The following is a 57,387-nucleotide window of genomic DNA, read 5'->3' on the forward strand; positions in this document are numbered from 1 at the left end:
TCGTCAGCCGACTGTTGTGAGCGTCGCCGAGCCGTGGCCGTGTACAACGCGAAACCTCCCCGCACGGTCCTGCTTCCTCACGGGAACCTTCAGAACACGCGTGATGAAACTTGATCAACCTGCCACAGGTAACCGGATCTGTCAGTGACACAGACCCTATCGTGAGCGTCATTCCAAGTCACACCCGCAGTACTGCAAATTGTCGCAGGCGGGGTAACTGGAATGCTTGCAATTTGAACCGGCTGCACATTTCCTGGACTCACCCTCCAAAGAATCTCCTTGCCGCTCGTGACATAGGCATTGCCTAGGTCATCCAGCGTTACACCCATAGGGTTGCCGAGATTCTCGCCAACCTTTATTGATGTCTCCTTCTCCAGGTTAATCTTGAACAGTGAGCCACCTTTAACGTCGGTCACATATGCATTCTCCCTATTTCCATCCAGTGCTACATCGCCGATCTCGTCAGTTTCAATGCGAGCCACTTCGGTGGTATTCGTGCCAGGCTGGCCGTCCAGGGCCACCCTCANCCTTGCCGCTCGTGACATAGGCATTGCCTAGGTCATCCAGCGTTACACCCATAGGGTTGCCGAGATTCTCGCCAACCTTTATTGATGTCTCCTTCTCCAGGTTAATCTTGAACAGTGAGCCACCTTTAACGTCGGTCACATATGCATTCTCCCTATTTCCATCCAGTGCTACATCGCCGATCTCGTCAGTTTCAATGCGAGCCACTTCGGTGGTATTCGTGCCAGGCTGGCCGTCCAGGGCCACCCTCAACAGAGCGCCGTTCGCAGTGACGTATCCGAAACGCCTGGCCGTGTCCAACGTGACGCCTATGGCACCCGGTATGCTAGCGACGAGCTTTTTTTGCGTGCTGTCCACAGTGTCGTGCAGGCCGGCCACTTTCCATAGCGCGTCAGGTGTAGTGATGTAGGCGCAATCCGCCTCGTCGTCTAGCGCCACATGTGCGACACGGTCGGGTAGGGTTGCAAATACCTCCAAGCTTCCATCGCCCTCGCTTTTCACCCTCCATACCTTCTGGTTATAGTAGTCGGCGGCATAGATATTCCCCATTGAATCGATTGCCACGCCAAAAGAATCACCGATTCCTTGGGCGACCAATGTCGGCGATTGCGTCATGTTCGACCTCCAAAAGAAGATTCAGGAATGCCACACTAAGATTAGTCTCGGAGCGACCAGACCACTCCGACGCCTTGGGGAACAGCCTGGAGCCATCGGCAAAGGTGCACTTGAGGTGTAGGAATCTGCCGGTCTTTTGATCACTATTAGGTCATCGACCCCGGGCGCCCCCTCGGCTCTGGGGAGATGCAGGCCTTCCTCGTGGCCTCCCAGCCAGCTTTCGTAGACCGACCCAGGAGTTGTCAGACCAACCGAAAGGGTGACCTGCATACGCACCGCTACCGGCCCAGATCCACCAGGTTCGAGCACTACCTCACACCGGTCGAGTTCGAACAGCAATTGATCACGTCACGTACGCTGTCAATCGTCGCATGAAACTCGGTGTCCACTCCCGGGGATCAACCTCAGCCGTTCCTTGCGGACGATCAGCCGCATTCCCTTCGGCCAGCCCTTGAGGCAGTCCCCGGCGAGTTCGGCGACCCAGGCTCTGTCCCGGTTCTCGCCGCCGGGCTCGACCGCCGGTGCCCAGGCCGGGGGCCGAGACCTTGAGGACGGCCTGGTGAATCTGCTCGGTGATGGTCATGCCGATCGAGTACGACAGCCACCTTCCACGCTGGGCGAGCCAGGCGACGAACTCGTGGGTGCCGCCGCCGGAGTCGGTGCGGATCAGCGTCCGGCGTCCCCGTCAGGGCCGTTTCGGCAGCTGGGCCAGCGTCAGTGTGGTGGCCTCGATGTGGTCGGCGGCGTGTTCGGGGGATCTGCACGGGCCCCTCGCCGGTCGGCCCGGGCCGGGGCCGGGCCATCTCCGAGCATCACCTGATCATCGGCAGGCACGGGATCCGCTCGCGGTCACCTTCACTGGGCACAACCGCAACTACGTCACCGAGTTCATGCTGCTGGATGCCACCCCGCCTGTCCGGGGACGGTTCGGCCACTCGCAGCGCAAGCTGGACTCCCTGCCGAGGGGCGGAGGGTAGGGGGAGACGTATGAGTTTGCCAGGTGCTGTCTCCGCTGTTGGCTTTGTGCCCGAGTGTTTGGAGTGTTGAATTATGAGTTCCCCTATGTCTTCGTTCTTTACGCAGGCTGGCAATTTTGATAGTGCAGTGTCGGGTGGGGTTGATCCCCGGACGGGGCTGTTCGGGGTTGAAGTCACTCTGGGCAGTTTGGTGGGAAATAATAATCTTGGCCCGTCACTTCCGCTGAGCCTGAGTTATTCGCCGCTCAATAGTGTGGATGCAGGTTTCGGGCAGGGTTTCCAGCTAGCGTTGACGACTTACGATACCGATAATCGGCTGTTGGCCCTGTCGACTGGCGAACAGTACAAAGTCTTGGAGACCGATACGGATGTGCATTTGCAGCAGAAGGGCCTAGATACGGTCCGATTTACGAAGGATGATGATTCCTATCGAATCGTCCACAAATCTGGTGACGTCGAGATTCTGACTGGGCCGGACAATGCGTACAGTCACAAAGTTCCGACCGCTTGGGTGACGCCCTCGGGTCACCGCTTGACATTCGACTGGAATTGGGACGCCGCGCAGCCCCGCATTTATCAGGTTCATGATGAGAGTGGCCAAGTGCTGCTAAATGTAGAATACTTCGGTATCTCCAAGACCGTTCTGCACGTTCTACCTGATCTTTCTGAAGCTTATGACGTAGAGCTTATCTTTAAGAACGAACTACTGAATAATGTGCGCCTGCTCGTGCCCGACGCGGACCCACTGGTATGGACTTTCTCCTATGACGACATGGGTGAATGGGGTGAGTGGATTACCGGGGTTCTTATGCCGGGCGGAATGTCGGAGACAGTCAACTACAACAGGGATGGGCACGAGTTCCCTGATAGCAGCTCACTTCCTAAGCTGCCTTATGTAGGGCTGTATACGCTCGTGCCTGGTGGTGATCAGCCCGCGATTGAGGCGTCCTACATGTTCAGTAGCACCAACTTCGTCGGAGGCGCGTACCCTGGCGCGACTTTCGACTCTGATAATGATACTCTTTATGGTTTCGAGACGGGATATACGTACTATTCTGTTGAGTCTCGGACTTGTGGGGGTAAGACTCAGAAAGTTACTCGCACATATAACAGCTACCATCTGCTGACGGACGAGATGACAGAGCTGGAGGGATATTCCGGCCTTGTCCATACCGACTATTATGCGACCGTTGGTCAGTCGTTTGAACAGCAGCCTCCGCAGTTCCAGCTCCCGAAGATGCGGACGGTCACTTGGACCGATGCGCAGAAGAATGCGCGGAGCGAGGTCACAGTGACCAATTTTGACGAGCAGGGTAATCCGCAGAGTCGGATTGATCCGGATGGGGCGCGGACGGACTGGACGTTCTATCCGGTGGATGGCGACGGTGAGGACTGCCCTCCTGATCCCAATGGGTTCGCCCGTTGGCTTAAGGACGTTGTCCGGACGCCTCCGGCCACCGAATTTGATGCGCCTGTCAGGAAGACTTCTTACCGCTACAAGGCATATGCCACCCCGGATCCGCAGGTTACGTCTGTGGTGGTGCAGTCGGAGGAGACGGAGTACGCCGATGGCCAGGCGCTGAGTCGGAAGTCTTGCGGATATGTCCTATCGGGTGCAGAGTTCGGCCGTATCAACAAGCTGACGGAGACTGAGTACCCGGACGGGGAGGGTGGAGATTCATATTCCTCGACCCACGCCTTCAGCTTCTCGGTGGACGGGGAAATGATTTCACAGTCCCATACTCTGGTGACTTATGATCAGCTCACGGTGACACGGTCGCAGAAGCGCTCGAGGTTTACCGGGCGCCTGCGGTCGGCTGTTGACGAGCAGGGCGTCACAACGGCCCTGACCTATGATGCTCTTGGGCGGGTACTGTCCCGAACCTCGAATCCGGACACCCAGTATGAAGCGACAGAGAACCACGCCTACACCGTGGGCGGCAGTGCACCGTTCCAGATGACGTCCACGGACCCATTGCGCAATCAGGTCCGTGAGAGTTTCGACGGCGCGGGCCGGCCGATTCTGCGCGAGTACAAGAACACTGGCGGCGACTGGCACACCGTCAAGCAGGTGAGCTATGACGAGCAGGGCCGCACGGCATCGATGACGGTGTCCGACTACCTCCCTGACGGCAGCAGGATCGGGCAGACCCAGACGTTTTCCTATGACAACTGGGGCCAGCAGGAAAAGAGCACGTCCAGTGATGGGGCGGGCCAGTCCACCCAGACCGATCCCGTCAGCCTGACGACGGCGAGCCAGCAGCTCGGCAACGGTACCCCGGTCACCGGCAAGACGGTAGCGACCTGCAACGTGCGAGGCGAACCGGTGAAGGTGGAGCGGTTCGACCTCCAGGGTGCCTCGGCCGGCAGCCGCCTGTTCGAACGCGATGGCTGGGGCAGGGTGCGACGTGAGACTGACGAGGCCGGGAACACCACGCGCTACGACTACGACGTACGAGACCGGCTCACCCGGACCACCCTGATGGACGGCACGGTGACCATCCAGGGATACGAGCCGTTCTCCTCCGGCGCGTTGGCTGTGAACCTCACCGTGAACGGAGCCTCTTACGGCACGCAGTCCTTCGACGGCATGGGCCGGCGGACTGCCACCACCTCCGGCGGCCGCACCTGGTCCTACCGATACGACAAGGCCAGCGATCCCATCCCTTACAAAGCAGTCATGCCCGATCTGCAGGAAGTCAATTACCAGTTCATCCCAGAGCTGGGCAACACCATCTCGCAGATCCAGACCGGCTCTATCACCCAGACGATCACCCCTAATCCGGTTACCGGCTTCCTAACCCAGGCCCAGGAAGGTGACGTCACCATCACGCGCGAGTACACCCCCTCCGGCCTGCCGGACTCCGAGACCACCAGCTACTCCGGCTCACCAGATGCCACTGCGAGCTGGGGCTTCACTCTTGGCGGTCTCGAGCACACCCATACGGCAGTGGACGGCACAGTCCGGAAGACTGAACGGGATGCCTATGCCCGCGTCAGCGCCGTCACGGACCCGGACATGGAAGCATCGCTGGGCTACGACTCCGCTGGCCGCCTCAGCACATGGACGGCCAAGGATCCCCATACCGGATACGCCCTCACCACCACCGTCACCCCGGACGACTTCGGCCGCGAGAAGAAGCGCACCGTCACGGACAGCCGGGGAAACACCTGGACCCTCGCCCAGGAATGGCAGAACAACGACCTCATCACCCGCAAAACGTTCAGCTACGGCACACAAGTACTCCGTGACGAAACCTTCACCTACACCAACCGCAACCAACTCCACACCTACACCTGCACCCGCACCGGAAGCGGACCAGTAGACGATCACAACAACCAGATCACCCAGCAGACCTTCACCTACGACGCCTACGGCAACGTCACCCAGTGCCAGTCCCAGTTCATGGACGGCGGCTCCGACACAGCAACGTACAACTACGACAACGCATCCGACCCCTGTCAGCTGACCAGCATCACCCACACCGGCGGCGCCTATCCCTCCCAGATCATCCTGGCCTACGACGCGGCCGGCCGACTGACCACCGACGAGGACGGTCGCACCCTCACCTACGACTCCCTCGGACGCCTGAAATCAGCAGGCCCGGCCAACACCTACGGATACGACCCGCTCAGCCGGCTCTTCACCCAGCAGACAACCGAACACACCAACGTCCTGCACTACCGCGGCGAGACCCTCTCCACCCTGGTCGAAGACGGCCAGCCCACCCGGCTCCTTCAGCTGACCAACGCATGCGTCGCTCAGAACCGCAACGGCCAGACTCAACTCCTGTCCGCAGAAGGCAACCAAACCCCCCTCTCCACAACGCAAGACACCGGCGACCCAGAACTCCCCACCTACACGCCCTACGGCCAGCGCCCTCCGCAACCGCAGACCAGCATCCTCGGCTACACCGGCCAGCGCACCGACCCCGAAACCGGCTGCTACCACCTCGGCAACGGCACCCGCACCTACAACCCCGCCCTCCTGCGCTTCCACACCCCCGACACCCTCAGCCCCTTCGGCGCCGGAGGCATCAACCCCTACTCCTACTGCCTCGGCGACCCCGTCAACCGCACCGACCCCACCGGCCACCTCAGCTGGAAAGCCTTGCTCGGCATCGGCCTCGGCATCGCCGGCCTCGCCCTCACCGCAGTCACCGGCGGTATTGCCATCGGCGTCGCCGGCGGGATCGGCGCAGCACTCGCCGACACCTCCGCCGTCGTCGTCGGCGCCCTCGGCGTCGTCTCCGACGTCACCTCCATCGCCAGCGGAGCCGCCGAAGAAGCCTCCCCCAAAGCCTCCAGCATCCTCGGATGGATCTCCCTCGGCACCGGAATCGTAGGGCTAGGCGCCGGAGTAGCCACGGCTCGCGCAGCCAAAGCAGCTTCAGAACTCACCGAAGGAGCCGACCGCGGACTCGCGCTACAGAAAGGCGAGCTACCGAAAGACGGGGGACTCGGGCTACAGAAAGTAGGCGGACACTATATGACACTAGTGAAGAACGGTACAGAATTTGACGTACCCGTGCCGGCCGGCGAGACACTAAAACTGGCCCAGACCAACCCTGAAGCCGTTGGCCGGCCAGTAGTTCTGCCAGGACGGTTCCCACGTACCTTCCAATCCGTGACCAACGCCGAAGGCGCAAGGGTATGGGTCAGCCAAGATCCAGTCCATGCTTCTTTGGTCAGGGAAGTCACCGCGGATGCGTTGAGTCGCGGCAAGCAGGTTCACATCCTCAGCGCGACGCACGGCGCCGAGCTGGGAGTCAGAACCAAGAAGTGCGAGGAGGTTAGATTCTTTAGGGAAGACGTCAACACAAAACTTTCTCTCCGGACCAAAAAGAGTCGGAAGTTGGATGCGTTTCCGAGGAAGTCGCAGAGCAGAGTGGTCATCTACTACACACCAGAGATGTCACCCCAGGAGATCGGGAGAGTCCTGCGACAGGACTCCAGTAACGAAATCATCGCGGCATTCTGCTTCAGCCGTAACGACAGCGTGGTCCGCGAATACCTGCAACTGGGCCCCACATACTCATACTCGCCCTTCTACTACAAATTCTACTAAGCGATTTGAGACTGTGAACCACTCGGGGTGAGGGCCAATGTCGCCTTTATCAGACCGTTCTCACCCTCCGGCTGATGACGAAGAGTAGATAGGATATCGCGACCTGACAGGGCTCCTGGCCGTTCGGCTCGTGCTCTCGCTCAGCAACATCCCCACACAGGAGCCCTGTTGGCCCCGAAAACAATGAGCTTTTTCGAGGTCGCCACCGATCGGTGATGGTCCGTGACGCAACAAGCGAGGCCCCCGGGCTGTTGATCGAGATGTCTGACGTCTCAATCACGTTGCTCTGGGGGCCTCGTTGGTCAACCATCCTGCCGCACTCGACCTGCCGCATGCACTCGTGGAGTGGGTCACCATGCTGATCGTCACCCGTGAGGGCGAGCGGCGGTGCAACTTACTCCCACCGACTGGACGCACAACCGAGTCCTGGCCGCGGCACGAGCACCCGTCGAACGCGGCGTCGCCCGCCTGAAGTCGTGGCGGATCTACCGCAGATCCCGCTGCAGCCCCAACCCCATGACGTCAATCGCCAAGGCGGTCCTCACACTGGAGCGTCAACGCTGAAGAGGCGTGTCAGACCCGTCAAGCCCGGGGAAGCCCGCCAACCTCTCTTGGTTGGCGGGCTTCCCCATGGTCAGGTGCGCTCTTCCTCACGGGCCCGTCCTATGCCAGCACGTCGATCCGTCCCCGGCAGGCGGCGCGCATGACCTGCAAGTCGTCTATGGCGAGTTGATGCAAAGCTTGGTCATGGCTCGGTGCATCGACTGCCAGCAGTACGCATCGTTCCAGCTTCTTGATCGCTGCGGTCGGCAGCACGAAAGAGCCGACCAAGTGGAAGCCGGTGTCGACGCGGGTGAGGAGCGTCGCTTCCAGGGCGTCCCACGTACGTCGTGACGCCGCCTGCTTGTCCTGACGGTCGTCATCCGATGAATGGCGGAGTTCTTCCAAAGACCTGATCATGTCTTGCGTCCGCAGGTGCAGGGCCGTGCTGATTTTGCGGACACGGGCGAAGACTTTCAGCGTGGCGGCGGCACCTGCCGCACCCAGGGTGAGCGTCGCTCCCAGGAGCACCGGGCGGAACTTTGGGTCATCCTGGGTGTGCTCCATGAACCAGAGCACGCCGATCAGGCCGCACCAGATGGTGAAGACACGCACCGGCGCTGCCCTTGCCAGCCGTCCGCGAAGTCGTTCGAGCGCGAAGTTGTTCGGCTCGACGCCGGTTCCGTAGACGAACTGGAGGCCCCATACCAGGAGGAGCAGCGTGGCGGCCCATCCTCGGTCAGACGGCGCCGTGATCAGCGCCAGCCAGGCAAACAGCATCACGAGAACGACGTAATAGATCAGCGGCGCGGCTGTGAACCGGCGCTGGCTTCGCTCGGGCAGGTTGTCGTACCAGGGCCTGAGGAGCCAGAGCGTGGGAAGTGTGAGCAACACACCGACCGGGAGCTGGACCATGAGCCAGACCCGAGAACCAGTGGCCACGCCCACGAACATCAGCACAGGGACGAGCAATCCGAGGATGGTAGCGATTCCGAACTGCTGATTCTCGGACACAGCCCGGACTCTCGTGGGTATCTCCAGCGAACGCAGGCGTTCCTTGATCTTGAACACGGGGCGGTGCCTTCCAGGGGTGTGTGCCGTCGGCGAGACCAATGGCACACCAACCTACGGTTCGGTACCGACAGTGACCCGCCACCCCCGGAACTGTCTACGCGGACGCCATCTCAGGTCCCACAGCGCCACCTCGACGCCGCCGCTCCGCCAGGTAACAGTCCGCCAGGCCCGCTCGAGGCGTGTGCGGGCTCGTCGCCGTCGAAGGTCAGCCAGTCGCCCGGCCGCAGCACCAAGCCCCCGCCCGCGCTCACCGGCCCGCCTCCGGCGAGACCAGGGAGCCGGCGTGCAGGGGCACCGACACGTCCACTGTCAGTTCGTGCGACTACAGCAGGTGGAACAGCACCGGCAGCACGGCCAGCGGCTCACCCGTCGTCGCGGCGGGCGAAGTAGTCCGGCGCGTGCGAAAGTGCCCGGCCGTTCGCCGCCGACCAGAACTAAGGTTGATCCCCGGGAGTGGACACCGAGTTTCATGCGACGAGTGACAGCGTACGTGACGTGATCAATTGCTGTTCGAACTCGACCGGTGTGAGGTAGCCGAGGGCGGAATGCCGACGGCGCCGGTTGTAGTACGACAGCCAGCGGAACAGCTCCAGCCGAGTCTGAGTCTTCGAAGTCCAGCGCCTGCCGTGGAGCAATTCGCGCTTGAGGCCCTGGAAGAACGACTCGGCGAGGGCATTGTCGTAGCTCGAGCCGACCCGGCCCATGCTGCGCCGGATGCCGTGGCGGCGGCATACCTCGGCGAAAGCGGCCGCGCTGTATTGACCGGATTCAACTGATCGTCGCAACACCTTGATCGGGAGGTGGAGCGATGGGCTCTGTGGAGCGGCACAAGCAGGTTCGTGCGTATTGGGGGTTGATGCCGTCGCCGGGCAGGCCGTCGGTGGCCTGGCGTGAGGACAGGGTCAGGTTCTGGAGGGCGGTTGCTCGGGGTGCCAAGACCGAGGATGCGTGCACTGCTGCCGGGGTGTCCGGGCCGGTGGGATTCCGCTGGTTCCGGCACGCTGGCGGCGTGAATCCGTGTCTTCCTGATGAGGTGTCCGGGCGCACCTGTCGTTTCCCGAACGGGAGGACATCGCCGTCTGGCATGCCCGGGGCGCCGGAGTCCGGGAGATCGCCCGCAGGCTCGGACGGGCGCCGTCGACGGTCTCCCGTGAGTTGCGGCGCAATGCCTCTACCCGGACCTACAAGCTGGACTACCGAGCCTCGACCGCGCAGTGGCACGCTGAACGCCGGGCCCGGCGCCCGAAGACGGCCAAGCTCGTGGACAATCCGAGGCTGCGAGCCTATGTCCAGGCCCGGCTGTCGGGGGACGTCACCGACGCCGGAGGCAACCGTGTGGGCCCGGAGGGCCCGGCCTGGAAGGGGCGCAACAAGCCGCACCGCGGCGACTGTCGACGTACTCCTGTGAGTGCTCCACCAAGTACGGAGATATCTGCACCAGTGAGAGGTCGGGGCAGTCGACGTCAGCTCGTAGGCATGGCGGTGGCAGGGAGGTGAACCTCCAACACGACTGCGGTGCCGGCCACGGTCCTGTCCTCGTTCATGCTGATCCGCTGGCCGGTTTCGACGTGCGCCCAGTGAGAGGGCGTGAGGGGAACGAGGCGGACAGTGGCCCGGCCGCCGGGCTCCAGAACGGGCATGTCCTCGACCCAGAGCCCGGCAATGCTCACCGAAGCACCCCCGGTGGGTGAGAGGTTCCCGATGTCCCACATGGGCCGCAGAACACCGTGACCGGAGATTGGTGTCGTGCGTCGTGCTTCCGTGGCTGGACGGAGCGTCAGGTCCGCCCGGATCATTCCGTTTCGGATCTCGGAGCACCGCCAGTGGCACCAAGCTGCGCTCCGTTCAAGGCGGAGTTGCTCTGCCGCCTCGGCAGGCTGCTCCCAGAACGTCAACGGCAGGGGATGTCCGTCTCCGAGCTCCTCCAGCAGGCTCAGCGCGATCTGCCATTCGTCGTGGGCAAGGTAGTCCCAGATGTCTTGCACCGTGATGTCGTTGTCGGTAGCGGTCTCTTCCGGGACGAGGAGGAAAGCCGATTCGAGCAGTTCGGTGACATCCATGTGGTCATTGTTGACCATGTTGTCAGGCTGCGTCGCTCTGCTCTCGTTCGATGGCGGCGAGGCGGTTCTTGAGCCGGTGACTGGGACCGTTGACGGAGATGACTCCGCAGTGGTGGAGGAGGCGGTCGAGGATGGCGGTGGCGAGGACTTCGTCGCCGAACACCTGTCCCCATTCGCTGAAGGTCTTGTTCGAGGTCAGGATGATCGAACCCTTTTCGTAGCGCTTGGAGATGACCTGGAAGACCAGGTTCGCCTCCGCGCGGGCGAGGGGCTGGTAGCCGATCTCGTCCAGAACGAGGACGGCCGGCCGCAGGTAGCTGCCGAGTTTGCTCGTCAGGCGCCCGGCAGATTCGGCGGCGGTGAGGTTGCGGGCCATGTCGTCGAGGCTGGTGAAGTAGATCGAGTAGCCGGCCCGGCAGGCCGCGAGGGCGACGGCGATGTACTCGTCGTGCTCCATCTGCTGCTTCCTCCATAGACGTGAGCGGCTCCGAGCGAGTCGCTGAGGGGGTGCCGCTATGTGCGGCGCCGGCACGGAAGGAGCACCGGGCCGGAGATCAGGTGTGGTCAGGCGACGTTCGAGGCGCAGGCGTTGCCGCACGACGCCCCGCAGCCGCCATCGGTAGCAAGGACAGGTTCGACAGCTCCGCCGGACTCGATCACGCTGACGTCGAGGTCTACATGCCGCCGCAGCGGGACACGCACTGGGAGATCACCTTCGACATCCTGGAGCAGCTCCGCACCACGTACGAACGCCGGCAGCTGAAGACCGATGTACGTATCGACCTCCCCGGTCACCTCAACGGCTTCGCCTCCGACGTCGTCGCCCTCTCGCCCGACGCCATCAAGGGCGAGGACGGCCGCTGGCGCTACCAGGACATCGAATTCGTCGCCGAGGTGATCTCGAAGGCCACCGCCGCGAACGACTACGGCGTCAAGAAGGCCGTCTACGCCACCGCCGGTGTCCCCGTCTACCTCATCGTCGACCCGTACACCGGGACCTGGCACCTGCACACGCTCCCGAAGGAGGACGAGTACCGCAGCGTGCTGAGCCTCGACTTCGGCACCCCGGTCGACCTGACCTCGACCGTCGTCGGCCTCACCCTCGCCACCGACGCCTTCCCCCGCGACTGACCCCGCGCCCGGCAAGCATGCGAAAGGCGCCCTCCCCCGCTCCGGGGAAGGGCGCCTTTCGCGTGGTTCACGCCGCCGTCGCCAGCTGCTCGCGCGGGACGAAGCGGACGTGCGGGCGGCCCGGGCGGAGGTCGACCTTCAGGCGGAGGCCGCCGACGCGGACGAGGGCGAAGCCCACGGCCAGGGCGGCGATCACCGAGATCGCGCCGCCGGACGCGAAGCCGATGCGGGCGCCGTACGTGTCGCTGATCCAGCCGACGATCGGGGCCCCCACCGGCGTACCCCCGGCGAAGACCATCATGTACAGGCTCATCACCCGGCCCCGCATCTCGGGGTCGGCGGCCATCTGGACGCTCGTGTTGGCCGTGATGTTCGTCGTGAGGCCCAGCATGCCGATCGGGACCAGGAGGATCGAGAACAGCCAGACGTACGGGGAGACCGAGGCCGCGATCTCCAGCAGGCCGAACGCCGTGCCCGCCGCCACCAGCATCCGCAGCCGCGAGGAGCGGCGGCGGGCCGACAGCAGTGCGCCGGCCAGTGAACCGGCCGCCATCAGGATGTTGAAGAACGAGTACATGCCCGCGCCGCCGTCGAAGACCCCGTCCGCGAAGGCGGTCAGCCAGATCGGGAAGTTGAAGCCGAACGTGCCGACGAAGCCGACCAGGACGATCGGCCAGATCAGCTCGGGGCGGCCGCGGACGTACCGCAGGCCCTCGCGGAGCTGGCCCTTGGCGCGGGGCACGGTCACCGAGGCGTGGAGTTCACTCGTCCGCATCATCAGCAGGCCGATGAGCGGGGCCAGGAAGGACAGGCCGTTGAGCAGGAACGCCCAGCCGCTGCCGACCGTGGTGATCAGGACGCCCGCGACGGCGGGGCCGATGAGCCGGGCGGACTGGAAGTTCGCCGAGTTCAGGCTGACCGCGTTGCGCAACTGCGCGGGGCCGACCATCTCGGAGACGAACGACTGGCGGGCCGGGTTGTCGACGACGGTCACCATGCCGAGCAGGAACGCGACCAGGTAGACGTGCCAGACCTCCACGACCCCGGTCAGGGTCAGGACGGCCAGCGCGATACCGCACAGGCCCAGCATGGCCTGGCTGACGAGCAGGATCTGCCGTTTCGGGAGGCGGTCGGCGATGACGCCGCCGTACAGGCCGAAGAGCAGCATCGGAAGGAATTGCAGGGCCGTGGTGATGCCTACGGCGGTGGCCGAACCCGTCAGGCTCAGCACGAGCCAGTCCTGCGTGATGCGGGACATCCAGGTACCGGTGTTGGAGATCACGGCGCCCGTGGCGAACAGGCGGTAGTTGCGGATCTTCAGCGACGAGAAGGTCCCGCCGGTCGTGCTCTCGTGGGTGGAAGTCGGTGCGGGGGCGGAGTCTGCTCCGGGTCCCGTACTCAAAAGGGTTCATCTCCTCGTACGTCTGCGGCGTGCGGTCCGACGAGGACGTGACGACGGGCGCTCCGGCGGTGATCCGGTCCGGTCCGGCCGTATACAGGGATACGGCCCGGCGGGTGGATCACCGTCGGCGCGCCCGTGGGGTCACAGGTGGGCGAGCTTCTCCAACACGGGCGCGGCGGCCCGAAGCGTCTCCCACTCGTCCTCGTCCAGGCCCTCGGCGAGGTGGGCCAGCCAGGCGTTCCGCTTGGTGCGGCTCTCCGCGAGCATGGCCTCGGCCTGCTCGGTCTGGCTGACCCTCTTCTGCCGACGGTCATCGGGGTGCGGTTCCAGCCTGACCAGCCCCTTCGCCTCCAGCAGCGCGACGATGCGGGTCATCGACGGCGGCTGCACGTGCTCCTTGCGGGCCAGCTCGCCGGGGGTGGCCGAGCCGCAGCGGGCCAGGGTGCCGAGCACCGACATCTCGGTGGGGCTCAGCGACTCGTCGACACGCTGGTGCTTCAGGCGACGGCCCAGCAGCATCACGGCGGAGCGGAGGGAGCTCACGGCGGCGGCACTGTCGCCGTCGTGGATCAGGTCAGGCATGTTTGTTAGCGTAACTCATTACCCAATCTAAATACCACCCGGTTTACACCTCCCGTAAATTCCGATCACCCGAACGAGTGAGTTGGAAGCGGAAAGTGACGCAAAGAGCGCTCCGGGGCGGCGACCCTGCTGGACATGGGATCGACAGTACTCAGCCTGCGGATAGACGGTGAGCTGCTCGACCGGCTCCGGCAGCACGCCGCGAAACGCGGAATGAGCGTCCAGGACTACGTGGTCCGGACGCTCATCCGCGACGACTTCGACGAACGCTTCAAGGTGGCCGTCGAGGAGACGGAGAAGTTCTACGGAGAGACGGAGAAGCTCTGCGGACCGACAGGCCCTACGGTGACCAGGGACCCGATCACGTGAGGCCGAGCGCCGGCATCGCGTAGTAGAAGACGAAGACCGCCGACACCACGTACATCGCGATCGGCACCTCACGGCCCCGGCCCGCCGCCAGCCGCAGCACCGAGAAGGCGACGAAGCCGATGCCGATGCCGTTGGTGATCGAGTACGTGAACGGCATCATCACCATCGCGAGGAACGCGGGGACGGCGAGCGTGTAGTCGCTCCAGTCGATGTCCCGCACCGAACCCGCGATGATCAGGAAGCCGACCGCCAGCAGGGCGGGAGTGGCCGCCTGCGACGGGACCATGGTCGCCAGCGGTGTGAGGAACAGCGCCACCGAGAAGAGCAGACCGGTCACCACGCTCGCCAGTCCGGTGCGGGCGCCCTCGCCGACGCCCGCGGTGGACTCCACGAAGCACGTGGTGGCGGAGGCCGAGGTCGCCCCGCCCGAGGCGACCGCGATGCCGTCCACGAACAGCACCTTGTTGATGCCGGGGAAGTTGCCCTTCTCGTCCATCAGCTTCGCCTCGTCGCCGACGCCCAGAATGGTGCCCATCGCGTCGAAGAAGCAGGAAAGCAGCACGGTGAAGACGAACAGCACGCCCGTCAGATAGCCGACCTTCTCGAAACCGCCGAACAGACTGACCTCGCCGAGCAGCCCGAAGTCCGGCGCGGAGACCGGATTGCCCGGCCACGACGGCGTCGTCAGACCCCACGCCCCCTCGGGCAGCCCCGCCACCGCGTCGATGACCACGGCGACGCCCGTCATGGCGACGATCGAGATCAGGATCGCGCCGGGCACCTTGCGCACGATCAGCGCGAGGGTGAGCAGCGCGCCGAGGACGAAGACGAGAACCGGCCAGCCGTTGAGGTGGCCGTCGCCGCCGAGCTGGAGCGGCACGGTGGTGTGCGCGGCGTCCGGGATGCGCGAGACGAAACCGGAGTCGACGAGGCCGATCAGCAGGATGAACAGGCCGATTCCGATCGCGATGCCCTTGCGGAGCGACCTCGGCACGGCGTTCATCACGCGTTCCCGCAGCCCGGTGGCGACCAGCAGCATGACCACGACACCCGCGAGGACCACCATGCCCATCGCGTCCGGCCAGCTCATCCGGGGGGCGAGCTGGAGGGCGACCACGGTGTTGACGCCGAGGCCGGCGGCGAGCGCGATCGGCACATTGCCGATGACGCCCATGAGCAGCGTGGAGAAGGCGGCGGAGAGCACGGTGGCGGTGACCAGCTGACCGTTGTCGAGCTGGTGGCCGTACATGTCCTTCGCGCTGCCCAGGATGATCGGGTTGAGCACGATGATGTACGCCATCGCGAAGAACGTGGCGAACCCGCCGCGGAACTCACGGGCGACGGTCGACCCCCGCTCGGAGATCCTGAAGAACCGGTCCAGGCTGCCCTGGGGCTGCGGAGCCGCGGGGGGCGGGGAGTCGACCTGAGCGGTGGCCGAGGGGGGCATGGGTGACCTCAGTCGTACGTAGGGGAGGCGGAGCAAAGGACGAGAGGTGATCGAATTTGGATGTTCCGACGAACAATTCGAGCCAGCCCAAAGCAGATTCAGTATGAATACATCAAGCGAAGATCGCTATCTCCGCGCGTAGACCCTTGGGCGGACCGGCCCGCCACCCGCCGATCGGGTGGTCCGCGGGGTGCCCCATACACTGAACGCATGGAGAAGTGGACACCGAAGCACGAGGCGCCCGAACCCCTGGAGGGCCCCGTCGTCGCCACCGTCGTCGGCGGCACGATCCTCTGGTTCGTCCTCTTCCTCGCCCAGCTCCCCTTCTACGGCTGGTTCGCGGACCGCGGCCACACCTGGTGGGTGTGGACCCCGCTGGCCGGAGCCGGACTCGGCCTGATCGGGATCTGGTACGTGCGCGGCCGCGACGCCGCCATCAAGCGCCACGCGGCCCGGGCCGAGGCCAAGGACGCGGCCGGGGCGGAGGCGTCGGACGAAACGCTGGGGGGCCGCTGAGCCGTCGGCCCGACCGGACCGGCAGGACCGGCAGGACCGGCAGGACCGGATCGGCGGGACGGGACCGGCAGGGCCGGATCGGATCGGCGGGACGGGACCGGCAGGGCCGGATCGGATCGGCGGGACGGGACCGGATCGGCGAGACCAGTCCGGATCGGATCGGTCCGGATCGGATCGCCCGACCCCGCTTCCGTTTCCGTTTCCGTACAACCACAGGACCGACTTCGTCCTCCCCTGGTCGGATCTTCGACCCCCCGGCGGGAGTTTCCCCGCGGGCGCCCGTAACGTCGGACCCATGACGCAGCGGGCACTCGATTCCTCCGGGGAGCAGACCCCCGGCCCCTCCCGGCCGGCCATGATCGACGCGGGGGCGGAACTCGACCCCGTGCACCCCATGGAGCCACCACCGCCGCCCCACCGGCCGGGCGGTCTGACCACCGCCGAGGTCGCCGAACGGGTCGCGCGCGGCGAGGTCAACGACGTACCCGTGCGTTCCTCGCGCTCGGTCACCGAGATCGTCCGGGCCAACGTCCTCACCCGGTTCAACCTGATCATCGGCGTGCTCTGGGTGATCATGCTGTTCGTCGCGCCGATCCAGGACAGCCTCTTCGGCTTCGTGATCGTCGCCAACACCGGCATCGGCATCATCCAGGAGTGGCGGGCCAAGAAGACCCTGGACAGCCTCGCGGTGATCGGCGAGGCGAAGCCGACCGTGCGGCGCGACGGGGTCGCCGCCGAGATCTCCACCCACGAGATCGTCCTCGGGGACGTCATCGAACTGGGCCCCGGGGACAAGGTGGTCGTGGACGGCACGGTCGCCGAGGCCGACAGCCTGGAGATCGACGAGTCGCTGCTGACCGGGGAGGCCGACCCGGTGATCAAGCGGGCGGGCGACCCGGTGATGTCGGGCAGCTTCGTCGTCGCGGGCGGCGGGGCGTTCACCGCGACGAAGGTGGGGCGCGAGGCGTACGCGGCCCAGCTCGCCGAGGAGGCGTCGCGCTTCACGCTCGTCCACTCGGAGCTGCGCAGCGGCATCAGCACGATCCTGAAGTACGTCACGTGGATGATGGTGCCGACGGCGATCGGGCTGATCATCAGCCAGCTCGTCGTGAAGGACAACAACTTCAAGGACTCCGTCGCCCGGACCGTCGGCGGCATCGTCCCGATGATCCCCGAGGGCCTGGTGCTCCTCACCTCCGTCGCCTTCGCCATCGGTGTCGTACGCCTGGGCCGCAAGCAGTGCCTGGTGCAGGAGCTGCCGGCCATCGAGGGCCTGGCCCGGGTCGACGTGGTCTGCCTGGACAAGACGGGCACGCTGACCGAGGGCGGCATGGACGTCACGGAGGTCCGGCCGCTGAACGGGAGCGACGAGGCGTACGTCCAGGAGGTGCTGCGGACGTTCGGCGCCTCGGACCCCCGGCCCAACGCCAGTCTCCAGGCCATCATCGACGCGTACCCGGCGGACGGGGACGGGAAGGCCGCCTGGACGGTCACCGACGCGATGCCGTTCTCCTCGGCGCGCAAGTACAGCGGCGCGGCGTTCACCGAGGCCGACGGGACGGCCTCGGCCTGGCTGCTCGGCGCACCCGACGTCCTGCTGGCCGAGGGCGACGCGACGCTCACCGAGATCGAGCAGCTGAACAAGCAGGGGCTGCGGGTGCTGCTGCTGGCCCGGGTGCAGGGCGACGACCTGGACGCGCCGGGCGCGGCCGCCGGAGCCGCCCCCACCGCCCTGGTCGTCCTGGAGCAGCGGCTGCGGCCGGACGCGGGCGACACGCTCGCCTACTTCGCCGACCAGAACGTGGCCACCAAGGTCATCTCCGGCGACAACGCGGTCTCGGTCGGCGCGGTCGCCGGAAAGCTGGGCCTGGCGGGCGCGGAGAACACCCTCGACGCCCGCCGGCTGCCCACCGACCCGGACGAGATGGCCACGGCCATGGAGCAGAACGCGGTCTTCGGCCGGGTCACCCCGCAGCAGAAGCGGGACATGGTGGCCGCCCTCCAGTCGCGCGGCCACACGGTCGCGATGACCGGCGACGGCGTGAACGACGTCCTCGCCCTCAAGGACGCGGACATCGGCGTCTCGATGGGCTCGGGCTCGGAGGCCACGCGGGCGGTCGCGCAGATCGTGCTGCTGAACAACAGCTTCGCGACACTGCCCTCGGTGGTGGCCGAGGGCCGCCGGGTGATCGGCAACATCACCCGGGTCGCGACGCTCTTCCTGACCAAGACGGTCTACTCGGTGCTGCTGGCGATCCTGGTGGTCTGCACCCAGGTGGAGTACCCGTTCCTGCCGCGGCACCTGACCCTGCTGGCCACGCTGACCATCGGCGTCCCCGCGTTCTTCCTGGCGCTCGCGCCCAACAAGGAGCGGGCCCAGCCCCACTTCGTACGCCGGGTCATGCGGTACGCGATCCCCTCGGGCATCATCGCGGCGGCGGCCACCTTCGCCACGTACCTGCTGGCACGGCACCACTACACCGGCGAGGGCGCGCTGGACGCCGAGACGAGCGCGGCGACGCTGACGCTGTTCCTGGTCGCGATGTGGGTCCTGGCGATCATCGCCCGCCCGTACACCTGGTGGCGGATCGGCCTGGTGGCGGCGATGGGGCTCGGCTTCCTGATCGTGCTCGTGGTGCCGTGGCTCCAGGACTTCTTCGCGCTGAAGCTGGTCGGCACGACGATGCCGTGGACGGCGGTCGGCATCGCGGTGGCGGCGGCGGTGCTGCTGGAGTTCACCTGGCGCTGGGTGGGGCGGCGCTTCGGGGCGTAACACCCCCTGGGCCGCGGACATACGGAAGCCCCCGGGAGGACGGTGATCCTCCCGGGGGCTTCCGTATGTCCTGCTGTGCGGTCGCGGCTACTTCACGTCGACGAAGTCGCCGGCGGCCGAGACGGCCGGGGTGGTGGACGTACCGGCGAAGCTGTAGCGCCAGTAGCCGTCGACCGAGGCCTTGACGGTGGTCTTCAGGGTGCCGGTGGAGCTGGTCTTGATGGTCTTCACCGTCGTGTAGCTCTTGGCCCCCTTCTTCTTGAACTGGAGCTTCACGGGCTGGTTGGTGTAGCCCTTGTACGTGTTGGTGTCCCAGTTGGCCCGCGTGAGCTTCCCGGTGACGGTGAGGGTCTTGCCCTTCTTCACCGGCTCGGGGGACGCGTTCACGGTCAGCTTGGAGAACCGCTGGACGCGGGTCTTGGCCTGGGCGTCCTTCCAGATGAAGTCGTTCTCGCCGCCGGTGTCCGCGAGCGCTCCGGCCGCGACCTTCCAGGTGCCGGCGAGGGTGCTCGTGTAGAGGTCGTCCGACCGCGGGTCGACCGTGACCGAGACGGTGCAGGTGGAGGTGGTCGGGTCGGCCGAGACCTTGCAGTTGCCGAACTCCTGGGTCGGGCCGAGGAAGCCGTCGACCGCGTCGGCGGGACCGTGCCACAGGTAGGCGAACGCGTCGGCGATGCCGGACGGCGACGAGGCCGTGATCGCGATGGTGAACTTCTTCTTGGACTGCGTGCCCACCACGATGTCCTTGCCGCCGTTGACGACGACCTTCTTGATGACGGGCTTCTCGACGGCGCGGGCGGCCCGGGCCTTGGCGGCGGGCGCGCCGGACGCGGACTCGGCGGCGAAGACGTCGGCACCGGACGGCAGGCTGACGCCCGCGTCCGGCTTCTCCTCGGCCTGGACGGCCGGTACGGCAAGAGCGGAAAGGGCCAGGGCGCCGGAAACGGCGGCCACGGTGGCACGAATACGCATGTGTCCCCAAGTGGAGAAGGGGCCCCGGGGCGCGCTTGCGGCGTCGGCCCGGCGGGACCCATCTGGTCCATGAGCCTCTTGGCTCAATGAAACAGACAGGCGAATCAAGTGAACGGTTGTGCGGTTCCCATGACTTTTCTGTGAAACCGCAGCTCACGCCCCCGTGGCCCCGGCTCTCAGTCGAACCAGCGGTCCCGCGCCAGCTCCTCCGTACGCGATGGGTCCTCCAGCAGTGCCGCGACCTCGAAGCGGCGGGGCCACTGGCCCGCCGCCCAGGCGAGGCCCGCCGCCACGCCCTCCAGGGTGGCGGCGTGGACGACCCCGTCCGGGGTGCGGCGCCAGTCCAGTTCGACGCCGCCCGCGTGGAGTTCGGTGTGCTCGATGTACGTGTCCGGGGTGGCGGGGCCGAGGAGGACGCGGACCGAGTCCGGTACGCGGTGCTCCTCGCCCTCGCTGGTGACGTCCGCCTCGATCGTCTCGCCCAGGCGCCGCACCTGGAGGAGGTCGGCCAGCTCGGCGGCGCGCGACGGGGATACGGGGAGCAGGGGCAGGCCCTCCGTCAGCGGCAGCACGTCCGGGGCGTCCGCGATCACGGCGTCCGCCGCGTCGACCACGGCCACCTCCCCGTCCACCACCGCGCGCAGCTCGTCCGGCAACGTCACCTGGTCCGGGTCGAGTTCGGCGAGGGCCGTGTAGAGGGCGTGCAGCTGTACGGGGGTGACGGGGCGGTCCTCGTCGGCGAGCCGGCCCAGCAGTTCGGCCGCGCCGCCCGGTTCGTCCAGGAGGGCGGCGACCGAGGTGCGCACCCCGAGGGCCCGCAGCACCTGGGCGTCGTCGAAGCCGGTCGCGTCCACCGCGTCGTACAGCCCGGCCAGGCGCGGGTCGCCGCCCGCCGCGCGCAGTCCGGCCGGGCGGCGGCCGTCCAGCACGGGGTGGTCGCGCAGCCACCACGCGGTGTACGGGCGCACGGACTGCGTCGTGCCGTCCGGGAGCAGCACCCGCACCGGCTGCGTCAGCGCGTCCCTCAACGGCGGCTGGGCCAGCATCGCGAGCGCCTGCGGCCAGGCGTCGTCGTCGACCAGATCCAGATCCCGTACGGCGACGATCTCGGTGGCGACCGGCGGCACGGGCGTCTCGGGCAGCTGGTCGAGCAGGTCCTCGCACCAGACATCGACGGCGTCCAGCAGCCCGGCGTCGTCGGGTTCGGCGAAGTCGCTGTCGCGGGGCTCCAGTTCGTCCGGGTCGAGGACGACGTCGGTGGCCCGGACGAGGGCGAAGGTGGCAAGCACACCGCAGGCGGTGAGCGGGCCCTCGCCCCAGCGGTCGGCCAGCTCCTGGTCGACGAGGGCGAGTTCGCCCTCCCGCATGATCTGCGCGAACGGGCTTCCGGGGAGGACCAGTTCACCGGCGGGGGCGGGCTCACCCTCCTCGTCGGGAAGGGCCAGGGCGCCGAGCCAGGGTTCGTCGCCGGGGGCCAGTTCCGCGTCGCGTACGAGGGTGAGGACGGTCTCCGCCAGCTCGTCGGTGTCGAGCGCGTCCTCGTCCCAGATCTCGCCCGCGTCGAGCGATCCGGCTACCGCTGCCCGCACTTGAGGGGTCGTCAGGACAGCTCGGGGGGTGGCGGGCAACGCGCCCAGCTTCTCCAGCAACGGATGGGCGGCGTCCGGGTGGGCGACCTTCAGGCCGAGCCGGGAGAGGCGGCCGAGGACGGGACCGGTCAGCGCGTCCGGGAGGGGCAGCAGGATCTGGCGCGGCCCGATCGTCGTGCGCGGCGGGCGGCCCGCCTGCTCGTCCTCCGGGTCACCGGCGAGCGGGACGGGGAGGCCGGTGAGCCGGTCGGGGTCGGTGCCCGCGAGGCTGTCGTAGAGCCGGTGCCACCAGGCGGGGTCGCGCTCCAGTCCGGCGAGGCGGTCGATCGCCTCGGTGAGCGGAACCCGGGCGACCCCGAGGGTACGCAGCTCGGTACGGCGCTCAAGCCCGGCGGGGAGCAGACAGGGCAGCACCTCGGCAAGGACGCGTACGGTCTCGGCCCCGACGCCCTCGACGACCTCCGCCTCGACGGGCCGCAGGGCGGAGGCGGCGTCCTCCGTACGGTCCCGGTCGCGGTCCCGGTCCCAGTCGTCGCCCCAGCCGTTCTCCGCCTCCGGGTCCCGGGGCGCGGCGGGCTCCAGGAACGCGACCCGGGGCAGCCGGGCCAGGATCGCCCCGCGCAGGGCCCCGTCCAGCGCGCCCTTGCCGAGCTGGCCGGGCACCAGGTCGATCGTCCCGGTCGACACGGGCCGCCAGTCGCCCAGCAGCTCGGCGTACGCGTCGGCCGCCCGCTCCACCAGGAAGTCCGTCAGCGGCCCCGGCGCGGGGTGCCTGCGGGCGGTGTCCAGCGGGAGCGAGGCGATGAGCAGGGCGGGGATGCCGAGGGGTTCGTCGGTGGGGGTCGGGGCGTGCACGACCGGTGCCGTACGGGGGTGGAGCGGGGCGCCGGACTCGTCGACCGGGACCGCCCAGGTCACCGACCAGTGCGGCCGCAGCCGCTCCTCGACCGGGCGGTCGGCGAGCAGGGCGGGCTCGATGGGGCCGTGGTGCAGGACGGTACGCCAGCGGTTCAGGCCGCGCGCGGAGTCGTCGACGTGGGTGTACGGGCCGTGCTGCGACCGGCTCAGGGTCCGCGTGCCGTCCGGGGTCTCGATGACGATCTCGTCCAGGCCTGGCAGGGTGAGCAGCAGCGCGTCGTCCACGGCGGCCAGCAGCCGGGCCACCAGATCCTCGGCGGTGCCGTCGCGCAGCGGCAGCACGACGACGGTGTCGTACCCCTCGGGCGCGGAGCCCTCGGCGGGCAGCGGCAGGCGCAGCAGCGGTACGTGTCCGTCGCGGCGGCGCAGCTCGTCCCCGAGGCCGGGGGAGCCGACGGCCGCCTGGCGGGCCAGCTCGCGGGCCTCGGCCAGGGACCAGCGGACGCCGCCGTGACGGCCGAGCACCGCGGGTTCGTCGCTGACCGCGAGGACGGCGGCGAACCCGACGCCGAAGCGGCCCACCGCGGACTCGTGGCCCTCGCGCTTGGCGGAGGCCCGCAGGGTGGACAGGGACTCGACGCCGGTGGCGTCGAGCGGTGCGCCGGTGTTGGCGGCGGCCAGCACGCAGCGGGCGTCCGGGTCGCCGGGGGCGGCGGGGTGCAGGGTGAGGCGGAGCCGGCCGGGGACCTTGGCGCGGGCGGCGGCGTCGGCGGCGTTCTGGGCCAGCTCGACGACGAGGCGGTCGCGGTAGCCGCCGAGCGCGAGGTCCTCCTCGGCGTTGGCGTCCTCGCGGAACCGGGCGGGCCCGGCGCCCCATGCGTCGAGCACGCCGCGCCGCAGCCGTGCCGTCCCGAACGGATCGGCCCCCTCGGTCGCCTTCATGCTCACGCTCTCGACTCCGTCCGCGTTGTGGGTGGCCCGCGTATGCCTACGGCCCAGTCTGCGCCCGAAGGTACCGCGCCCACCGCCCTTGCCGTACCGGCCTCCCTGGGCAACCCCGACGTTCCCGGGCAACCTCAGCCCGTCCGGCGATCGCTTCAAGCCCGTCCGGCGATTGAGGACGGAACCGTCGACGTGGTGCCGGGTACCACCGCAGGGCCCTGCGCACCAGGTGCCTGTAGTGATGACCGCCGCCCCGGCCAAGGGTTCCGTCCTCAATCGCCGGACGGGCTGGAATGGTGGCCCCGGACCACCGCCACGGTTCCGTCCTCAAACGCCGGACGGGCTGGGTGTGGCCGGACGGGCTGGATTGGCTCACCCAATGCCAGAAGGGCCGGGGTGGCGACGGGCCGAAGGCGCACGGCGATGACCGGGCACCGCAAGCCCGGCCCCCTCAGCGGGCAGGAGCGTCAGGAGTGGCCCAGGTCCTCCGACGCGCCGTCCGTCTCGGCCGGGACCGAACCCTCGCCCCGCTCCGGCCGCAAGGCATACGCGTCCACCCGCATCGTGTCCAGCGCATGATCCGCCGGCCGAACCGGCTTCGGCATCACCGCCGCCTCCGAGTGCCCCCCGCACCCGTACGCCAGCGACACCACATGCCCGTCCGCCGGACCGAACTCGTTCGCGCACACCCCGAAGGCCTGCTTCAGCGAGCCCGCCATCGGGATCAGGAACGCACAGCTGACACACGTCGCCGGCGCCGCCTGGGCCATCGGCGTCTTCGGGCCGAACGCCTCGTCCCAGCGGTCGGCCGCCGCGTACAGCCCGTACCGCGACAGCACCCGCGCCCGCCGCGTACCCAGCTCCTCGGCCACCGCGGCGATGGAACCCCGGCTGGTCGCGGCCACCGGCCGGTCCGTCAGCTCGGCGTCCTCCGAGTCGGCCAGCTCCGCCAGCTCCTCCGAGACCGCGGAGTTCGGCGGCGGCTCGTCCTCGCCGGTCCAGCCGGGCTCCAGGCGCAGATCCTCCGCCTCGGTGGGCAGCAGGTCGCCCGGGCCCATGTCGCCGGGGCGCAGCCGCTCGCTCCACGGCACCCACTCCGGCGCCAGGAGCGCGTCCGCCCCCGGCAGCAGCACCGTTTCGTCCAGGGTGACGTTCTTCGCGCGGGAGGCCCGCGCCACCGTCACCGCCCAGCGCCAGCCCCGGTACCCGGGCTCCTTGGCCTCGAAGTAGTGCGTGACGACCCGGTCCCCCTCGGAGACCACACCGACATGCTCACCGACCACCCCGGGCGCGGCGGCCTCCTCGGCGGCCGAGCGAGCGAGGTCGACCGCCTCGGCGCACAGGCGGTCGGGAACGGGGGTACGGGTCGTACGGCTTCGCGTCGTCGTCGCAGCACTCACAGGTCTTCGCTTCTCTCCATACGCCAGTCTCACGAGCGCGCCAGCTGCTGCACGATTGCCGTTTTCGGCCAGACAAGTGCGGGCGGAGCGGACCTGGGGGCCGCGTCGACGTCCACACCCGTTGTGCCTGCCTCGGGCGCGCCTTCTGCCACCCATTCTGCGGGATCGCCGAGAGGCGCGCGGCCAAGAACAACCGCCGGTGGCGCGTTACGCACGCTACCCTCTCCGCCGCGCTGCGCCCACCTGCCCGTCCCAAACGTGCCGTATCCGTTCCGCTTCCGTTCCGCCGGGCACGCGCCGCACCCACTCCCCCCTCTCCCCCCGGCACGCGCCATCCGCTCCCCCGGCAGGGCGTCACCCCGGGCATCCCGCGAGTCCGCGGCCGATCACCGTTCATTCCGGCCAGGGTTGGGGCACTATGACGAGGTGACTGCCGCCAGGTCGCACGACGGTCCCGGCCCGTTCCGCAGGGCGGGACGGGCGACGGGCCGTGCCCTGCGCGCCCCGTTCACCGGCACGGCGCGCTCCATCCGCAGGGCGACGCACGCCCACGGAGCCGGGGAGTCCGGGCTCGGCAAGCTCATCGAGCTGCACGCGGTGAACGGCGCGGGCGACGTCATGATCACTGTCGCCCTCGCCTCCACCGTCTTCTTCTCCGTGCCGACCGACGAGGCGCGCGGGCGCGTCGCCCTCTACCTCGCCATCACCATGGCCCCCTTCACGCTCCTCGCCCCGGTGATCGGCCCGCTGCTGGACCGCCTGCCGCACGGCCGCCGCGCCGCGATGGCGGGCGCGATGCTGGCCCGTGCGCTGCTGGCGATCACCATGTCGGGCGCGGTCGCGACCGGGGGCCTTGAGCTGTATCCGGCCGCGCTGGGCGTTCTCGTGTCGTCGAAGGCGTACGGCGTGGTGCGCAGCGCGGTCGTGCCGCGCCTCCTGCCACCGAATTTCTCCCTGGTGAAGGCCAATTCCCGGGTCACCCTGGCGGGGCTGCTGGCCACCGGGATCGCGGCCCCGATCGGGGCCGGCCTCCAGACCGTCGGATCCGCCTGGCCGCTCTACGGGGCCTGCGCGATCTTCGTCGCGGGGACCTTCCTCGCCTTCACCCTGCCGCACAAGGTCGACTCCGCGAAGGGCGAGCGCCGGGCGCGGCTGATCGTTCCGCACCACGACGAGACCCCCGCCAGGCCCGCCCCCGGCACGTCGGCCGGAAGCAAGGGCAGCACGCGGGCCGGGCTGCGCAAGGGCGGCAAGGCGGGCGGCAGGGAGAAACCGGCCAGGGAGCGGCCGCCGGGCCTGCGGTCCGTCGGCGGGTCCGTGCTGCACGGCCTCCAGGCCAACGCCGCGCACCGGGCCCTCTCCGGCTTCCTCATCTTCTTCCTGGCGTTCCTGCTGCGCGAGCACCCGCTGGCGGGGCAGAGCGCGGCGGTCTCGCTCGGCATCGTCGGCGTGGCGGCCGGGGTCGGCAACGCCTGCGGTACGGCGGTGGGCTCCTGGCTCCGGGCGCGCGGCCCCGAGGTGATCATCGCGACGGTGCTGGGGCTCGCGCTGAGCGTGGCGATCCTCGCCGCGGTGTTCTTCTCCACCGCGCTGGTCGCGGCCCTCGGCGCGGTCGCGGGCTTCACGCAGGCCCTGTCCAAGCTGTCGCTCGACGCGATGATCCAGCGGGACGTGCCCGAGGAGGTGCGCACCTCCGCGTTCGCCCGGTCCGAGACGTTGCTCCAGATGGCCTGGGTGGTCGGCGGCGGTATCGGCATCGCGCTTCCGCTCAACGCGGTGCTCGGTATGTCGGTCGCCGCGGGCATCCTCGCGCTGGGGGCGGCCGCCTCCGTACGGGGCCTCCTGGGGGCCGCGCGGCGCGGCACGCCGCACCCCCGCGTGGCGTGAGCGAGGGCGACCGATAGCCTTCGGCCCATGACCGTTGCGTTCTTCTCCGGTAAGGGCCGTCGAATCGGCGTCGCTCTTGGTGCCGTGTCCGCTGGACTCCTTGTCCTGTCCGCCTGCGACAAGCCGACGCCGCTCGCGACCGTCACGGTCGGCAGCGACTCGGTGAACACCGAGGCCGCCTGCTACAACGACGGTGACGCGATCAAGGAGTCGCTGATCCAGGGCTGCCTGAACAAGAAGGCCGACAAGGTCGTCAAGATCGCCATGGACGACAAGGTCCGCTTCGGCGTCGACCCCGAGATCGCCGAGAACGGCTGGACGCTCTTCATCAACGGCCAGCAGGCCGAGCAGGAGCCGTACAAGAACACGTACCGGACGATCCCCGGGAACGCGTTCCTCGCCAGCCAGACGGGCCAGACCGCCGAGAAGACGACCGTCTCCATCGTGGAGACCAAGGGCAAGAAGCTCACGGGCGTCTGGCAGTTCGAGTTCAAGAACAAGGACAAGGACTGACCCGGACACTCCGGGATCACCTCTTCTCCCTTTCTGCTCCCCTTCTGCTCCCCGTCCTCGACTTTGAGGCTGACATCCGTGCGTGTGCTCGTCGTGACCGCTGTCCCGGTGGAACGGGACGCGGTCACGCGTGCGTTCGGGGGTGCTGAGGAGCGGGTGGCGGTGCCGGGGGGCGAGCTGCACCGGTGTGGTGCGTTCGACGTCCTGGCGGGCGGTGCGGGCCCGGCCGCCGCGGCGGCGGCGACCGCGTTCGCCCTGGCGTCGGCGGCAGCGGCACCCGCCTCCCCTCCCTACGGGCTCGTCGTCTCGGCCGGGATCGGCGGGGCGTTCACCCCCGTGACCCCGCTCGGCTCGCTGGTCGTGGCGGACGGGATCGTCGCCGCCGACCTGGGCGCGGAGACCGCCGAGGGCTTCCTGCCCGTCACCGCGCTCGGCTTCGGCCGGGACCGCTTCACCCCGCCGCCCGCGCTGGTACGGGAAGTGGCGGCCGCCACCGGCGCGGCCACCGGCCCCGTGCTCACCGTCTCCACCGTGACCGGCTCCGCCGAACGCGCCGGCGCCCTGCTCGCCGCGCACCCGGGGGCGCTGGCCGAGGCGATGGAGGGCTTCGGGGTCGCGGAGGCCGCCGCCCGGGCCGACGTGCCCGTACTGGAGGTGCGGGCCGTCTCGAACGCCGTCGGCCCCCGCGACCGGGACGCCTGGCGCATCGGCGACGCGCTGGCCGCGCTCACGGACGCGTTCGGGGCGACGGCGGCCGTACTGGCGGGCCGGAACAGCCACGAGGACCTGGAAGGTTGAACGGGCATGACGAACGACACCGATACTGACACTGACACCGGCACCGCGGCCGGTGACAGCCCGTCCGGGGACGCGATCCGGATCGCCTACTCGCCCTGCCCCAACGACACGTTCGTCTTCGACGCCTGGGCGCACGGCCGGGTCCCCGGCGCGCCCGCGCTGGACGTGACCTTCGCCGACATCGACATCACCAACGGCATGGCCGAACGGGGCGAGCTGGACGTCCTGAAGGTGTCGTACGCGGTCCTGCCCTGGGTCCTGGACGAGTACGCGCTGCTGCCGTGCGGCGGGGCGCTGGGCCGGGGCTGCGGGCCGCTGGTCCTCAGCAAGGAGCTGGGCCTCGACCTGACCGGCCGGACCGTCGCCGTGCCGAGCGAGCGCTCGACGGCGTACCTGCTGTTCCGGCTCTGGGCGGCGGAGATGGTCCCGGGCGGCGTCGGCGAGGTCGTCGTGATGCCGTTCGACGAGATCATGCCCGCCGTGCGGGACGGCAAGGTGGACGCCGGCCTGGTCATCCACGAGGCCCGCTTCACGTACCGGAACTTCGGGCTCCACAACCTGGCCGACATGGGCCGCCACTGGGAGGACACCACCGGCCTCCCGATCCCGCTCGGCGCGATCATCGCCAAGCGCTCCCTCGGCGAGGAAACCCTGCACCGCCTGGCCGACGCCGCCCGCAGCTCGGTCCGCCTGGCCTGGGACCACCCGGAGGTCTCCCGCCCGTACGTCCTGGAGCACGCCCAGGAGATGGACCCGGAGGTCGCGGACCAGCACATCGGTCTGTACGTGAACGAGTTCACCGCCGACCTCGGCGAGGACGGCTACGCGGCGGTCCGCGGCCTGCTCACCCGCGCGGCAGCCGAGGGCCTGGTCCCACCGCTGGGGCCGGACGCGCTGGCGTTTCCCTGAGCGAGGGGCGGGCGAGCGACGGGCGCGGCGAGCGGTCGGGGGCGACCGCGCGCCGCGCACCTGCGAGTGCCGCCGCGTACCCGCACGTACCTGCGCGTATCTACACGTCGAGCTGGTCGGCGACCGCTCTCAGCAGGCCCGCGATCTTCGCTCCGGCGGCCTTGTCGGGGTAGCGGCCGCGTTCCAGCTGCGGCGTGATGTTCTCCAGGACCGTCGTCAGGTCCTGCACGATCGACGCCAGTTCGTCCGGCTTGCGGCGCTGGGCGGCCGCGACGGACGGGGTGGGGTCGAGGACCACCACGGAAAGGGCCTGGTCGCCGCGCTGGCCCGCGACCACGCCGAATTCCACGCGCTGGCCGGGCTTGAGCGCGTCGACTCCGGCAGGGAGTACCGACGAGTGGACGAAGACGTCGCCGCCATCGTCGCGGGAGAGAAAGCCGAAGCCCTTCTCGCTGTTGAACCACTTGACCTTGCCGGTGGGCACGTCTGTCCTCGTCCTCGTACTCGTCGGTGTGCGGGAGAGCCGGAAAACGGCTCCGAAAAGCACCGGATAGCAATACAGCGGGTCACCGTGACCCGCCCCGTCCCAGGCTAATGGCCCTACGGCCGGTGACAAGACGTCGCCGGAGAGTTCCTCCGGGCTGGGAACTACCCTGGTCGCGTGAGTACTACTCCTTCAGGCGCAGGCGACCGGCTCGTTCAGGTCGGCGCGATCGTCTTTTTCGTCGGCGCACTGGCCACACTGGTCACCGTCGCCCCCCTGTTCCTCGGTACGGACCCGTTCCCGCCGATCGCTTACGGCGTCTGCATGCTGATGGGCGTCGGGTTCCTGATCGCCGGGGTGGGCGTCGTCCGCTCGGTGTGGGTGAACTCGCCGAAACGGGCCGCCGAGCTGTAGCCGAGTTGCAGGGCCCGGCCGCCTACGCCGCCCGGTCCGCCGCGAAGGCGGACAGCCAGGCCGGGAAGCCCGTCAGGTCCTCCAGCACCACGTCCGCGCCCGCCGTCCGCAGCTCCGCCGCGTCGCACGGGCCCGTCGTCACCGCCACCGACAGCGCGCCGGCCACCCGCGCCCCGCGCACGTCGCCGATGTGGTCGCCGACGTACACCTGCGCGCCCTGCTCGCGCAGGGCCTCGCCCTTGGCCTCCGCCCACAGCGAGCCGATCACCGTGTCCGGCTCGATCCCGAGGTACGACAGGTGCAGCTTCGCGTGCGGCTCGTTCTTCGCCGTCACGACGATCGCCCGGCCGCCGAGTGCCCGCACCGCCGCCACCGACTCCCGCGCCCCGGCGAGCGCCGTGCTCGGGGCTATCGCGTGGTCGGGGTAGGCCGCCCGGTAGAGGTCGGCGGCGGCGGGCACCTCGGCTGCCGGGAACCAATTGGCCAGCTCCGCCTCCAGCGGCGGCCCGAGGCGGCTCACCACCAGGTCGATGTCGATGGGCACCCCCGTCTCCGCGACCACGACCCGGTAGGCGGCGGCGATGCCGGGGCGGGAGTCGACGAGCGTCATGTCGAGGTCGAAACCGACCGTCAGGGGCTGCTGGACGGGCTGGTGGACGGGGTGCTGAATCGTGGAAGCCATGCCTGCCATTCTGCCGACCGGCCGCCGTCGACGGCGACATCGCGCCGCCTAGACTGAAGCGCGTACTTAGCCAAGCCTTACCGGCTCGGCCCGGCCCGGCCCGGTCCGGCCCGTCTCGGCTCGGTCCGTACCGCTCGCTCGCCTCCCGCGTCACCGCTCGCCCTCCGCGTCGCCCGTCCCGATTGGTTCCCATGTCAGCGTCAGCGCCCGTGCGGGCCGCAGCGCCACCCGGCGTGCCCCACGCACCCCGCGCGCCCCGCTTCTCCCGACGCGCGACCGCGACCGTCGCCGCCGTCGTCGCCCTGCTGCTGGCCGTCCTGCTGAGCCTCGCCGTGGGCGCGCGCTCCATCCCGCCGGGCGAGGTCGCCGACGCCCTGCTGCACGGCGGGCACTCGGACGCCGCCGAGGTGATCCGCACCATGCGGGTGCCGCGCACGCTCATCGGGCTGATGGTCGGTGCGGCGCTGGCCATCGCGGGCACGGTGCTCCAGGGCATCACCCGTAACCCCATCGCCGACCCCGGCATCCTCGGCATCAGCCAGGGCGCGTCCGTGGGCGTCGTGATGGCCATCGCCTTCGCGGGCGTCCACACGCTCACCGGCTATGTGTGGTTCGCCTTCGCGGGCGCGGCCGTCGCCTCGGTCGCCGTGTACGCCATCGCGTCGAGGGGCCGCGGTGGCGCGACGCCCGTGAAGCTCGCGCTCGGCGGGGCGGCGATCAACGCGCTGCTGGTCTCGGTGACGATGGGGATCCTCACGACGAAGGCGTCCGCGCTGGACGAGTTCCGCTTCTGGCAGGTCGGTTCGATCGCGGGCCGGGAGGCGGACGTCGTCCAGCAGGTGTGGCCGTTCCTCCTCGTCGGCACGGTGCTCGTGGTCGCCGTCGCCCGCGGCCTGGACGCGCTCGCGCTCGGCGAGGACGTGGCGAAGGGGCTCGGCCAGAACGTCGCGGCGGTCCGGATCGTCGGCGGGATCGGGGCGACCGTCCTGACCGGGGTCGGGGTCGCCGCCGCCGGGCCGATCGCGTTCATCGGGCTCGCCGTCCCGCACATCGCCCGCGCGGTCGTCGGCAACGATCACCGCTGGGTGCTGCCCATGGCGGCGCTGATCGGGCCCGTGATGCTGCTCGTGTCGGACGTCGTCGGCCGGATCGTGTTCCCGCCGAGCGAGGTCCCGGCGGGCGTGATGACGGCGCTGATCGGGGTGCCGTTCCTGGTCGCCCTCGTACGGAGGAAGGCGGTGCCCGCGTGAGCGCCACCCGTACGCCTGAGAAGGCCGTTAAGGCCGTGGAGGCCGTGAAGCCCGTACGGGTCCGGCCCGCCGGGTACTCCGTCGTGCGGACCGGCTCCCGCGGCCGGTTCCTGCTGCACCGGCGGGCATTCGTCGTGGCGACGGCCCTGGTCGTCCTCCTCGCCGCCGTCTGCGTCGCCTACCTCTGCGTCGGCGAGAGCTTCGTCGCGCCCGGCGAGGTCGTGAAGGTGCTCCTCGGGCAGCCGTCCTCGGCCGAGCTCGTCGTGGGCACGCTGCGGCTGCCGCGCATGGTCGTCGGGCTGCTGGTCGGCGCCGCGTTCGGCATCGCCGGGGCGCTGATCCAGACGGTCGCCCGCAACCCGCTCGCCAGCCCCGACATCATCGGCATCAGCCAGGGCGCGAGCGCGCTCACCGTCGGCGCGATGACCTTCGGCATCACCTCGTACACCGTCCTGCCCTACCTCTCCGTCGTCGGCGGCATCGCGGCCGCCGCCCTCGTCTACGTCTTCGCCTGGCGCGGCGGCCTGCACGCCACCCGCTTCGTCCTCATCGGCATCGGGTTCGCCGTCGCGCTGCGGTCGGTGACCACGCTGTTCCTGACCAAGGGCGACTACCTCGTCGCCCAGCAGGCGCAGATCTGGATGACCGGTTCGCTGAACGGGCGGGGCTGGTCGGAGGCCGCCCCGATCGGCTGGACGCTGCTGGTCCTGCTGCCCGCCATCGCCTGGGCGGCCCGCGCGCAGCGCACGGTCACGATGGACGACGACACCGCGACCGGCCTGGGCGTACGCCTGGGGCGCGTACGGCTCGGACTCGTCGCCCTCGGCGTGGTCCTGGCGTCCGTGGCGACGGGCACGGCGGGCCCGGTGGACTTCGTGGCGCTGCTCGCCCCGCAGATCGCGCGCCGGATGACCCGGACCGCGCAGATCCCCCTGCTGTCCTCGGCGCTGCTGGGCGCGGTGATCGTCGTCCTCGGCGATGTGCTGGCCCGCAGGCTGTTCTCGCCCACCGAACTGCCGGTGGGCGTCCTCACGGCGGCGGTCGGCGCCCCGTACCTGATCTGGCTGATCATCCGCGGTCACCGTAGCCGCAGTGGAGGCACCGCATGAGCCCGAGCCGAAGCACGAACACGAGCACGGATCCGAGCCCGACGATGACCGACGCGGCGCAGCCCGGCTCCCGCCTGGCCGCCCGCTCCCTGACCCTCGCGTACGAGGACCGCACCGTGGTCCACGAGCTGGACCTCACCGTGCCCGACGGGCAGGTCACCGTCATCGTCGGCCCGAACGCCTGCGGCAAGTCCACCACCCTGCGGGCGCTCGGCCGGCTGCTGCGGCCGCGCGGCGGGGCGGTCCTCCTGGACGGTACGGAGCTGGCGCGGATACCGACGAAGCAGATCGCCCGGTCCATCGGACTGCTCCCGCAGACCCCGGTGGCGCCCGAGGCGATCACCGTCTCCGACCTCGTCGCGCGGGGCCGCCAGCCGCACCAGAGCTGGTGGCAGCAGTGGTCGGACGAGGACGAGCGGGCGGTGACCGACGCCATGTCCCGTACGGATGTGACGGCGCTGGCCGACCGGTCGGTGGACGAGCTGTCGGGCGGTCAGCGCCAGCGGGTGTGGATCGCGATGGCGCTGGCCCAGGACACGGACCTGCTGCTGCTCGACGAGCCGACGACCTATCTGGACATCGCGCACCAGGTGGAAGTCCTGGACCTGGTACGTCAGTTGGCGTCTCCTGCCGCGGACGGCACCCGGGGCCGTACGGTCGTCACCGTGCTGCACGACCTCAACCAGGCCGCCCGGTACGCGGACCGCCTGGTCGCGATGAAGGAGGGCCGGATCGTGGCGGAGGGCGCCCCCGGGGACATCGTCACGGCCGAGCTCGTCCGCGAGGTCTTCGGCCTGGAGGCGGTGATCGTCCCGGACCCGGTGACGGGCTCGCCGCTCGTCGTCCCGGGCGCCCCCTGGACCCCGGCAACCACCTCGGCCTCCCCTTCCGTCTCAGCCTCCGCTCCGACTCCCGGAAAGGTCCTCTGAACCCATGACCCTGCGCAGCTTCCGCCCCCGTGCCCTGGCCGCCGTGTCCCTGACCACGGTCGCCGCCCTGACCCTGGCCGCCTGCGGCGGGTCCGACGGCTCCGGTTCCGACTCCGATTCCTCCGGCGGCTCCACCCGTACGGTGAAGACGGCGATGGGCGACGTGAAGGTCAAGGAGGCCCCCCAGCGGGTGGTCGTCCTGGACACCGCCGAACTGGACTCGGCCCTCACCCTCGGCGTGAAGCCGGTCGGCGCGACCCACGCGGACGTGGCGTCGGGCTTCCTGAACTACCTGCCGAAGGACCAGGTCGCGGGCATCACGGACGTCGGCCAGATGATGACCCCGAACCTGGAGGCCATCGCCGGTCTGAAGCCCGACCTCATCCTCACCAGCAAGATCCGGCACGGCGACAAGTACGACGAGCTGTCCAAGATCGCGCCGACCGTGATGACGGAGAACACCGGCTACCCCTGGAAGGAGAACTTCCAGGTCCACGCGCGGGCCCTCGGCAAGGAGGCCGAGGCGAAGATGGTCACCGCCGACTACGCGAACCACGTGGCGGACCTGACGAAGGCGCTCGGCGGCAAGGAGAAGGCGGCCGCGACCGAGGTCAACATGGTCCGCTTCGTCGAGGGCGCGGACATCCGCATCTACGGCAAGAAGAACTACATCGCCACGATCCTGGCCGACGTGGGCCTGGGCCGCCCGGCCATCACCGACAAGGCCAAGGACGGCTTCTCGTACGACGTCAGCCCCGAGAAGATCGACCTCGCGGACGCGGACGTGGTCTTCCACTCGACGTACGGCGACCCGAAGAAGGCCAAGGAGACGCAGACCACGGGCAGCGGCCTGTGGAAGAACATGGACGCGGTGAAGAACGGCAAGGTCTTCGCGGTCGACGACCAGCTGTGGATCCAGGGCATCGGCTACACGGCGGCCGACAAGATCCTCGGCGAACTCCACAAGAGCCTGACCACGTAGGAAGGCGCGGTGGCGGCGCGCGGACCGGGATCCTTCAGGACCGGCGCGCCCGCCACACCAGGTAGAGCGCGGAGGCGACGGCGGCGACGCGGACGACGACGGGCCAGGTCTCCAGCAGGACGTCCCGCATCGCGCCCTCGCGGATCGGCTCGCCCCAGCGCCCCTCCATCCTCCCCCACACCCACACCAGGGCCCCGGCCGCCACGACGCCCGGGAGGCCGAGCGCCGCCCATTTCGCCTCCGTACGGGAGAGGGTGCGCGAGCTGTACGCGATGAGCCAGCCGCCCGCCAGCGGCAGCCAGGAACCGGTGACCACACCGGCGATGAGCAGGACGGCGGCTAGGAGCAGCAGCGGGTGCGCGAAGCCGCGGCGGGGTCCGGGGGCGGCTTCGGGTTCGGCGACGACGGGGGCGGCCTTGCGGCGACGGAGCTTGACGAGGCGGAGGGCGCGGCGGCGGGCGGCGGTGCCTTCGCCACTGTCGGCGCCCTCCGCGTCCCCCTTCTCGCCCTCTTCCTCCGTCTCCTTCTTGTCCGTCTCGACGGGCTTCGGTCGCCTGCCGAGCAGCTCCGGGGCCTCGATGCCGCCGAAGAACCCGGGGATGGAGGTCCCCTCGTCGAAGGGCCCGGGCTCCAGGCGCCACCAGTCGGTCGCGTCGTCCGCGCCTCCCCGCTGGTCCTGGCCGAGCATGTGCGGGGCGGAGGGATCGGGCCAGGCCTGGACCGGTACGTCGTCGTCAGGGGCGTCGTCGGGGGCGTTCCCCGGACGGGGCACGGCGGCCGCGTCGGCGGCTTCCGTACGGTTCTCCGGCGCGTCCCCGGCATCGGGATCGCGGCGCGACGCGCCCCGCCCGAAACCGGCTTTCGGCTTCGGCTTCGGGGGCGCCGTGGCCTCCCGCCCCTCGTCCGAGCCCGGACCGGCTTCCTTCGGCCCCTTGCGCAGCAGCCCGCTCCGGGGCCGGGGAAGGGAGGTCCGCCGCTGCGGCTCGCCGCTGCCCGTACCGGTCCGGGCGGACGGCAGCGGGACCGTGCCGTCGGCGGACCGGGCCGCCGCGGCGACCAGTTCGTCCGGGCTGCCGAGCCTGCCGATGATGCGCCGCACGGCCGCCGGGGAGTCCGCGCCCTCCGCGGTGCGGCGGCGGTCGATCTCGCCCCGCAGCGTCGAGACGAGCCGCATCCGGGCGCCCGACGAGAGCTGTTGCTGCTGAGCCAGGTCGCCGACCCGGCTCAGGTAGTCGTACACGAGCTGGTCGCTCTCGATCCCCACGCGGTGCATCCCCTCTACCCGGCCCTGCCCCGACGGTAGCGTTCCAGCGGCTACCGTGGGACGGATGGGGACGACCACACCACCGCGCACGCTCGCCGAAGCCCTGCGCGCCCGGGGCGACGAATCGCTGGCCGGGCTGTTGCGTGCCCGCCCCGACCTCCTCAATCCGGTGCCGAACGACATCACGCAGCTCGCCACGCGGGCGGGTACCCGGGCGTCGGTCGTCCGCGCGCTGGAGCACCTGGACCGGTTCGCGTTGCAGACCGCCGAGGCGCTGGCGGTGGCGCCGGACCCGGCCCCGTACGACACGCTGCTCTCGCTGCTCACCGGCGACGGTCTGGACGACGGCGAGCAGCGCGACGACGTGGGCGCGGCGATCACTGCGGCGCTGCCGGGCGCGCTGGCGACGCTGCGGGAACAGGCCCTGGTCTGGGGCGAGGACGATCGGCTGCGGCTGGTGCGTACGGCTCGCGAGCTGCTGGCCCCGTCCCCGCAGCACCCCTCCCCCACCGGCCTGGGCCCCACGGTCGCGGAGGCGACGGCGGGCATGTCGCCGGGCCGGCTCCAGGAGATCCTGGCGGCGACGGGCCTGCCCGCGACGCACGACCCGGTCTCGGCGGTGGCAGCGCTGTCCGCCCTGTTCACGGACCGGACGCGGATGGCGGAGCTGCTGGACACGGCGCCGGTGGAGGCGCTGTCGGTGCTGGACCGGCTGGTGTGGGGCCCGCCGTACGGGGAGGTGACGCCGAACCCCACGCCTCCCGTGAAGTGGCTGCGCGACCGGGGCCTGCTGCTGCCGGTGTCCACGCGCACGGTGGTCCTGCCGCGTGAGGCGGCGCTGCATCTGCGTGCCGGGCGCGCGCACCGCGTGCCGGAACCGGTCCCCCCGGTCGTCGCGGCGGCGGCCGAACGCGATCCACAGGCTGTGGACAGGGCGGCGGCGGGCCAGGCGTTCATGGCGCTGTCCACGATCGAGGAGCTGCTGAAGCTCTGGGACGGCGGCGGCCCGACGATCCTGCGCGCGGGCGGCCTGAGCGTACGGGAGCTGAAGCGCGCCGCGACGGCGCTGGACGTGACGGAGCCGATCGCCGCGTTCTGGATCGAACTGGCCTACGGGGCGGGGCTGCTGGCCTCCGACGGGGAGACCGACGAGCGGTACGCGCCGACGCCCGCGTCCGACGAGTGGCTCGACCTGTCCGCCGAGGACCGCTGGACGCATCTGGCCACCGCCTGGCTCGCCGCCACCCGGACCCCGGGCCTGGTCGGCGGCCAGGACGCCAAGGGCCGGGCCCTGTCCGCGCTCGGCCCGGAGCTGGACCGCTCGGCGGCCCCCGACGTACGCCGCCGGGTGCTGGCCCTGTTCGCCGAACTCGCCCCGGGCACGGCACCGGACCCGGAGGCGCTGCTGCGACGGCTCCGCTGGGAACGCCCGTTGCGCGGTGCGGCGCCCGCGACGGAGGGCACGGACCTCCGCTCGCGCCTGGCGCTCTGGACGCTGAACGAGGCGGAGCTGCTGGGCATCACGGGCCGGGGCGCGCTGTCCTCGGCGGCCCGCGCACTCCTGAACGAGGGCGAGGAGACGGCGGCGGCCCTTCTGTCCCCCCTCCTCCCCGAACCCCTGGACCACGTCCTGCTCCAGGCGGACCTGACGGCGGTGGCCCCGGGCCCGCTGGAACGCCCGCTGGCGGAGACCCTCTCGGTCCTGGCGGACGTGGAGTCGAAGGGCGGGGCGACGGTGTACCGCTTCACGCCCGGTTCGGTGCGCCGCGCGCTGGACGCCGGGCAGGCGGCGGCCGACCTGCACGCGTTCCTGGCGGCGCACAGCCGTACGCCGGTGCCGCAGCCGCTGAGCTACCTCATCGACGACGTGGCCCGCCGCCACGGGCACCTGCGGATCGGGGCGGCGTCCGCGTACGTACGCTGCGACGACGAGGCGGTCCTCAACGAGATCCTGGCCGACCGCCGCTCCACGGGCCTGCGCCTGCGCCGCCTGGCCCCCACGGTGCTGGCCGCCCAGTCCGACCCCGGCTCCCTCCTGGAAGCCCTGCGCGACATGGGCTACGCCCCGGCCGCCGAATCCGCCGACGGCGACGTCCTGATCACCCGGGCCGGCGCCCGCCGCACCCCGCCCCGCACGCCTCCCGTCCCCGTCCCCGAGGGCCCGCCGACCCCCGACGACACCCTCCTGGGCGCGGCGGTCCGAGCCATCCGCGCGGGCGACACGGCCGCCACGGTGGCCCGCAAGGAGCCCCCGGAGGGCACCACGGGCTCCACCCCCTCGGGCACCCTCCCCCGCACCACGCCCGCCGAGACCCTGGCCACGGTCCAGGCGGCCGCGATGACGGGCTCCACGGTCTGGATCGGCTACGTCAACGCGGACGGCGCGGCCAGCCAACGCGTGATCGCCCCGGTCCGCGTAGAGGGCGGCTTCGTCACGGCCTACGACCACACGGCCGACGAGGTCCGCACGTACCCCCTGCACCGGATCACGGGGGTGGCGGAACTGGCGGAGGAGGGGTAGGGGCGGCCGCACCTCGTCGGCAAGCGTGCCCGTCTGCGATGCTGCGGGCATGTCCACAGACCGCCCCGCCTCCGGCCCGGTGTCCCCCGAGCCCGTGTCGCCCGGGCCGCCCGGCGCGCCGATGCCTCCGCTGCTCACGCAGTCCTGGCTGGATCTGGCGTTCCTGCACTGGGCGGTCGACCCGGCGGACGTCGCGCCGCTGTTGCCGGCGGGGACGGTGCCGGACACGTTCGACGGGGCGACGACGTACGTGGGGCTGGTGGCGTTCCGGATGTATCGGGTGGGGGTGCTCGGGCTGCCGGGGATTCCCTACCTGGGGACCTTTCCCGAGACCAACGTCCGGCTGTACTCCGTGGACGGACGCGGTCGGCGCGCTGTCGTCTTCCGGTCCCTGGACGCCTCGCGGCTCATCCCGGTTCTCGTGGCGCGGGCCGCGGTCCGGTTGCCGTACGTGTGGTCCCGGATGGGCATCGAGCGGTCCGGCGACACCCTCACGTACACGAGTCGGCGGCGGTGGCCCGGTCCGCGTGGGGCGGGGAGCAGGATCGTGCTCCGGCCCGGTGACGCGATCGCCGAACCCACCCCGCTGGAGCACTTCCTGACCGCCCGGTGGGCCCTGCACACCTCGCTCTTCGGGCGGACCGCCTATCTGCCCAACGTGCATCCCCGGTGGCCGCTCCACCGGGCGGAGCTGCTGGAGTGCGACGAGGACCTGGTCACGGCGGGCGGGCTGCCCGCGCCGGCCGGGGAGCCGATGAGCGTGCTGTACTCGCCGGGCGTCCCCGTACGCTTCGGGCCGCAGCGGCGGCCGGGGCCCGGGGCCTGAAGGAGCGGGGCCCCGGACTCGTTCGCGTACGCCTACCCGGGGCTCAGCCCGGGTCCATGTCCTGGAACCGCTCGAAGGTGTCCGTCCCCGTGGCCCCCTTCTTCCATGTGACGGTCAGCGTGTCGCCGTTCTGCCGCAGGTTGCCGGCCCGGCCCTTGCACTCGAACCCGTCGCTGTCGGTGAAGACCGCGTTGACCCGCGTGGGCTCGTCGGCGTACTCGTCGCCGAGCACGAGCATCGTGGAGTCCGACTCCTTCTTCCACACCGCCTGGAGTCCGGTGCCGGTGGGCTGGGGCACGAACGGGTTGTCCGAGCGGGCAGGCGGTGAGGCGGACGGCTCCTCGGCCGGGTCCGTCGTCGGGTCCGTCGCCTCCGGGCTCTCCCCGGCGCTTCCGTCGGACCCGGTCGCGCTTGGAGTCCCCACGGACGTGGGCGACTTGGCCTCGTCGCTCCCGCCGCCGTATCCGTACCCGTGCGGCTGTGTGCCCTGCGCCGGCTGCGCGTACGGGTTCCCGACGACCGGCTGCTGCGGCTGCCCGTAGCCGGGCCGCGGGGATCACGGCGGCATCGGCGGTGGTGCGCCGAAGGGCTGCTGCCCCTGCGGCATCGGCTGCTGCTCGTCGTACGGCTGGGACACGCGTGACCTCCCCCGTACCGGCGTCCTGCCTGCACTCCGCCTTTTTGTACCAGCCACCCATCCGCCCCCACCGCGCATATCCGCCGCGCTGGCCCATCCCACCCCGCCCCCCGATGATGCACACTGGACGTTTGGCCGCAGCCGTGGCCGTACGCCGCAGAAAGGGCCGAAGCGCGTGACCGGACCCCTCATCGTCCAGAGCGACAAGACGCTGCTCCTCGAAGTCGACCACGACCTGGCCGAGGCCTGCCGTCGTGCCATCGCGCCGTTCGCGGAGCTGGAGCGTGCGCCCGAGCACATCCACACGTACCGGGTCACCCCGCTCGGGCTGTGGAACGCCCGTGCCGCCGGGCACGACGCCGAGCAGGTCGTCGACGCGCTCGTCGAGTACTCCCGGTATCCCGTGCCGCACGCGCTCCTGGTCGACATCGCCGAGACGATGGCGCGGTACGGGCGGCTCACCCTGTCCAAGCACCCCGTGCACGGGCTCGTGCTCACCACCACCGACCGGCCCGTGCTGGAGGAGATCCTCCGGTCCAAGAAGGTCCAGCCGCTGGTCGGGGCCCGGATCGACCCCGACACCGTGGCCGTGCACCCCTCCGAGCGCGGGCAGGTCAAGCAGACGCTGCTCAAGCTCGGCTGGCCCGCCGAGGACCTCGCCGGTTACGTCGACGGCGAGGCCCACCCCATCGAGCTGGCCGAGGACGGCTGGGCCCTGCGGCCGTACCAGAAGCAGGCCGTGGAGGGGTTCTGGCACGGCGGGTCGGGGGTTGTGGTGCTGCCGTGCGGCGCGGGCAAGACGCTCGTCGGCGCCGGTGCCATGGCCGAGGCCAAGGCCACCACGCTCATCCTCGTCACCAACACCGTCTCCGCCCGGCAGTGGAAGCACGAGCTGGTGAAGCGCACCTCGCTCACCGAGGACGAGATCGGCGAGTACAGCGGTACGAAGAAGGAGATCCGGCCGGTCACCATCGCCACCTACCAGGTGCTGACCACCCGGCGGAAGGGCGTCTACCCGCACCTGGAGCTCTTCGACTCCCGTGACTGGGGGCTCGTCGTCTACGACGAGGTGCATCTGCTGCCCGCCCCCGTCTTCAAGTTCACCGCCGACCTCCAGGCCCGGCGGCGGCTGGGGCTCACCGCGACCCTCGTGCGGGAGGACGGGCGGGAGTCCGACGTCTTCTCGCTCATCGGGCCGAAGCGGTTCGACGCGCCCTGGAAGGAGATCGAGGCGCAGGGCTACATCGCGCCCGCCGACTGCGTCGAGGTCCGCGTCAACCTCACCGACTCCGAGCGGCTCGCCTACGCGACCGCCGAGACGGAGGAGAAGTACCGGTTCTGCGCCACCACCGCCACCAAGCGGAAGGTGACCGAGGCGCTGGTGCGCAAGCACCGGGGCGAGCAGACCCTCGTCATCGGGCAGTACATCGACCAGCTCGATGAGCTGGGGGAACACCTCGACGCGCCGGTCATCAAGGGCGAGACCAGCAACACCCAGCGCGAGAAGCTCTTCGACGCGTTCCGGAACGGCGAGATCAGCGTCCTGGTCGTCTCCAAGGTCGCCAACTTCTCCATCGACCTGCCCGAGGCCACCGTCGCCATCCAGGTCTCCGGCACCTTCGGGTCCCGCCAGGAGGAGGCCCAGCGTCTCGGCCGCGTCCTGCGGCCGAAGGCCGACGGGCACGAGGCCCGGTTCTACTCGGTCGTCGCCCGCGACACCATCGACCAGGACTTCGCGGCGCACCGCCAGCGGTTCCTGGCCGAGCAGGGCTACGCGTACCGCATCGTCGACGCGGACGAGCTGCTCGCGGAGAGCTGAGAAACGGGACGGGTACGGCGGGGCCTCAGCGGTCCCGCCGTACACCCGCCTCTTCCGCGTACTCCCCCAGGACGGCGACGCCGAACGCCGTGGTCACGAACACCTTCACGGCGCGCAGCGCGTCGCCGACGCGGTGGGGTCGGTGGTCACCGGTCGCCGCGGTCGCGCCGTGCGCGGGGCCGGTCGTGCGGGGGTTCAGGGTGGCTGTGCTCATGTATCCATGGTGCTCCCGTCACCCGTTCGGGCGCGTCGACCCGCAGACGGAAGCCGGTGCGCGGGCGCGTAGGTCTGCGGTGCCATGCCGGGGCCCGGCATCCCCTACGGGTACCCCTTGGACCCGCCCCCTCAGGTGGAGCCCGCGTACGGTCCGCCGCGCGGCGGAGCCCCGTAATTCGTTTCGACCGTACGCCGCCCTGTGGCTACAATCGCCGGTCTGCCCGCCTCCCGCACCGTGGTACCGGCCTTTCGCTGCCGGCAGCCGGGGGAGCGCCGTCGGCCGGACGGAAACCGGCCGGCACCCACGCGAACCAACCTTCCCAGCGGACCGCCCCCGCCCGGCCTCAGCCGGTATCGGCGCGCGGTCCGCCGTCCTGCGTTGAAGAGCCGGAGGCAACACCGTGCCCGCGCACGTAGCAGAGAGCGATTCCACCCCCGATCCCACTGGCACCACGGGCACCCCTGATCCCACGGGCACCACAGGCACCACTGACCCCCTGGCGCACGAGCGTGCCCATCTCGCCGCGTCCCGCGCCGCCCTGCGCGGGATGCGCGAGGACGTCCAGGCCCTCGACATCCGCGATGTCACCGCGAACTGGGTCAACGCCGCGGTGCTCCAGTCCCAGATCGACGACCGCATCAAGGCGCTCGCCGATCTCTCGCACACCCCCCTCTTCTTCGGCCGCCTCGACTATCTGCACGCCGTCGGCGGCGAACTGGCCGAGGGCGCGGACGGCGAGCGGTTCTACATCGGCCGCCGGCACGTCCACGACGCCGCCGGGGACCCCATGGTCATCGACTGGCGCGCGCCCGTCTCCCAGCCGTACTACCAGGCGTCCCGCACGAACCCCCAGGACGTGGGGCTGCGCCGCCGCTTCGGCTACACCGGCGGCGAGCTGACCGCGTACGAGGACGAGCACCTCACCGACCCGGCGGAGGCCGAGCACACCAGCCGGCTCCTCCAGGCGGAGATCGAGCGGCCCCGCGTCGGCCCGATGCGCGACATCGTCGCCACCATCCAGCCCGAGCAGGACGAGATCGTCCGCAGCGGCCTCGGCGGCACTGTCTGTGTGCAGGGCGGGCCCGGCACCGGGAAGACCGCCGTCGGCCTGCACCGGGTGGCGTATTTGCTGTACGCGCACCGCGAGCGGCTCGCCCGTACCGGCACCCTCGTCATCGGGCCGAACCGTTCCTTCCTCCACTACATCGAGCAGGTCCTGCCCGCCCTCGGCGAGCTGGAGGTGAAGCAGGCCACCGTCGACGACCTGGTGCGCACCGGCGTCGAGGTCAGGGGCGAGGACGAGGCGGCCACCGCCGTCGTCAAGGGCGACGCCCGCATGGCCGAGGTGCTGCGGCGGGCCATCCGTTCGCACGTCACCGCCCCCACCGAGCCCGTCGTCGTGGTGCGCGGCTCCCGGCGCTGGCGCGTGCCCGCGTACGAGATCCAGGAGATGGTCGACGAGCTGCTGGCCCGTGACATGCGGTACGGGGCCGCGCACGAGGCGCTGCCGCAGCGGATCGCCCACGCCGTCCTCGTACGGATGGAGGAGGCCGGGGAGGCCCCCGACGACCGGGTGCAGAACGCCGTGGCCCGGAACCCCGCCGTGAAGGCGGCCGTCAAGGCGGTCTGGCCCGCCGTGGACCCGGCGAAGGTCGTGCTGCGGCTGCTGTCCGACGCGGAGTTCCTGGCCGCACACGCGGGAGGGCTGCTGAGCGAGGAGGAGCAGAAGCGGCTCCTGTGGGCGAAGCCCGCCCGCAGTGTGAAGTCCGCGAAGTGGTCGGCGGCCGACGCCGTGCTGATCGACGAGGCCGGTGACCTCGTCGCCCGTACGCACTCGCTCGGCCATGTCGTGCTCGACGAGGCGCAGGACCTGTCCCCCATGCAGTACCGGGCGGTGGGGCGGCGCTGCTCGACCGGTTCGGCCACCGTCCTCGGCGACCTCGCACAGGGGACGACGCCGTGGTCCACGGAGAGCTGGGGCGAGGCGCTGTTCCACCTGGGCAAGGCTGACGCGGTGGTGGAGGAGCTGACGGCCGGTTTCCGCGTGCCGCGCGAGGTCATCGCGTACGCCTCCCGGCTGCTGCCCGCGATCTCGCCGGGGCTCGCGGCGGTGGAGTCGGTGCGGGAGTCGCCGGGTTCCTTGGCCGTACGGGAGGTGGCGTCGGCGGAGGAGCTGGACGCGGCCGTCGTCGCTGCCTGCGAGGAGTCGCTGCGCCACGAGGGGTCGATCGGGCTCATCGCCGCCGACGCCCGTATCCCGGTGCTGGGTGCGGCCCTGGAGGCGGCGGGCCATGCGTATCTCTCGCCCGGTGAGGAGACCACCGCCGCGTCCCGGCTGACGCTGGTGCCCGCGTCGCTGGCGAAGGGCCTGGAGTACGACTACGTGGTGCTGGACGAGCCCGCGGCCGTGGTGGACGGCGAGCCGGACGAGCGGACCGGGCTGCGGCGGCTGTACGTGGCGCTGACCCGTGCGGTGTCGGGGCTGACCGTGCTGCACGCGGGGCCGTTGCCGGGGGTGTTGGTTCAGGCGTAGGAGCGGGAGGGGGCGACTGGAAACAATTGTTTCCAGTCGCCCCCTCCCCCGCGTGGGCCTCAGGCGTCCAGCACCTCGCGCCACTCCCGTACCGCCGCCGCGTCCACCGGCGCCGACCAGCCCTCCGGCCGTGCCGCGCCGCCGATATGGAACGCGTCGATCCCCGCCGCCAGCAGCCGGGGCAGGTGGTGCAGGTGGAGGCCGCCGCCGACCAGGACCTGCGCCCGGTATCCCGGCTCGCCGCTCCGGGCCGCCTCGGCCAGGAGGGTCGGGATGCCGGCGTCCACCCCGTCCGGGGAGCCCGCCGTGAGGAACGTGTCGAGGCCCGGCAGGTCCGCGAGCTGCTTGCGCAGGGTGTCGCGGTCGGCGCACCGGTCGATCGCCCGGTGGAACGTCCACCGGCAGCCGTCCAGCTCGGCGACGAGCCGCTCGACGGCGACGAGGTCCGCGTGGCCGTCCGTGTCGAGGAAGCCGAACACGAACTCGTCGGCCCCGGCCTCCCGCAGCTCACGGGCCCGGGCGACCAGGACGTCGATGTCACCGGCCGCGAAGCCGTCCGCCGTCCTGAGCATCACGCGCAGCGGGATGTCCACGGCGGACCTGATCGCCGCGAAGGTCTCCCGGGACGGGGTGAGACCGTCGGCGGCCATGTCGGTGACCAGTTCGAGGCGGTCTGCACCACCGGCCTGGGCAGCGACCGCGTCCTCCGCGTCGAGAGCGATCACCTCCAGGACTGCACGGTTGCTCATGGGTCCCATTCCTCCGATACACAGCTACAGGCCTGCACGGACCTACACAGCTATAGGTCTAGTCCAATGACCAGCCTACGGGGCGGCCGACGGGCCGCGCAGCCCTCTATCTGAACGCACGGACCCGGCGGTACGCGAACCGGCCCCGCAGACGGGTGACGCACCCCTCCCGTCACACCTTGCACTTCATGGGGGTGGGGGGTATACATGGGGAGAGGAATGGATACCCCCTAGGGGTATCTAGAACGGCTTCAAGGAGGCCCCCGTGTCCGCGCACTCCGCCACCACCGCAACCACCGCCGCCAGCTCCGGCTCCGACGCCGGAACCGCCGCGGTCGAGCTCGCGATCGGCGGGATGACCTGCGCCTCGTGCGCGGCCCGTATCGAGAAGAAGCTCAACCGGATGGACGGCGTCGAGGCCACCGTGAACTACGCCACCGAGAAGGCGAAGGTCACCTACGCGGGCGGCGACGTGTCCGTCGAGGATCTGATCGCGACCGTCGAGGCCACCGGTTACACCGCCCGGCCGCCCGCACCGCCCGCCGCCGACACCGCCGCCCCGCCACCGGGGAGCAGCGGTACGGAACAGGGCGCGGCCGAGGACGACGGGCTCACCACCCTGCGCCAGCGGCTGATCACCGCCGTGCTCCTCGCCGTACCGGTGATCGCGATGGCGATGGTCCCGGCGCTCCAGTTCGACTACTGGCAGTGGCTCTCCCTGACGCTGGCCGCGCCGGTCGTCACCTACGCCGCCTGGCCGTTCCACCGGGCCGCGTGGACGAACGCCAAGCACGGCGCGGCGACGATGGACACGCTGATCTCCGTCGGTACGTCGGCCGCGTTCCTGTGGTCGGTGTGGGCGCTGTTCTTCGGTACGGCGGGCATGGTCGGGATGACGCACCCGTTCGAGCTCACGATCGCCCGCAGCGACGGCGCCGGGAACATCTACTTGGAGGCCGCGGCCGGGGTGACGGCGTTCATTCTCGCCGGGCGCTACTTCGAGGCGCGTTCGAAGCGGAAGGCCGGGGCGGCGCTGAAGGCTCTGATGGAGCTGGGCGCGAAGGAGGTCACGGTCCTGCGCGACGGCGTGGAGACGACGATCCCGACCGCCGCGTTGCAGGTCGGGGACCGCTTCCTGGTCCGTCCCGGGGAGAAGATCGCGACGGACGGAACCGTGATCGAGGGCTCGTCCGCCGTGGACGCCTCGATGCTCACCGGTGAGTCCGTGCCCGTGGAGGTATCGGTCGGCGACTCCGTCACCGGCGCCACCCTCAACGCCGGAGGACGCCTCGTCGTCGAAGCCACCCGCGTCGGCAACGACACCCAACTCGCCCGCATGGCCAAACTCGTCGAGGACGCCCAGAACGGCAAAGCCTCCGCCCAGCGCCTCGCCGATCGTATCTCCGCCGTCTTCGTCCCGATCGTCATCGCACTCGCCCTGGGCACCCTGGGCTACTGGCTCGGCAACGGCGCCGGACTGACCGCCGCCTTCACCGCGGCCGTCGCGGTTCTGATCATCGCCTGCCCCTGCGCCCTCGGCCTCGCCACCCCCACCGCCCTCATGGTCGGCACCGGACGCGGCGCCCAACTCGGCATCCTCATCAAGGGTCCTGAGGTGCTGGAGACCACCCGCCGCGCCGACACCATCGTCCTGGACAAGACCGGCACCGTCACCACCGGCCGCATGACCCTTCAGACCACCCACACCGCCGACGGAACCGACGAGGCCGAAGTGCTGCGGCTGGCGGGTGCGTTGGAGAACGCCTCCGAGCATCCCATCGCGCAGGCGGTGGCGTCCGCCGCGACCGAGGCCACCGGCCCCCTCCCCACCCCCGAGGACTTCGCCAACGTCCCCGGCCTCGGCGTCCAGGGCATCGTCGAGGGTCACGCGGTCCTCGTCGGGCGCGAACAGCTCCTGGCCGAGTGGGAGATCCGCCTTCCCGCGCCTCTCGCCGAGGCGAAGCAGGCCGCGGAGGCCGCCGGGCGCACGGCGATCACCGTCGCCTGGGACGGCGAGGCGCGGGCGGTGCTGGAGGTCGCCGACGCGGTGAAGGACACGAGTGCCGAGGCCGTCCGCAGGCTCCGCGCCCTCGGCCTGACCCCGATCCTCCTCACCGGCGACAACCGGGCCGTGGCGGAGTCGGTCGCGGCGGAGGTCGGCATCGACGAGGTGTACGCGGAGGTCATGCCGCAGGACAAGGTCGATGTGGTCAAGCGCCTTCAGGCGGAGGGCCGTTCGGTCGCGATGGTCGGGGACGGGGTCAACGACGCCGCCGCCCTCGCCCAGGCCGATCTGGGGCTCGCGATGGGCACCGGCACCGACGCCGCCATCGAGGCCGGGGACCTGACCCTGGTCCGGGGCGACCTCAACACCGCCGCCGACGCGATCCGCCTCTCCCGCCGCACCCTCTCCACCATCCGCACCAACCTCTTCTGGGCCTTCGCCTACAACGTCGCCGCCCTCCCGCTGGCCGCCGCCGGGCTGCTCAACCCGATGATCGCCGGGGCGGCGATGGCCTTCTCGTCGGTGTTCGTGGTCGGCAACTCGCTGCGGCTGCGCACGTTCAAGGGGGCGTGAGGTACGGGGCCGTGCGTGTACGTGTACGCGGCCGGCTCAGGCGCGTACGAACCGCAGCCGGGTCCCCGGCACCGCCTGCGCCGCCGCGGCGAGGGCCCGTTCGGGGACGACGCCGACGACCGGGTAACCGCCGGTCGTCGGATGGTCGTTGAGGAAGATGACGGGCCGGCCGTCGGGCGGCACCTGGATCGCGCCCAACACCAGTCCCTCGCTGGGCAGTTCCTCGTTACGGGACCGCTCCAGCGGCGGGCCCTCCGTGCGCAGGCCGATGCGGTTGCTGTGCGGCGAGACCTGGTAGAGGGCGGTGAGGAGCGTACGGAGCGCGGCTTCGGTGAACCAGTCGTGGCGGGGGCCGGGGTGGACCGGGAGCACCAGTTCGGCGGGGGCGCCCGGCCAGGGAACGGGACCGGCGGACGGCGGCGGGCCGCCCGACGCCGGTTCGCCCAGCGGGAGTTCGTCGCCCTCGCTCAGCGGGGCGGGCCCGAGCCCCGAGAGGAGGTCCGCCGAACGGCTGCCGAGCACCGGGTCCGGCACGAGCCCGCCCGCGAACGCCAGGTAGCTCCGGAGTCCGGTCCGGGCGGGACCCGCGTCGAGCACCGCGCCCGCGGGCACCCGGACCGGGGCGCCCCACGCCACCGGCCGCCCGTCGACCGTGACGCGGCAGCCCGCCCCGCCGACGACGGCCGTGACGGTCCGGTCCGGGCGGACCGCGCACCCGGTGAGGGTGGTCTCCAGGACGGCGGCGTCCGGCGGATTGCCGAGCAGCCGGTTGGCCAGCCGGGCGGCGGGCGCGTCGAGCGCCCCGGCCCGCCCGACCCCGAGGTGCGCCCAGCCGGGGCGGCCGGCGTCCTGCACGGTGGTCAGGGCTCCGGGACGTACGACGCGGAGGTGGCGCCCGTCGGCGGGACGTGCAGCGTGCACGTGGCGCCCGTCGGCGGGACGTGCAGCGTGCAGGTCGCGCCCGTCGGCGGGACGTGCAGCGTGCGGGTGGCGCCCGTCGGCGGTCGTCATGTGTCCGACCGGCTGTCAGCCCGGGTGTCCGCCCGGACGTCGCCCGCGCGGGGAGCGGGCAGCGCGCGAGCGTTCCCCGCCTCCACCGGTACGAACCTGACGGGCGTCCCCGGCACCAGCAGCGCCGCCGGTTCCCGGCCCGGATCCCACAGGGCCCCCGGATCCGGCATCCGCCCGATGATCTGCCAGCCGCCGGGCGAGGGGCGCGGGTACACCCCCGTATAGGGCCCGGCGAGGGCCACCGCCCCGGCCGGGACCCGGGTGCGCGGGGTGGCGCGCCGAGGCACGTGCAACCGCTCGGGCAGCCCGGTGAGATAGCCGAACCCGGGGGCGAACCCGCAGAACGCCACCCGGAACGCGGTACGGGAGTGCAGACCGGCCACGTCGTCGGCCCCGACGCCCCAGAGCGCGGCGACCTCGCCGAGATCGGGACCGTCGTAGACGACGGGAACCTCCACCGGCTCGCGCCCCGCGCTACGCAACGGCTCCACCCGCCACGAGACAAGCTCCCGGGCGAGCCGGTCCCGGGCCCCGGGCGTGCGCTCCGCGATCCCGTCGAGCAGAACGGTGCGGGCGGCGGGGACGATGTCGCGGACGGCGGGAAGTTCACCACGCTCGCGCCGCCGAAGCAGCTCGGCATGAAAGGCCTCGGTGTGCTCGCCGTCGGCCAGCTCGACGAGCAGGGCGTGCGGCCCGGCGGGGAGGATGCGGGGCGCGCCGGGGGCTCCGGTGCTTCCTGTGCCGCTGCCCGTACCACCGGGGCCGGTCACGCGAACGCCCGTACCGCGACGCCCGCTTCCTCCAGGGCCGTTCGCACCCGGTGCGCCAGTGCCGCCGCGCCCGGGGTGTCCCCGTGGACGCACAGCGAGCGTGCCGAGAGCGGGATTCGGCTGCCGTCCGACCCCGTCACCGCCCGTTCGACGGCCATCCCGACGCTCCGGCGTACGACGTCGTCCGGGTCGTGCACCACCGCGCCCGGCTCACCGCGCGGCACCAGCGTGCCCTGCGGGGTGTACGCGCGGTCGGCGAAAGCCTCCTCCACCGCGGGCAGTCCCGCCTCGGCCGCGTGGGCCAGCAGCCGGGATCCGGGCAGCCCGAGCACGGCCAGGTCGCCGCCCGCCAGCCGGACGCCCGCGACCACCGCGGCGGCCTGGTCGTCGTCCCAGACGGCCCGGTTGTAGAGCGCGCCATGCGGTTTGACGTACGCGACGGTGGACCCGGCGGCCTCCGCGAAGACCCTCAACGCGCCTATCTGGTAAGCGATCTCGGCGGTCAGCTCCGCGGGCGGCACGTCCATCGACCGCCGCCCGAACCCGGCCAGGTCCCGGTAGGAGACCTGCGCCCCGATCCGTATCCCGCCGGCCGCCGCGGCGTCGCAGACCCGCCGCATCACGGACGCGTCGCCCGCGTGGAAGCCGCAGGCCACGTTGGCGCTCGTGACACAGGCGAGGAGCGCGTCGTCGTCGGTCAGGGTCCAGTTGCCGAAGCCCTCGCCCAGGTCGGCGTTGAGATCCATCATCACGGGCGCACGGTAGGGCTGACCAGGCCGGGGCGACAAGGGCCGGTCCGGAGAGCGGAACCCCTCGAACCCCTCGAAACCCCTCGCCCCGACCCCGTACGCCAAGAACCGGCCACGCACGTCCTAGAGTCGCCCCCATGACGGACCACAGCCCCCACCCGCCCCAGGGCTCCGACAGCGACACCGACGCCGAGGCCGGTCTCCGGGACCGCTGGCACGACACGCTGGTGGCCGCGCGTGCCGGGGCGGACGGACCCGATCCGCTGCCGTACGCCGAGAACCTCCTCGCCCGCTGGGCCGAACCGCAGCGCCGCTACCACACCACCGCCCACCTGAGCACGGTCCTGGACCGGGTCGACACGCTGGCCGGGCACGCCGACGACGTGCATGCCGTACGGCTCGCCGCCTGGTTCCACGACGCCGTGTACCGGCCCGACCGGAGCGAGAACGAGGAGCGCAGCGCCGCCCTCGCCGAGCGCGCGCTGGCCGAGGCGGGGGTGCCGGACGCGACGGTGGCGGAGGTCGCCCGGCTGGTGCGGCTCACCGTCACGCACGACCCGGCCGACGGCGACCGCAACGGCGAGGTGCTGTGCGACGCCGACCTGGCGATCCTGGCGGGCGGCCCGCAGGAGTACGGGGCGTACGCGGCCCAGGTCCGGGAGGAGTACGGCTTCGTGCCCGACGAGGCGTTCCGGGCAGGCCGGGCGGACGTACTGCGGCAACTCCTCGGGCTGCCACGCCTGTTCCGTACGCCCCACGGCTCGGCGGAGTGGGAAGCACGAGCCCGGCACAACCTGGCGACGGAGCTGGAGCTGCTGACCTCGTCCGGCACAGGCACAAGCACCGGCACCGGCACCGGCACCGGCTGACCACGCACCAGGTCCCGGCCCCGGCCCCGTAAATGTTCCGGTTCGTTCACGGTGTCGTCCCGGTCACGCCCTCGCCCGACCGGTGAAGCCCCTCGGCCGCTAACGTCTCGCATCGCAGATGCACACACTCTGCAAAGACAGCCCGTTCATCTTTCCGCTCAGACAACTCCACGGGGGTACCGCGAAATGTCCAAGGGACTCGGCACGACGGTCGGCAGAACTTCCCGGCGGCGAATACTGCGACTCGCCGGTGGTAGTCTCACGATGGCGGTGCTCGGGGCCGGCCTGACCGGCTGCGAGGACGAGCTCGCGACCGGCGGCGAGGGCAGCACGCCGCCGCCGCGCGACAAGTCCCCCGAGAACGGCAAGGGCGGCCAGGGGAGCAAGGACGGCGGGGCCCCCGCACCCCTGTGGACGAAGTCGACCTCCGCGCAGACGTACGGGGACAACGACGAGCTGGTGACCGTGGACGGCGTGGTCATCGCGAGCGGCGACCCGCTGGCCGCGCTCGACGGCGCGACCGGCAAGGAGCGGTGGTCGCTGCCCGGCGGCGCGGTGCCCGGTGCGCCGCTGCTGCTCGGCAACGGCACGCTGTACCTGGCCAGCGGCACGTACGACGGCAACGTCATCGGTTACGTACCGGGGTCCGGCAAGGAGACCTGGCGCAGCCACCTCGGCAAGGAGTACCGGCAGCCCCGGCCGATCGCGGTGGACGGGGAGCAGGTGTACGTCATCGCCGAGATCCTGGAGGCCGACAACTCCTCCCGCACCAACGTGATCGCCGCGCTGAACAGCACCACGGGCAAGGTCGCCTGGAAGGAACAGCGCGACCTCGGCACCGAACAGAACGGCATCCACGCCGCCGTCCACGGCCGCCACCTCGTCTACACCGACTTCAAGAACAACCTCACGGTCCGCGACACCGCCACCGGCCGCCAGGTGTGGACGCAGAAGACGACGAAGACGAGTTACGGACCGTTCGTCGTCCACCAGGATCTGGTGATCGTCCCGCAGGGCCGGCGGCTCCAGGCCTTCGCGCTGTCCGACGGGGCCGAGAAGTGGTCGGTCGAGGCCGAGGAGTTCACCCTGTTCCGGGAGCCGAGCCTCGTGGAGGACGTGCTGTACATCGCGGACAGCGGCCGCACGCTGTGGGCCCTCCAGCCGGGGACCGGAAAGAAGGTCTGGCAGTCCACGGCCCTCAAGGACGCGGGCGCTCAGGTGCCCCGGCAGTTCGTGAAGGCGGGCTCCACCCTCTACGCGGCCACCGACCTGGACCCGCAGGGCGGCATCCACGCGTTCGACGCCAAGACGGGCGGCCTGCGCTGGACGTTCAACGACAAGACCGGCGACCACCACGCCTGGCTGGTGGCCACCGACGGGAAGCGCGTCTACGCCCTGCACGGCAAGAAGCTGCACGCCCTGCCCGTGTGACACGTGACCTGTGTGACGGGGGTGTGAACGGGCTGGCCCCCTCCCGCGGCCGGGGAATGCGGATGCGTTCCCCGGCGTTGGGACGAGTCATGCCCGACTCTCCCTCCCGCCGCGCACCCATGCCCCTGGCCGTATACATTCTCGGCCTCTCGGTCTTCGCACTCGGCACCAGCGAGTTCATGCTGTCGGGCCTGCTCCCGCCGATCGCCGACGACATGAACGTGTCGATCCCGCAGGCCGGGCTCCTCATATCCGCGTTCGCGATCGGCATGGTCGTCGGCGCCCCGCTGCTGGCCGTCGCCACGCTGCGGCTGCCGCGCCGCACCACGCTCATCGCGCTGATCTCGGTGTTCGGCCTGGGCCAGATCGCCGGTGCGCTGGCTCCGACGTACGAGGTCCTCTTCGCCTCCCGCATCGTGAGCGCGCTGGCCTGCGCGGGTTTCTGGGCGGTCGGCGCGGCCGTGGCCATCGCGATGGTCCCGGTGAACCAGCGGGCGCGGGCGATGGCCGTGATGATCGGCGGTCTGTCCGTCGCCAACGTGCTGGGCGTGCCGCTGGGGGCCTTCCTCGGCGAGCACCTCGGCTGGCGCTCGGCGTTCTGGGCGGTCGGCGCGGCCTCGGCGGTGGCCCTGGCCGGCGTGATCACGCGTATCCCGCACATCCCGCTGCCCGAGAGGAAGCCCGAGCTGAGGCGGGAGCTGGCGATCTACCGGGACCGGCAGGTCTGGCCGGCCATCGTGATCACCGCGCTCGCGGCGGGCGGGGTGTTCTGCGCGTTCAGCTATCTCGCGCCGCTGCTGACGGACGTGGCGGGGCTGGACTCGGGCTGGGTGCCGTGGATCCTCGGCCTGTTCGGGGTGGGCGCGCTGATCGGCACGATGATCGGCGGCCGGGTCGCGGACGCGCACCTCTTCGGGGTGATGCTGAGCGGGATCACGGCGTCGACGGTGTTCCTGGTGGCGCTGGCGCTGTTCGCCTCCAGCCAGGTGGCGGTCATCGCGCTGTCCTTCCTGCTGGGCCTGTCCGCCTTCTTCACGGCCCCCGCGCTGAACGCCCGGATGTTCAACGTGGCCGGGGCCGCCCCGACGCTGGCCGGGGCCACCACGACGGCCGCGTTCAACCTGGGCAACACGAGTGGCCCGTGGCTCGGCGGCACGGTGATCGACCTGGACTTCGGCTTCGCCTCCACGGCCTGGGCGGGCGCGGCGATGACGGCCCTGGCCCTGGCGGCGGTGGGCATGGCGCTGCGCCTCCAGCGCGGCGGCACGGGCGAGTCGCGGTCCCGGTCCCGGCTGATCGCGAAGAGCGGGGCGGCGACGGGCAGCGCGGAGAGCGCGGCGGCTCGCGCCGGGCGCGTGACTCCGTAGCTCCGGCCCCACCCAACCGCTTTCGGCCGCCGTCCGGCCGATAGCCGTCGGGGCACCGAACAGCAGCCGAAAAAGTCGCTACCGGCCAGTAGTGAGACGGCCATCCGCCCTTCATCATTGAGCGCGAGCATGACAACCCGTCGCCGGGTCACGGCGTACGGGCCATTGGCAGGTTCCCCACCCAGGAGTCCCCATGCATGCAGGCGCCACCATCCAGCGCACCGCCGCGGCACTGACCGCGACGCTCGCCCTCGTCGCGATCCCCGTCACCTCGGCCGGCGCGACGGAGACGCAGGCTCCGGCCCGTACCGCTCCCGCGACCGCTCCCGCGACCGCTCCCGCGGCCTCCGCCGCCACCCTCGCCGCGGACGTCGACTACGCCGCCTGGCGACGGGACGTCGCGGCGGTCGTCGCCGAGGCACGCCCCTGGATCGAGGCCCGGACGGAGAGCGCCGGGAGCGAGAAGCAGGCGATCGTCCTCGACATCGACAACACCGCGCTGGAGACGCACTTCCACCCGTTCTGGAAGCTGCCCACCCCCGCCGTGGAGGATGTCCGCGAACTGGCCCGCTACGCCGACGCGCGCGGCGCGGCCGTCTTCTTCGTCACCGCGCGGCCGGGCATCATCCACTCCCTCACGGACTGGAACCTGAAGAAGGCCGGCTACCCGGTCGACGGCCTCCACGCGCGCAGCCTGCCCGACCTCTTCGAGGAGGTCAGCGCCTACAAGACCGAGCAGCGGGCGGAGATCGAGGCGAAGGGCTACAAGATCATCGCCAATATCGGGAACAACACCACCGACCTCGTCGGCGGCCACGCCGAACGCGGCTTCAAGCTCCCGGACTACGACGGCAAGCTCTCCTAGGGCCTCGCCTACGGAACGGCCGGGCGGCGGGCCGCCGGGGCGGCCTACCCCGGCGCCGGCCGCCCCTTCGGCCGCCGGAGGCCCGCCGCCGTGAGCCGCCGGACCAGCTCCTTCGAGCCGATCTCCCGGGCCCCGGCCCGTACCGCGTCCGCGTAGTGCGCCTCCGGTACGTCGTAGTGGTCGCGCTCGAAGGCGCGCGGCGGGCAGCCGATCGCGGCGGCGAAGGCGTGCAGCTCCTCGAACGAGACATCGCTCACCAGGTGCGACCAGAGACGGCCGTGTCCGGGCCAGGTGGGCGGGTCGATGTAGAGCGTCACCGCCGCAGCACCTCGGCCAGCGCCCCCACCGGCGCCACCGCCACCGCCGCCTTGGTGCAGACCCAGTGCGGGTCGGGCCCGAGCTCCGGCTCGACCTCCAGGGCGTGCGGCTCGTCCTCCGGCGAGCACGCGGGGCACAGCGGCCACCGCCCGTACCGCTCCAGCAGCGCGTCCTGGACGTCCTGGGCGACCAGACCGGCGACGTACTCCGCACCCTCGGGCCACTGCTCCACCCACCACCGCCGGTGCGTCACCGCGTCCTCGACCAGCGAGACGATGTCCGCCTCGGCGACGTCGGCCGCCGCCAGATCGGCCATGACGAGGGCGCGGGCGGCGTGCAGGGCCTGCTCCAGGGGGTTCAACTCCATGCCCCCATTGTGCGCGAGGGCCCGCCGGAGGCACCGCCAGAGGTAGGGACCAAAGGGGGTTGACGGACCCCGAGGTTGAAAATATCTTTCAGGTGTGACCAGTGATGTGAAGGAAATTTTCAGCAGCGACTCTCCGCCCGCCCCCGCGGCCCTCGCCGCCAAGGTCCGGACCCTCGCCCCCTCCATGACCCGCTCGATGCAGCTGGTCGCCGAAGCCGTCGCGGGCGACCCCGCAGGCTGCGCCGCCCTCACCGTCACCGGTCTCGCCGAGCGCACCGGCACCAGCGAAGCCACCGTCGTCCGCACCGCCCGCCTCCTCGGCTACCCCGGCTACCGGGACCTGCGCCTCGCGCTGGCCGGTCTCGCCGCGCACCAGGAGTCCGGCCGGGCCCCGGCCGTCACCGCCGACATCGCGGTGGACGACCCGATCGCCGACGTGGTCGCCAAGCTCGCCTACGACGAGCAGCAGACCCTCGCCGACACCGCCGCCGGGCTCGACACCGTACAGCTGGGGGCGGCCGTCGCCGCCGCCTCGACCGCCCGCCGCATCGACATCTACGGTGTCGGGGCCTCCTCCCTCGTCGGCCAGGACCTGGCGCAGAAGCTGCTCCGGATCGGGCTGATCGCCCACGCCCACATGGACCCGCACCTCGCGGTGACCAACGCCGTGCAGCTGCGCAGCGGCGACGTGGCCATCGCGATCACCCACTCCGGCTCCACCGGCGACGTGATCGAGCCGCTGCGGGTCGCGTTCGACCACGGGGCGACGACGATCGCGATCACCGGGCGGCCCGACGGGCCCGTGTCGCAGTACGCGGACCATGTGCTGACCACGTCCACCGCGCGCGAGAGCGAGCTGCGCCCCGCCGCGATGTCGAGCCGGACGAGCCAGCTGCTCGTCGTGGACTGCCTGTTCATAGGCGTCGCGCAGCGGACGTACGAGACCGCCGCGCCCGCCCTGGCCGCCTCCTACGAGGCGCTGGCCCACCGCCACACCCCGCGCACCCGCTGACCCTTCCCCGCCCCACCCGTACACGTACGAGACCGAGCACCCCGAGAAAGCTGAGCCGCACCTCATGACCTCCACCACCGACGCGAACACCGACACCCCCGGCGCCACCGGCACCCCCGGGGCATCCGGGACCTCCGGGACGTACGGCGAGCTCCGGGCCCAGCTGGCCACCCTCACCACCGAGGCGTTCCGCCCCGAGCTGGCCGAGATCGACCGGCTGTCCACCGAGGAGATCGCGCGGATCATGAACGGCGAGGACGCCACGGTCCCGGCCGCCGTCGCCGCGCGGCTGCCGCAGATCGCCGCGGCCATCGACGCCACCGCCGAGCGCATGGCCCGCGGCGGCCGGCTGGTCTACGCAGGCGCGGGCACGGCGGGCCGGCTCGGGGTGCTGGACGCCAGCGAGTGCCCGCCCACCTTCAACACCGACCCGGCCGAGGTCGTCGGCCTGATCGCGGGCGGCCCCTCCGCGATGGTCACGGCCGTCGAGGGCGCGGAGGACAGCAAGGAGCTGGCCGCCGCCGACCTGGACGCGCTGAAGCTGACCGCCGACGACACGGTGGTCGGCATCTCCGCCTCGGGCCGTACGCCGTACGCGATCGGCGCGGTCGAGCACGCCCGCGCCCGGGGTGCCCTGACGATCGGCCTGTCCTGCAACGCGGACTCCGCGCTCGCCGCGGCGGCGGA

The 57,387-nt window shown here is 70.7% G+C and carries 46 protein-coding genes and 7 pseudogenes (1 of these 53 only partly in view); 29 read left to right on the top strand and 24 right to left on the bottom strand.

Annotated features, from left to right (window positions below; genetic code table 11):
• Positions 1-89 precede the first annotated feature (89 nt).
• Positions 90-482 carry a hypothetical protein gene (locus tag A3Q37_RS36880; protein ID WP_176711503.1) on the bottom strand — a complete coding sequence of 131 codons (393 nt, stop codon included), beginning with the start codon at positions 480-482 and terminating at the stop codon, positions 90-92.
• Positions 483-1,548: 1,066 nt separating this feature from the next.
• Positions 1,549-1,885, bottom strand: a pseudogene (locus tag A3Q37_RS35960) (transposase); the annotation flags it as partial.
• Positions 1,886-1,905: 20 nt separating this feature from the next.
• Here A3Q37_RS35960 and A3Q37_RS37980 point away from each other — a divergent pair.
• From A3Q37_RS37980 to A3Q37_RS35965, 3 genes and pseudogenes are all read left to right on the top strand, one after another.
• A pseudogene (locus A3Q37_RS37980) lies at positions 1,906-2,087 on the top strand (IS5/IS1182 family transposase); the annotation flags it as partial.
• Positions 2,088-2,202: 115 nt separating this feature from the next.
• Positions 2,203-7,185 carry an RHS repeat-associated core domain-containing protein gene (locus tag A3Q37_RS37350; RefSeq protein WP_176711504.1) on the top strand — a complete coding sequence of 1,661 codons (4,983 nt, stop codon included), beginning with the start codon at positions 2,203-2,205 and terminating at the stop codon, positions 7,183-7,185.
• Between the two features lie 390 nt (positions 7,186-7,575).
• Positions 7,576-7,749, top strand: a pseudogene (locus A3Q37_RS35965) (transposase family protein); the annotation flags it as partial.
• A 99-nt stretch (positions 7,750-7,848) separates the two neighbouring features.
• Here the strand turns inward: A3Q37_RS35965 and A3Q37_RS24625 are convergent.
• Together A3Q37_RS24625 and A3Q37_RS24630 are read right to left on the bottom strand one after the other, a co-directional pair.
• Positions 7,849-8,796, bottom strand: a complete 948-nt coding sequence (locus A3Q37_RS24625) for a hypothetical protein (protein ID WP_065487825.1) — start codon at positions 8,794-8,796, stop codon at positions 7,849-7,851.
• A gap of 470 nt (positions 8,797-9,266) precedes the next feature.
• Positions 9,267-9,560 (bottom strand): annotated as a pseudogene (locus A3Q37_RS24630) (integrase core domain-containing protein); the annotation flags it as partial.
• Positions 9,561-9,607: 47 nt separating this feature from the next.
• On the opposite strand from A3Q37_RS24630, the pseudogene A3Q37_RS35970 reads away from it, so the two are divergent.
• Positions 9,608-10,188, top strand: a pseudogene (locus tag A3Q37_RS35970) (transposase); the annotation flags it as partial.
• Between the two features lie 74 nt (positions 10,189-10,262).
• Here A3Q37_RS35970 and A3Q37_RS24635 read toward each other — a convergent pair.
• The 3 genes and pseudogenes from A3Q37_RS24635 to A3Q37_RS36585 form a co-directional block, all read right to left on the bottom strand.
• Complete coding sequence (locus A3Q37_RS24635) at positions 10,263-10,877, bottom strand: hypothetical protein (protein WP_255311929.1); 615 nt, start codon at positions 10,875-10,877, stop codon at positions 10,263-10,265.
• Positions 10,878-10,881: 4 nt separating this feature from the next.
• A pseudogene (locus A3Q37_RS24640) lies at positions 10,882-11,298 on the bottom strand (ATP-binding protein); the annotation flags it as partial.
• Between the two features lie 125 nt (positions 11,299-11,423).
• Positions 11,424-11,561: an FxLD family lanthipeptide gene (locus tag A3Q37_RS36585; RefSeq protein WP_369691470.1), complete on the bottom strand. Its 138-nt coding sequence runs from the start codon at positions 11,559-11,561 to the stop codon at positions 11,424-11,426.
• Between A3Q37_RS36585 and A3Q37_RS24645 the strand changes: the two are divergent.
• Positions 11,532-11,990: pseudogene (locus A3Q37_RS24645) on the top strand (Uma2 family endonuclease); the annotation flags it as partial. The gene A3Q37_RS36585 and the pseudogene A3Q37_RS24645 sit on opposite strands and share 30 nt — an antisense overlap.
• 67 nt (positions 11,991-12,057) lie before the next feature.
• Here the strand turns inward: A3Q37_RS24645 and A3Q37_RS24650 are convergent.
• Complete coding sequence (locus tag A3Q37_RS24650; protein WP_065487827.1) at positions 12,058-13,392, bottom strand: MFS transporter; 1,335 nt, start codon at positions 13,390-13,392, stop codon at positions 12,058-12,060.
• Between the two features lie 141 nt (positions 13,393-13,533).
• Complete coding sequence (locus tag A3Q37_RS24655; protein ID WP_006126571.1) at positions 13,534-13,974, bottom strand: MarR family winged helix-turn-helix transcriptional regulator; 441 nt, start codon at positions 13,972-13,974, stop codon at positions 13,534-13,536.
• A 135-nt stretch (positions 13,975-14,109) separates the two neighbouring features.
• Here A3Q37_RS24655 and A3Q37_RS24660 point away from each other — a divergent pair, with 135 nt between their 5' ends.
• The gene (locus A3Q37_RS24660) at positions 14,110-14,343 is read left to right on the top strand and encodes a hypothetical protein (RefSeq protein WP_065487828.1); all 234 of its coding nucleotides are present in this window, start codon (positions 14,110-14,112) and stop codon (positions 14,341-14,343) included.
• Here A3Q37_RS24660 and A3Q37_RS24665 read toward each other — a convergent pair.
• Complete coding sequence (locus A3Q37_RS24665) at positions 14,336-15,790, bottom strand: NCS2 family permease (RefSeq protein ID WP_065487829.1); 1,455 nt, start codon at positions 15,788-15,790, stop codon at positions 14,336-14,338. The genes A3Q37_RS24660 and A3Q37_RS24665 overlap by 8 nt on opposite strands.
• Positions 15,791-16,000: 210 nt before the next feature.
• Here A3Q37_RS24665 and A3Q37_RS24670 point away from each other — a divergent pair, with 210 nt between their 5' ends.
• Both A3Q37_RS24670 and A3Q37_RS24675 read left to right on the top strand, forming a co-directional pair.
• Positions 16,001-16,306 (top strand): DUF2530 domain-containing protein, encoded by a 306-nt coding sequence (locus A3Q37_RS24670; RefSeq protein WP_065487830.1) that lies wholly within the window; start codon positions 16,001-16,003, stop codon positions 16,304-16,306.
• 295 nt (positions 16,307-16,601) lie between these two features.
• Positions 16,602-19,079 carry an HAD-IC family P-type ATPase gene (locus A3Q37_RS24675; RefSeq protein ID WP_065487831.1) on the top strand — a complete coding sequence of 826 codons (2,478 nt, stop codon included), beginning with the start codon at positions 16,602-16,604 and terminating at the stop codon, positions 19,077-19,079.
• A gap of 87 nt (positions 19,080-19,166) precedes the next feature.
• Here the strand turns inward: A3Q37_RS24675 and A3Q37_RS24680 are convergent, their stop codons facing one another.
• The 3 genes from A3Q37_RS24680 to A3Q37_RS24690 all read right to left on the bottom strand — a co-directional run bounded on the left by A3Q37_RS24680 (position 19,167) and on the right by A3Q37_RS24690 (position 24,783).
• The gene (locus A3Q37_RS24680) at positions 19,167-20,051 is read right to left on the bottom strand and encodes a calcium-binding protein (RefSeq protein WP_065487832.1); all 885 of its coding nucleotides are present in this window, start codon (positions 20,049-20,051) and stop codon (positions 19,167-19,169) included.
• Between the two features lie 176 nt (positions 20,052-20,227).
• Positions 20,228-23,440 (bottom strand): sacsin N-terminal ATP-binding-like domain-containing protein, encoded by a 3,213-nt coding sequence (locus tag A3Q37_RS24685; protein ID WP_065487833.1) that lies wholly within the window; start codon positions 23,438-23,440, stop codon positions 20,228-20,230.
• 467 nt (positions 23,441-23,907) lie between these two features.
• Complete coding sequence (locus A3Q37_RS24690; RefSeq protein WP_176711508.1) at positions 23,908-24,783, bottom strand: DUF3027 domain-containing protein; 876 nt, start codon at positions 24,781-24,783, stop codon at positions 23,908-23,910.
• 483 nt (positions 24,784-25,266) lie between these two features.
• Here A3Q37_RS24690 and A3Q37_RS24695 point away from each other — a divergent pair, with 483 nt between their 5' ends.
• From A3Q37_RS24695 to A3Q37_RS24710, 4 genes are all read left to right on the top strand, one after another.
• Complete coding sequence (locus A3Q37_RS24695; RefSeq protein ID WP_065487835.1) at positions 25,267-26,727, top strand: MFS transporter; 1,461 nt, start codon at positions 25,267-25,269, stop codon at positions 26,725-26,727.
• A 27-nt stretch (positions 26,728-26,754) separates the two neighbouring features.
• A complete protein-coding gene (locus A3Q37_RS24700; RefSeq protein WP_065487836.1) occupies positions 26,755-27,240 on the top strand; it encodes a DUF2771 domain-containing protein in 486 nt (161 codons plus the stop codon).
• Positions 27,241-27,318: 78 nt separating this feature from the next.
• Entirely contained in the window at positions 27,319-28,038 is a 720-nt protein-coding gene (locus A3Q37_RS24705) for a futalosine hydrolase (RefSeq protein ID WP_065487837.1), read from the top strand.
• A 6-nt stretch (positions 28,039-28,044) separates the two neighbouring features.
• Complete coding sequence (locus tag A3Q37_RS24710) at positions 28,045-28,947, top strand: 1,4-dihydroxy-6-naphthoate synthase (RefSeq protein WP_065487838.1); 903 nt, start codon at positions 28,045-28,047, stop codon at positions 28,945-28,947.
• Positions 28,948-29,047: 100 nt separating this feature from the next.
• On the opposite strand, the gene A3Q37_RS38245 is transcribed toward A3Q37_RS24710, so the two are convergent.
• Entirely contained in the window at positions 29,048-29,431 is a 384-nt protein-coding gene (locus A3Q37_RS38245) for a cold-shock protein (RefSeq protein WP_006126557.1), read from the bottom strand.
• Positions 29,432-29,608: 177 nt separating this feature from the next.
• Between A3Q37_RS38245 and A3Q37_RS24720 the strand changes: the two genes are divergently transcribed.
• A complete protein-coding gene (locus A3Q37_RS24720) occupies positions 29,609-29,845 on the top strand; it encodes a hypothetical protein (protein ID WP_065487839.1) in 237 nt (78 codons plus the stop codon).
• 22 nt (positions 29,846-29,867) lie between these two features.
• Here A3Q37_RS24720 and A3Q37_RS24725 read toward each other — a convergent pair whose 3' ends face one another.
• Positions 29,868-30,527 carry an HAD family hydrolase gene (locus A3Q37_RS24725; protein WP_065487840.1) on the bottom strand — a complete coding sequence of 220 codons (660 nt, stop codon included), beginning with the start codon at positions 30,525-30,527 and terminating at the stop codon, positions 29,868-29,870.
• A 191-nt stretch (positions 30,528-30,718) separates the two neighbouring features.
• Between A3Q37_RS24725 and A3Q37_RS24730 the strand changes: the two genes are divergently transcribed.
• Genes A3Q37_RS24730 through A3Q37_RS24745 form a run of 4 tightly spaced genes read left to right on the top strand, consistent with a single transcriptional unit; the run spans position 30,719 to position 34,797 of the window.
• Positions 30,719-31,777 (top strand): iron ABC transporter permease, encoded by a 1,059-nt coding sequence (locus A3Q37_RS24730; protein WP_065487841.1) that lies wholly within the window; start codon positions 30,719-30,721, stop codon positions 31,775-31,777.
• Positions 31,778-31,812: 35 nt separating this feature from the next.
• Complete coding sequence (locus A3Q37_RS24735; RefSeq protein ID WP_065487983.1) at positions 31,813-32,886, top strand: iron chelate uptake ABC transporter family permease subunit; 1,074 nt, start codon at positions 31,813-31,815, stop codon at positions 32,884-32,886.
• A gap of 44 nt (positions 32,887-32,930) precedes the next feature.
• On the top strand, positions 32,931-33,815 hold the full coding sequence (locus A3Q37_RS24740) for an ABC transporter ATP-binding protein (protein ID WP_065487842.1): 885 nt from the start codon (positions 32,931-32,933) through the stop codon (positions 33,813-33,815).
• A gap of 4 nt (positions 33,816-33,819) precedes the next feature.
• Positions 33,820-34,797: an ABC transporter substrate-binding protein gene (locus A3Q37_RS24745; RefSeq protein WP_065487843.1), complete on the top strand. Its 978-nt coding sequence runs from the start codon at positions 33,820-33,822 to the stop codon at positions 34,795-34,797.
• Positions 34,798-34,831: 34 nt separating this feature from the next.
• Here A3Q37_RS24745 and A3Q37_RS24750 read toward each other — a convergent pair whose 3' ends face one another.
• Entirely contained in the window at positions 34,832-36,070 is a 1,239-nt protein-coding gene (locus tag A3Q37_RS24750; protein ID WP_079137971.1) for a hypothetical protein, read from the bottom strand.
• Between the two features lie 55 nt (positions 36,071-36,125).
• On the opposite strand from A3Q37_RS24750, the gene A3Q37_RS24755 reads away from it, so the two are divergent.
• Both A3Q37_RS24755 and A3Q37_RS24760 read left to right on the top strand, forming a co-directional pair.
• Positions 36,126-38,582, top strand: coding sequence for a helicase C-terminal domain-containing protein (locus A3Q37_RS24755; RefSeq protein ID WP_065487844.1), 2,457 nt, complete (start codon positions 36,126-36,128; stop codon positions 38,580-38,582).
• A 49-nt stretch (positions 38,583-38,631) separates the two neighbouring features.
• Entirely contained in the window at positions 38,632-39,408 is a 777-nt protein-coding gene (locus tag A3Q37_RS24760) for a YqjF family protein (RefSeq protein WP_065487845.1), read from the top strand.
• Positions 39,409-39,451: 43 nt separating this feature from the next.
• Here the strand turns inward: A3Q37_RS24760 and A3Q37_RS37990 are convergent, their stop codons facing one another.
• Positions 39,452-39,832, bottom strand: a complete 381-nt coding sequence (locus tag A3Q37_RS37990; protein WP_255311931.1) for a hypothetical protein — start codon at positions 39,830-39,832, stop codon at positions 39,452-39,454.
• A gap of 48 nt (positions 39,833-39,880) precedes the next feature.
• Between A3Q37_RS37990 and A3Q37_RS37995 the strand changes: the two genes are divergently transcribed.
• Complete coding sequence (locus tag A3Q37_RS37995; RefSeq protein ID WP_255311932.1) at positions 39,881-40,051, top strand: hypothetical protein; 171 nt, start codon at positions 39,881-39,883, stop codon at positions 40,049-40,051.
• A gap of 169 nt (positions 40,052-40,220) precedes the next feature.
• On the top strand, positions 40,221-41,864 hold the full coding sequence (locus tag A3Q37_RS24770; RefSeq protein WP_065487846.1) for a DNA repair helicase XPB: 1,644 nt from the start codon (positions 40,221-40,223) through the stop codon (positions 41,862-41,864).
• 25 nt (positions 41,865-41,889) lie between these two features.
• Here A3Q37_RS24770 and A3Q37_RS24775 read toward each other — a convergent pair whose 3' ends face one another.
• Positions 41,890-42,078, bottom strand: coding sequence for a hypothetical protein (locus tag A3Q37_RS24775; RefSeq protein WP_065487847.1), 189 nt, complete (start codon positions 42,076-42,078; stop codon positions 41,890-41,892).
• A gap of 403 nt (positions 42,079-42,481) precedes the next feature.
• Between A3Q37_RS24775 and A3Q37_RS24780 the strand changes: the two genes are divergently transcribed.
• Positions 42,482-44,614: a UvrD-helicase domain-containing protein gene (locus A3Q37_RS24780; RefSeq protein ID WP_065487848.1), complete on the top strand. Its 2,133-nt coding sequence runs from the start codon at positions 42,482-42,484 to the stop codon at positions 44,612-44,614.
• 59 nt (positions 44,615-44,673) lie between these two features.
• Here A3Q37_RS24780 and A3Q37_RS24785 read toward each other — a convergent pair whose 3' ends face one another.
• Positions 44,674-45,363 carry a copper homeostasis protein CutC gene (locus A3Q37_RS24785; RefSeq protein ID WP_065487849.1) on the bottom strand — a complete coding sequence of 230 codons (690 nt, stop codon included), beginning with the start codon at positions 45,361-45,363 and terminating at the stop codon, positions 44,674-44,676.
• 265 nt (positions 45,364-45,628) lie between these two features.
• Between A3Q37_RS24785 and A3Q37_RS24790 the strand changes: the two genes are divergently transcribed.
• A complete protein-coding gene (locus A3Q37_RS24790; RefSeq protein WP_176711505.1) occupies positions 45,629-47,941 on the top strand; it encodes a cation-translocating P-type ATPase in 2,313 nt (770 codons plus the stop codon).
• A gap of 36 nt (positions 47,942-47,977) precedes the next feature.
• Here the strand turns inward: A3Q37_RS24790 and A3Q37_RS24795 are convergent, their stop codons facing one another.
• From A3Q37_RS24795 to A3Q37_RS24805, 3 genes are all read right to left on the bottom strand, one after another.
• On the bottom strand, positions 47,978-48,862 hold the full coding sequence (locus A3Q37_RS24795; RefSeq protein ID WP_065487986.1) for a biotin-dependent carboxyltransferase family protein: 885 nt from the start codon (positions 48,860-48,862) through the stop codon (positions 47,978-47,980).
• Between the two features lie 86 nt (positions 48,863-48,948).
• The gene (locus A3Q37_RS24800) at positions 48,949-49,722 is read right to left on the bottom strand and encodes an allophanate hydrolase subunit 1 (protein WP_255311933.1); all 774 of its coding nucleotides are present in this window, start codon (positions 49,720-49,722) and stop codon (positions 48,949-48,951) included.
• A complete protein-coding gene (locus A3Q37_RS24805) occupies positions 49,719-50,468 on the bottom strand; it encodes a LamB/YcsF family protein (protein ID WP_065487988.1) in 750 nt (249 codons plus the stop codon). Before A3Q37_RS24805 ends, A3Q37_RS24800 begins: the two co-directional genes overlap by 4 nt.
• A 140-nt stretch (positions 50,469-50,608) precedes the next feature.
• Between A3Q37_RS24805 and A3Q37_RS24810 the strand changes: the two genes are divergently transcribed.
• The 4 genes from A3Q37_RS24810 (at position 50,609) to A3Q37_RS24825 (ending at position 55,003) form a co-directional block, all read left to right on the top strand.
• Entirely contained in the window at positions 50,609-51,340 is a 732-nt protein-coding gene (locus A3Q37_RS24810) for a hypothetical protein (protein WP_065487850.1), read from the top strand.
• Positions 51,341-51,526: 186 nt separating this feature from the next.
• Entirely contained in the window at positions 51,527-52,771 is a 1,245-nt protein-coding gene (locus A3Q37_RS24815) for a PQQ-binding-like beta-propeller repeat protein (RefSeq protein WP_065487851.1), read from the top strand.
• Positions 52,772-52,890: 119 nt separating this feature from the next.
• The gene (locus A3Q37_RS24820; RefSeq protein ID WP_176711509.1) at positions 52,891-54,138 is read left to right on the top strand and encodes a Cmx/CmrA family chloramphenicol efflux MFS transporter; all 1,248 of its coding nucleotides are present in this window, start codon (positions 52,891-52,893) and stop codon (positions 54,136-54,138) included.
• A 193-nt stretch (positions 54,139-54,331) separates the two neighbouring features.
• Complete coding sequence (locus A3Q37_RS24825; protein ID WP_065487853.1) at positions 54,332-55,003, top strand: HAD family acid phosphatase; 672 nt, start codon at positions 54,332-54,334, stop codon at positions 55,001-55,003.
• A gap of 44 nt (positions 55,004-55,047) precedes the next feature.
• Here the strand turns inward: A3Q37_RS24825 and A3Q37_RS24830 are convergent, their stop codons facing one another.
• Both A3Q37_RS24830 and A3Q37_RS24835 read right to left on the bottom strand, forming a co-directional pair.
• Positions 55,048-55,320, bottom strand: coding sequence for a DUF4031 domain-containing protein (locus tag A3Q37_RS24830; protein WP_030119412.1), 273 nt, complete (start codon positions 55,318-55,320; stop codon positions 55,048-55,050).
• The gene (locus tag A3Q37_RS24835; RefSeq protein ID WP_065487854.1) at positions 55,317-55,688 is read right to left on the bottom strand and encodes a hypothetical protein; all 372 of its coding nucleotides are present in this window, start codon (positions 55,686-55,688) and stop codon (positions 55,317-55,319) included. The genes A3Q37_RS24830 and A3Q37_RS24835 overlap by 4 nt, the downstream gene beginning before the upstream one ends.
• Positions 55,689-55,782: 94 nt before the next feature.
• On the opposite strand from A3Q37_RS24835, the gene A3Q37_RS24840 reads away from it, so the two are divergent.
• Positions 55,783-56,700 (top strand): MurR/RpiR family transcriptional regulator, encoded by a 918-nt coding sequence (locus tag A3Q37_RS24840; protein ID WP_006126529.1) that lies wholly within the window; start codon positions 55,783-55,785, stop codon positions 56,698-56,700.
• A gap of 64 nt (positions 56,701-56,764) precedes the next feature.
• Positions 56,765-57,387: the 5' portion of an N-acetylmuramic acid 6-phosphate etherase gene (murQ, locus tag A3Q37_RS24845; protein WP_079137972.1), read on the top strand. It continues 376 nt past the right edge of the window; 623 of the gene's 999 nt are visible here — the first part of the coding sequence; it begins with the start codon at positions 56,765-56,767; its stop codon lies beyond the right edge, outside the window.

Origin of the sequence: Streptomyces sp. PTY087I2 (assembly GCF_001687325.1) — a bacterium.
In the GTDB taxonomy this organism is placed as follows: domain Bacteria; phylum Actinomycetota; class Actinomycetes; order Streptomycetales; family Streptomycetaceae; genus Streptomyces.

Coding starts and splice junctions, on each gene's coding strand:
- A3Q37_RS24785 (WP_065487849.1), bottom strand. CDS start 45,363: ATGAGCAACCGTGCAGTCCTGGAGGTGATCGCTCTCGACGCGGAGGAC.
- A3Q37_RS24815 (WP_065487851.1), top strand. CDS start 51,527: ATGTCCAAGGGACTCGGCACGACGGTCGGCAGAACTTCCCGGCGGCGA.
- A3Q37_RS24700 (WP_065487836.1), top strand. CDS start 26,755: ATGACCGTTGCGTTCTTCTCCGGTAAGGGCCGTCGAATCGGCGTCGCT.
- A3Q37_RS24685 (WP_065487833.1), bottom strand. CDS start 23,440: ATGAAGGCGACCGAGGGGGCCGATCCGTTCGGGACGGCACGGCTGCGG.
- A3Q37_RS24745 (WP_065487843.1), top strand. CDS start 33,820: ATGACCCTGCGCAGCTTCCGCCCCCGTGCCCTGGCCGCCGTGTCCCTG.
- A3Q37_RS24805 (WP_065487988.1), bottom strand. CDS start 50,468: ATGGATCTCAACGCCGACCTGGGCGAGGGCTTCGGCAACTGGACCCTG.
- A3Q37_RS24680 (WP_065487832.1), bottom strand. CDS start 20,051: ATGCGTATTCGTGCCACCGTGGCCGCCGTTTCCGGCGCCCTGGCCCTT.
- A3Q37_RS24725 (WP_065487840.1), bottom strand. CDS start 30,527: ATGGCTTCCACGATTCAGCACCCCGTCCACCAGCCCGTCCAGCAGCCC.
- A3Q37_RS24750 (WP_079137971.1), bottom strand. CDS start 36,070: ATGCACCGCGTGGGGATCGAGAGCGACCAGCTCGTGTACGACTACCTG.
- A3Q37_RS24670 (WP_065487830.1), top strand. CDS start 16,001: ATGGAGAAGTGGACACCGAAGCACGAGGCGCCCGAACCCCTGGAGGGC.
- A3Q37_RS24740 (WP_065487842.1), top strand. CDS start 32,931: ATGACCGACGCGGCGCAGCCCGGCTCCCGCCTGGCCGCCCGCTCCCTG.
- A3Q37_RS24675 (WP_065487831.1), top strand. CDS start 16,602: ATGACGCAGCGGGCACTCGATTCCTCCGGGGAGCAGACCCCCGGCCCC.
- A3Q37_RS24665 (WP_065487829.1), bottom strand. CDS start 15,790: ATGCCCCCCTCGGCCACCGCTCAGGTCGACTCCCCGCCCCCCGCGGCT.
- A3Q37_RS24820 (WP_176711509.1), top strand. CDS start 52,891: ATGCCCCTGGCCGTATACATTCTCGGCCTCTCGGTCTTCGCACTCGGC.
- A3Q37_RS24730 (WP_065487841.1), top strand. CDS start 30,719: ATGTCAGCGTCAGCGCCCGTGCGGGCCGCAGCGCCACCCGGCGTGCCC.
- A3Q37_RS24655 (WP_006126571.1), bottom strand. CDS start 13,974: ATGCCTGACCTGATCCACGACGGCGACAGTGCCGCCGCCGTGAGCTCC.
- A3Q37_RS24660 (WP_065487828.1), top strand. CDS start 14,110: ATGGGATCGACAGTACTCAGCCTGCGGATAGACGGTGAGCTGCTCGAC.
- A3Q37_RS24775 (WP_065487847.1), bottom strand. CDS start 42,078: ATGAGCACAGCCACCCTGAACCCCCGCACGACCGGCCCCGCGCACGGC.
- A3Q37_RS24635 (WP_255311929.1), bottom strand. CDS start 10,877: ATGGTCAACAATGACCACATGGATGTCACCGAACTGCTCGAATCGGCT.
- A3Q37_RS24825 (WP_065487853.1), top strand. CDS start 54,332: ATGCATGCAGGCGCCACCATCCAGCGCACCGCCGCGGCACTGACCGCG.
- A3Q37_RS24835 (WP_065487854.1), bottom strand. CDS start 55,688: ATGGAGTTGAACCCCCTGGAGCAGGCCCTGCACGCCGCCCGCGCCCTC.
- A3Q37_RS24810 (WP_065487850.1), top strand. CDS start 50,609: ATGACGGACCACAGCCCCCACCCGCCCCAGGGCTCCGACAGCGACACC.
- A3Q37_RS24755 (WP_065487844.1), top strand. CDS start 36,126: ATGGGGACGACCACACCACCGCGCACGCTCGCCGAAGCCCTGCGCGCC.
- A3Q37_RS24710 (WP_065487838.1), top strand. CDS start 28,045: ATGACGAACGACACCGATACTGACACTGACACCGGCACCGCGGCCGGT.
- A3Q37_RS37350 (WP_176711504.1), top strand. CDS start 2,203: ATGTCTTCGTTCTTTACGCAGGCTGGCAATTTTGATAGTGCAGTGTCG.
- A3Q37_RS24760 (WP_065487845.1), top strand. CDS start 38,632: ATGTCCACAGACCGCCCCGCCTCCGGCCCGGTGTCCCCCGAGCCCGTG.